Source organism: Rhodovulum visakhapatnamense, assembly GCF_004365965.1.
Taxonomy (GTDB): domain Bacteria; phylum Pseudomonadota; class Alphaproteobacteria; order Rhodobacterales; family Rhodobacteraceae; genus Rhodovulum; species Rhodovulum visakhapatnamense.
Map to the genome: position 1 here is coordinate 1 of NZ_SOEB01000028.1, position 54,421 is coordinate 54,421.

Genomic DNA, 54,421 nt, shown 5'->3' on the forward strand with positions numbered 1-54,421 from the left:
ACCCGCTACGACAAGACCGCTGAGAGCTTCCTCGGCTTCATTGACATCACGTCGATCCGTCTCTGGGTCCGCCATTTGTCAACATGACCTAGAAGAAAAGTCGTTTAAAACCAGAATATTGCTGGAATCAGTTAAAAAGTTGCTTTGGCGAATAGAGGCATGAGATTGCCTCCCTTGGTAATTGGACATTCTGAAGGATCAGGAATCATGATAAACAAAGCTGCGAGGATTGGACAAAGGGAGCGTCTGATCTTCGGGTTCGGCTGCGCCGAGATGGCGGCCTGATCGCTGCGGGGACCTTGGCTCGGGTCTTTCACGGACCCTTTCGCGATGTCTTGGCCCGCCGTGTTGGCGGTTTTGCAGAATTCGGACGGACTCGTCCCCACGCCCTCCGCCTCCGTCGGACCAGGAGCAGGTTGCCAGGCGCGAACAGCGTGAAGAGCTGAGCGCGGTTTTTGGCCAGTCCCCGATCGCGGGTCTTCACGTCGCCGAACTGGCGCTTGAGGACCCGGAACGGGTGGCCGACGCGGGCCCGCACCATGGCGATGATCCGGTTGATCTTCTCGTCCTCGGGGTGAAGCTTGCCGCCCATGGGCGCCTTGCGCATGACACCCCAGGCGCCGCCGACGGCGACGAACGCGGCCTTCCGCTCGGCGCTGACATAGCCCTTGTCGGCTCAGACCGAGCTTTCCTCGCCATGCAGCACCTTGTCCCGGATCCGACTGTCATGCACCTTGGCGGTCGAGGTCTCGAGGCTGTGGACCGTGCCACTCTGCGCATCGACGCCGACATGCGCCTTCATCCCGAAAGACCAGGTGTTGCCCGTCTTCGTGGACGACATCTCCGGGTCGCGGGCGCCCGCCTTGTTCTTTGTGGACGACGGCGCATCGATGATCGTCGCATCGACCAGCGTTCCTGTCGGCGGTGTTGTCGGGCGCGATCCGGGTCGGGACCTCGAAAGGGGTCAACGGCCTTCTCGCGCGTTGGCAGCCGCCGCGCCGGACCGGAACCCGCGCGGCCGGATAGAGGCCGTGACCCCGCGCCGGGCCGACCGGAGCCGCGAGCGCTCGCGACCGCAGCCTTTCTGAGGTGCCGTGCGGCGGGCCGGTTCTTTCGCGTCTTGATTGTGTCACCCGGCCTTGCGACCCTGCCGGCAGTCCCTCGCCAAGGAGTCGCCGATGGTCCAGCCGCTTTCCGATCTGATTGCCCAGGGCCGCGGGCTGGTGCCGGCCGATCTGGTGCTGAGAGGCGGGCAGGTGCTCGATCTGGTGACCGGCGAGATGGTGCCGGGCGATGTCGCGATCTGCGGCGAAACGATCGTCGGCATCGGCAGTGCCTATGAAGGGCGCGAAGTCCTCGACGTTTCCGGGCTGACGCTGGTGTCGGGGTTCATCGACACGCATCTGCATATCGAAAGCTCGCTGGTGACGCCGCTGGAATTCGACCGCTGCGTCTGCCCGCGCGGCGTGACCACGGCAATCTGCGACCCGCATGAGATCGCCAATGTGATCGGGATCGAGGGCATCGACTATTTCCTCCGGGCCGCGACGCGCACGGTGATGGACATCCGGGTGAACCTGTCCTCTTGCGTGCCCTCGACCGGGATGGAAACGGCGGGCGCGCGGATCGAGGCCGAGGCGCTGGTCGCGCTGAAGGATCATCCCCAGGTCATCGGGCTGGCCGAGATGATGAACTACCCTGGCGTTCTGATGCAGGACCCGGGCGTTCTGGCCAAGCTCGAGGCGTTTCGCGGCGGCCATATCGACGGCCATGCGCCGCTTTTGTCGGGCAGGGACCTGAACGCCTATATCGCGGCGGGCATCCGCACCGAGCATGAGGCGACGAGCGCCGCCGAGGCGCGCGAGAAGCTGCAGAAGGGGATGCGGGTGCTGATCCGCGAAGGGTCGGTCTCGAAGGACATGGTGGCGCTGTCGCCGCTGCTGAGCGAACGGACCTCGCCCTATATGTGCCTGTGCACCGACGACCGGAACCCTCTGGATATCGCCGAGCAGGGCCATCTCGATCACATGATCCGCTGGATGATCGGGCAGGGCACGCCGGTGCTTGCGGCCTATCGGGCGGCGTCTCTGTCGGCGGCCGAGGCGTTCGGTCTGAAGGATCGGGGCCAGATCGCGCCGGGCAAGCGGGCCGATATCGTGGCGCTCGAGGATCTTGCGGCGTGCCGGGCGCGGCTGGTTCTGGCGGGCGGGCGGCTGGCTTCGGCCGGGGCTTTCGCCGCGCGCGAGGATGTGGCGCCGGTCGGGCGCGGCTCGGTCAGGGCGCCGAAGGTGACGGCAGCCAGTTTCCGTGCCACCTCGAACGCGGCCGAGACCCATGTCATCGGCATCCTGCCGGGCAAGATCCTGACCGAGCATCTGATCGAGGCGGTGCCACCGGAGGGCGGTGAAAAGCGCGCCGACCCGAGGCGCGATCTGGCCAAGGTCGCGGTGGTCGAGCGGCACGGCAAGAACGGCAATATTGCGGTCGGCTTCGTGCGCGGTTTTGGTCTGCAGCGGGGGGCGATTGCCTCGACCGTCTGTCACGATCACCACAACATCGTCGCGGTGGGCGTGTCCGAGGCCGACATGGCGCTGGCCGCGACCCGGCTTTCCGAGATCGAGGGCGGGTTTGTCGTGGCCGAGGGCGGGCGGGTGCTGGCCGAACTGGCGCTGCCGGTCGCGGGGCTGATGAGCCTTGAGCCCTTCGAGACGGTCGAGGCGCGGCTGAAGGCGCTGCGCGCGGCAGCGAAGAGCCTTGGCGTGGTGCTGGACGAGCCCTTCCTGCAGCTGGCCTTCATCGCGCTGCCGGTGATCCCGGCGCTGAAGATCACCGATCGCGGCCTCGTCGATGTCGAGGCCTTCGAGATCATCGGCTAGGGGCGCCTCGGCGGGTCTTGCGTTCAGCGCGGCAGGGCGGCGGCCTCGCGGGCCAGCGCCACGATGGCGTCCCAGTCGCCTGCCGCGACCTTCTCCTTTGGCGCGACCCAGGAGCCGCCGACGCACAGCACGTTCGGCAGGCTCAGATAGCTGGCGGCATTGGCTAGGCTGACCCCCCCCGTCGGACAGAACCGGATCTGCGGCAGCGGGCTTGCCAGCGCTTTCAGGGCCGCCGCGCCGCCCGCGGTTTCGGCCGGGAAGAACTTCTGGACGCTGTAGCCCTTTTCCAGAAGCGCCATCGCTTCGGAGGCGGTCGCGGCACCCGGCAAAAGCGGCAGGTCGCCCGCCCGCGCGGCATCGAGAAGCGCGGGCGTCGACCCCGGCGAGACCCCGAACCGGGCGCCCGCGGCCGTGGCGGCCTCGACATCCGCCGGGGTCAGCAGCGTGCCTGCGCCGACCACGCCGCCCTCGACGCCCGCCATCTCGCGGATCGCGTCGAGCGCGGCCGGGGTGCGCAACGTGACCTCGAGCACCGGCAGGCCGCCCGCGACCAGCGCCTCGGCCAGAGGACGGGCAAGGGCCGCGTCCTCGATCACCAGCACCGGGATGACGGGGGCCTTGCGGCAGAGCGCCTCGGTGATCTCGCTGGCGGCATGGGGGGTCATTCTGGCGGTCCTTTCGCGCGGTCGTCTGACGTTTCAGTGGGTATTTAGGCCAAGAAGAAGCGGCTAGACAACGATCCCCGCGCCCTCGGTCGCGGATTTCGCATGCGCTCGGAAGGCGGCGAAGAGCTCGCGCCCCAGTCCGGTCTCATTGGCCGAGAGATCGGGGGTGACGGGCGGGCGGTCGAGCGCGCCTTCGGTCAGCACGTCGAGCCGGCCGGCGGGCGCGTCGAGCCGGATCAGGTCGCCGTCCCGGAGACGCGCGAGCGGGCCGCCATCGACCGCTTCGGGGGTGACATGGATCGCGGCCGGGACCTTGCCCGAGGCGCCCGACATCCGCCCGTCGGTGACGAGGGCGACCTTCAGGCCCCGGTCTTGCAGGACCGACAGCGTGGGGGTCAGAGCGTGCAGCTCCGGCATGCCGTTCGCACGCGGACCCTGGAAGCGGACGACGACGATGGTGTCGGAGGTGAACTCGCCCCGCTTGAAGGCCGCCTTGACCGCTTCCTGATCGTGAAAGATGCGCGCGGGCGCCTCGATCATGTGGCGTTCCGGGGCGACGGCCGAGACCTTGATGATGCCGCGCCCCAGATTGCCGGTCAGGGCGCGCAGGCCGCCCGTCGCCTGGAACGGATCGGCGGTGGGGCGCAGGATCTTGTCGTTGAGGCTTTCGCCGGCGCCCTCGGTCCATGTGAGGGTGCCGTCGACGAGCTTGGGCTCGCGGGTGTAATGCGCCAGCCCCTCGCCCGCGACGGTCAGGGTGTCGGGATGCAGGAGGCCCGCCGCGAGCAACTCGCCGATCATGTAGCCAAGCCCGCCCGCCGCGTGGAAGTGGTTCACGTCGGCCAGCCCGTTCGGATAGACCCGGGCCATCAGGGGCGTGACCTCGGAGAGCCGCGCGAAATCCTCGATATCGAGCAGGATGCCCGCCGCGCGCGCCATGGCGGGCAGGTGCAGCACGAGGTTCGTGGACCCGCCCGTCGCCATCAGCCCGACGATGCCATTGGCGAAGGCGCGTTCGTCCAGAACCCGGCCCGCAGGGGTATACCGGTTGCCCAGGGCGGTGATCTCGAGCGCCCGTTGCGCGCCCGCCACCGTCAGCGCATCGCGCAGGGCGGTGTTGGGGGGGACGAAGCTGGCGCCCGGCAGGTGCAGCCCCATCAGCTCCATCAGCATCTGGTTGGAATTGGCGGTGCCGTAGAAGGTGCAGGTGCCCGGGCCGTGATAGCTTTCCATCTCGGCCTGCATCAGCGCGTCGCGGCCGATCTCTCCGGTGGCGTATCTCTGGCGGACCTTGGCCTTTTCGTCATTGGGCAGGCCCGAGGTCATCGGTCCAGCGGGCAGGAAGACGGCCGGGATATGGCCGAAGCTCGCGGCCGCGATCACGAGGCCCGGCACGATCTTGTCGCAGACGCCCATGAAGACCGCCGCATCGAAGCAGTTATGGCTGAGCGCGACGCCTGCCGAGAGCGCGATCACGTCGCGCGAGAACAGCGACAGCTCCATCCCGGTCTGGCCCTGTGTGACGCCGTCGCACATGGCGGGCACGCCGCCCGCGACCTGGGCGGTGGCGCCAGCTGCGCGCGCGGCGTCGCGGATCAGGGCGGGGAACCGCTCGAAGGGCTGATGCGCCGAAAGCATGTCGTTATAGGCGGTGACGATCCCGAGATTGGGGGCGCGGCCTTCGGCGAGGAGGTCCTTGGCCGCGCCCGAGGCAGCATAGGCATGGGCCTGGTTGCCGCAGGTCAGATGGGCGCGGGCGGGGCCCTGATCGGCCGCGCGGGCGATCCGGTCGAGATAGGCGGCGCGGCTGTCGGCCGAGCGGCGGACGATGGCCCGGGTGACCTCTTCGAGCACGGGGTGAAGCGGCATGGCGGTCTCCTCTCGCGGGTGGATAAGGCGGGATATAGAACGTTAGCGCTAACGGGGAAAGGGCGGGCGGGCCGCGCGATTCCCCTTCCCGCCGCCATCGTCTGGCCGTAGGAGAGGCCCATGAGCACCGAACCGAGCACCGACTATCCCACGATCCGGCTGATGCCCAAGGCCGAGGCGCGCGCTATCCGTCACGGCTTTCCCTGGGTCTATTCCGACGAGCTGGTCATGGACCGGCGCACCAAGGCGCTGGCGCCCGGAACGCTGGCGGTCCTGGAAGATGCCGAGCGGCGGCCGCTGGGGCTGGCGGCGGTCAATCCGCTGTCGCGGATCGTGGCGCGGGTGATCGACCGCGACCCCGAGGCGGTGGTGGATCAGGCATGGTTCGCGGCCCGGATCGGGTCGGCGCTGGCGCTGCGTGACAGGCTTTACGACGCGCCCTTCTACCGGCTGGTCCATGCCGAGGCCGACGGTCTGCCCGGGGTGGTCATCGACCGTTTCGGCAGCGCCGCGGTGGTGCAGCCCAATGCCGCCTGGGCCGAGTATCGGCTCGACGCGCTGGTGGCTGCGCTGGTCGAGGTCAAGGGCGTCGAGACCGTGGTCAAGAACGGCTCGGGCCGGGTGCGGGGGCTGGAGGGCCTGCCCGAAGAGACGCTGGTCTTGCGGGGCGCCCTGGAGGGACCGGTACCGGTTCCGATGAACGGTGCGACCTACATGGCCGATCTGACCGGCGGGCAGAAGACGGGGCTGTTCTACGACCAGCGCCCGAACCATGCCTTCGCGGCGGGGCTGGCGAAGGGCGGCCGGGTGCTGGACGTCTTTTCGCATGTGGGGGGCTTTGCCCTTGCGGCGCTGGCGGCAGGTGCCGAAAGCGCGCTGGCGGTCGACGGGTCCGAGCCCGCGCTGGCGCTGGCCGAGGCCGGGGCAGAGGCTTCGGGGCTGGCCGGGCGGTTCGCGACACGGAAGGGCGATGCCTTCGACACGCTGGCGGCGCTGGGCGCCGAGGGCGCGCAATTCGAACTGGTGGTCTGCGACCCGCCTGCCTTCGCGCCGTCGAAATCGGCGCTCGATGCCGGGCTTCGGGCCTATGAGCGGGTGGCGCGGCTGGCGGCGGCGCTGGTGGCGCCGGGCGGGTATCTGGTCCTGTGTTCCTGTTCGCATGCCGCCGATCTGGCGAAATTCCGGGCCGCCAGCGCGCGCGGCATCGGCAAGGCCGGGCGGCGCGGGCAGATCCTTTACACCGGCTTTGCCGGGCCGGATCATCCGGTGCTGCCGCATCTGGCCGAGTCGGGCTATCTGAAGGCGCTGGCCTTCCGCCTGACCGAATGAAGGTCCTGCTGGACACCTGTGTCCTTTACCCGACCGTGCTGCGCGAAATCCTGCTGAAGGTGGCGGGGACGGGGCTGTTCACCCCGCTCTGGTCGGCCCGCATCCTCGAGGAATGGGCGCGGGCCGCGTGCAAGATCGGACCGACCGGCGAGGCGCAGGCCCGGGCCGAGATCGCCCTTTTGCGGGGGGCTTGGCCGGGGGCCGAGGTGGCGCCGAAGGCGGGGCTTGAGGCGCGGCTCTGGCTGCCCGATCCCGACGACGTGCATGTGTTGGCGGCCGCCGTGGCGGGCGGGGCCGATGCGATCCTGACCTTCAACGCACGTGACTTTCCCGGCCATCTACTGGCGGCCGAGGGGCTTGTCCGTGCCGCGCCGGACGGGCTCCTGATGGATCTGTGGCTGGCCGATCCCGGGCCGGTCGAACGGGCGGTGGCCGAGGTTCATGCCGCCGCCGAACGGATGGCGGGCGAGCCGCTGGCCCTGCGCGCGCTGCTCAAGCGGGCACGGCTGCCCCGGCTGGGCAAGGCGTTGGGCTGATCCGACGCGCTGCTTGCGACGAGGGAAAAGCGGGAAGCCACGGCCACTCTCCGTCGCCTCCCGCGAATGTGGCCAGGGGCCACGAAAATGAAGAGAGATCGCTCTCTCCTGCGGTGCCGGTCTCGGACGCGATCCTGCATCGATCTGGCATCAGGGCCAGACCCGTCAGGACCACGGCCCCCACCGGATCCGATCTGACCGATCCACCGCCCCCCTGAAAAAGGGTGGTCCAAATATGCCTTTGACGGGCCCTGCGGGAATTGGGGATTTTCCCTCATGCATGTGAGGTCGCGGCGGGTCAGGGCGCGATCAGGCCGAGGATCAGGGCGCGGGCCACGGCATGGGTCCGGTTGACCGCATGCAGCTTGGTCATCGCCGAGGCCATGTGATGTTCCACGGTCTTTTCGGCGATCGACAGCCGGAACGCGATTTCCTTGTTGCGGAGCCCGGCCGCGGACCAGAGCAGGCATTCCCGTTCGCGCAGAGACAGCCGGATCATGTCGGCGGCAATGTCAGGCGTCTGCGCCAGGGCATGGAAGAGGGCGGCCGCGCTGAGGATCGCGCCCTCGCTGGCGGCAAGGATCTCTTCGGCCTGGGCCAAGGTGCGCGCGTCGAAGGCCAACCCCATACCGCTTCGGTTCAGCCGAGACCGGCCCTTGAGCGGAAGGGTCATCCCGAAGGCCAGGCCGAAATCCTCGCACAGGCCCAGCACATCGCGTGCCTCGGGATCGGCGGCAAGGGTGTCGCCGGGCCGGTTCCAGTAAAGCGGGGCCTCGGCGTCGGACTCGCAGTAATGCGCGCGCGGATCGTGATCGATCATCCCTTCCGAGGCATAGCGCCGGGTGAAGCCTTCGGGATAGGTCGCGTGATAGATCATCTCGCGCGAGATAGACCGCACCCGCACGGACGGCAGCTGCGCATAGAGGGCATGCGACACGCCATGCGCGCGCAGGTGATCGTTGAAAACCAGCCAGGCCGCGTCGAACGAGCGTTGCGCGCGCAGCGTTCCGGCAAAGTCGAGGCCTTGGGGTTCCACACTCATGACGGGCAACTCTGGGCAACAGGACTCGGACCTAACAGGGCCGGAGTGAAAAGTTCATTAAGGATACATCTTTCGATATCCGACGCTAGGTCGTCGTCGCCGGGGTCCAGCGGGTCTCCATCGCCTCGATTGCTGCGATGCGGTCGGCTGTGCGCGGGTGGCTCATCAGCCAGGCAGGCATGGCGCCGCCCCGGCTTTGGGTGATGCGGTCGAGCTTTTCGAACAGGGTCTTTTGCGGTCCGGTCCCGATACCGGCCTTGGTCAAGAGTGCCGCGGCATAGGCATCGGCCTCGTATTCGTCCTGACGGCTGAGCCGTGCAGCCAGGAGCGAGGCCAGAGCATTGGCCAGATAGACGCCGATGCCGGGCAGGACCCGGCCCAGAACCATCGCCAGCGCCGTCCGCATGGCGTTCTGGCCGGAAAAGTCGATCATCCGGCGGCGGCCGTGTCCAAGCGCCACATGACCCAGTTCGTGGGCGATCACGCTGGCCAGTTCCTCGGCGGTCACCTCGCCCGCGCGGTAGCGGTCGTGAAACCCGCGGGTGATGAAGATCCGCCCGTCGGGCGCTGCCAGCCCGTTGACCGGCGCGATCTCGTAGATGTCGACGCGGATTCGCGGCAGGTCGAGCGCCCGGGCCATCCGGTCGGTCAGCGCTTTCAATGCGGGATCGGCCAGTTCCGAGGAACGCGCGTCAAGCTCGCGCCCCGTGCGCCAGGCCGAGAACCGGTACATCGCAAGCGCGTAAAGCACCGCCAGAAGGATCGGGGTCAGTTTCAGCATCCCCCGAAATATGGGACGTCGCGCCGCCGAAACAATCGCGTCGCACCGGTCGGGGCCCGGATCGGGGGGCGCACTGCCAGTCTGATAACGCGATCCTATCGTTAATATCATTAATGCCAAATTCCATCTATCGACCGGCTCTGGTAGAAGACCCGCAGGGAGGACGCGGACCAGATCCGCGGGTGCCGCGGCCGGGCAAGCCGGTCGTTTCGGGTGCACGCGGTCCGTTTCTGGCTCCTCCGTTTTCAGATTTGACCCTCGAACCAGCGACCCGGAGGAAGAGATGGACGGAAACGACACGCCGGCGGGCAAATGCCCCGTGCTGCACACCACCTTCGGCGGCCAGTCGAACCGCGACTGGTGGCCGAACCAGCTGAACCTGAGAATCCTGCATCAGAACCCGACCGCCGGAAACCCGATGCGCCCCGGCTTTTCCTATGCGGCAGCCTTCGGGACGCTCGACCTCAAGGCGGTCAAGGCCGACCTGCATGCGCTGATGACCGACAGCCAGGACTGGTGGCCCGCCGATTACGGCCATTACGGCGGGTTGTTCATCCGCATGGCCTGGCACAGCGCCGGCACCTATCGCACCGCGGATGGCCGCGGTGGCGGTGGCACCGGGACCCAGCGTTTCGCGCCGCTGAACAGCTGGCCCGACAACGTCAACCTCGACAAGGCCCGGCGGCTTCTCTGGCCGATCAAGAAGAAATACGGCAACGCCATTTCCTGGGCCGACCTGATGATCCTCGCGGGCAATGTCGCGCTGGAATCGATGGGACTGAAGACTTTCGGCTACGCCGGCGGGCGCGAGGATGTCTATGAGCCCGAGGAAGACATCTACTGGGGGTCGGAACGCGAATGGCTGGCCACCAGCGACAAGCCGGACAGCCGCTATTCGGGCGACCGCGATCTGGAAAATCCGCTGGCGGCGGTGCAGATGGGGCTGATTTACGTCAACCCGGAAGGCCCCGATGGCAACCCCGACCCGGTCGCCTCCGGCCGCGACATTCGCGAGACCTTCGCGCGGATGGCGATGAACGATTACGAGACCGTCGCGCTGACCGCGGGCGGGCACACCTTCGGCAAATGCCACGGGGCGGGCGATGCTGCCCTGCTGGACGCCGAACCCGAGGCCGCGCCGCTGCAGGCGATGGGGCTGGGCTGGCTCAGCCGGCATGGCAGCGGCAAGGGCGCCGATGCCATCACCAGCGGCATCGAGGGCGCCTGGACGCCCAATCCCACGACCTGGGACATGGGCTATTTCGACGTGCTCTTCGGCTATGACTGGGAGCTGACGAAAAGCCCCGCCGGGGCCTGGCAGTGGACGCCGAAGGACCTGAAGCCCGAGGATCACGCGCCCGATCCGGAAACCGGCGAGCGCAATCGCAAGATCATCATGACCACCGCCGACATGGCGATGCGGATGGACCCGATCTACGAACCCATCTCGCGGCATTTCCACGAGAACCCCGAGGAGTTCGCCGATGCCTTTGCGCGGGCCTGGTTCAAGCTGACCCATCGCGACATGGGGCCGAAATCGCGCTATCTCGGTGCCGAGGTGCCGTCCGAGGACCTGATCTGGCAGGATCCGGTGCCGCCGGTCGATCATCCGCTGATCGATGCGGACGACATCGCTGCGCTGAAGGCCGAGATCCTTGGTTCGGGCCTGTCGGTGGCCGAACTGGTCTCGACCGCCTGGGCTTCGGCCTCGACCTTCCGCGGGTCCGACAAGCGCGGCGGGGCCAATGGCGCGCGCATTCGCCTTGCGCCGCAGAAGGACTGGGAGGTGAACGAGCCCGCGCAACTGGCCCGGGTTCTGGAGGCGCTCGAGGGCATCAAGGCGGGCTTCGACGCCCGTGCCGCGGGGGGCAAGCGGGTCTCGCTGGCCGATCTGATCGTGCTGGGTGGATCGGCCGCGGTGGAAAAGGCCGCTGCCGATGCGGGCCATGCGGTCGAGGTGCCCTTCGCGCCCGGCCGCACCGATGCCACGGCCGAGCAGACCGATGCCGAGTCCTTCGAGGTGATGGAGCCGGTCGCCGACGGGTTCCGCAACTACCAGAAGGGCGCCTATAGCGTCACCGCCGAGGAGATGCTGGTCGACCGGGCGCAACTCCTGACCCTCAGCGCGCCCGAGATGACGGTTCTGGTCGGCGGGCTCCGGATGCTGGGCGCCAATGCCGGGCAAAGCGCGCATGGCGTCTTTACCGACCGCCCCGGGCAGTTGACGACCGACTTTTTCGTCAACCTTCTGGATATGGGTACGGTCTGGGTGCCGACCGATGCCGACGAGACCCTGTTCGAGGGCCGCGACCGCGCGACCGGCGCGGTGAAATGGACCGGGACCCGGGTCGATCTGGTCTTCGGGTCGAACTCGCAGCTGCGGGCGCTGGCCGAGGTCTATGCCCAGGATGAGGCCGGTCCGGCCTTTGCCGAGGCCTTCGCAGCGGCCTGGGCGAAGGTGATGAACGCCGACCGGTTCGATCTGGCCTGAGCGGACGCACGGGGCTGGCCGGCGGGTCCGGCCGGGTCCGCCCCCCTGGGGCCGGAGAGCGGTGTCGCCGCCTTCCGGCCCTTTTCCTCAACCCTTTCAAGTATGTGAAACGGGTGAGGCCAATTTCGGTCTTTTGCAGCGAATTCAGTTGATCCATTGCGGTTTTCTGGTGAAATGGACCGCGATTTTACGTAACGTTAACCCGCGGCGCAAATCATGCGGGTAGTGTTCCGCCAAGGATGCCGATCTCTGACAGATCGCCTGTTTCCTGGCTCGTGATCAAGGTTTCCTGACATGACGAATATGCCAACGGACAGTCTACCTGTGCCTCGTCGTCCTGCCGAGCGGAGCTTTGTCGTGCTCATGCTCGACGATAACGAGATCGACCGGCTGCGCCTGAAGAAACTGTGCCTGCGCGCCGGGCTCAAGTTCCGGGTGCGCGAAGCGGCAAGCATCCACGATTTCCGCGCCGCACTGGACGAGACCTCTTATGACATGGTCTTTCTCGACTACGATCTGAAGATGGAAACCGGGCTTGACGCGCTCGAACTGCTCAAGGCCCATCCCGATCAGCCCAAGGCCATCGCCATCATGATCACCAGTTCCGACGACCCCGCCACGGTCGCCGAGGCGATGCGCTCGGGGTGTTCGGACTATCTGGTCAAGGACGAACTGACCATCTCGATGATCCGCCGCGCGGTGACCGCTGCGATCGAGCGCGAGATCTACCGGGCCGCGATCCTTCACGAACGCGAAGCGCGGGCCGAGGTGGAACAGATGCTCGAACGGTTTTCGGCCGTCTGCGCGGCCGATATTCGTGGCATGCTGTCGGGCATGCTGCGCAAGATCCGTGTGGTGACCCAGTCTGTCGAGGGCCATTCCGAGATCCGCAAGGAGGCCGCCGAGGCCGAGCGGGCCTGCCTCGACCTGTTCGAATACCTGGAGAACATGAAAACCATTCTCGCACTCGAGGCGCAACCGAAGACGGAACGACTGTTGAGATAGGGGAGAACTTTGGAAACGCGTCAGGTCATCGTCGGCCGGCAGATCAGTCTGGGCGTGAAACTCGCCCTGATGGCCTTTTGCGTCGTCCTTGTGGCAAGTCTATTCTTCGCTGCGGTGAACCTGTTCGGCGTCCAGTGGTATCGCACCGCCGCGGTGTCGCGGATGGAATTCGCGGGCGGGTTCTTTGCGGAACGGCTGCTGCAGCAACTGGATCTGATGGCGTCCGACGGCCGCAAAATCGCGGCCCTTCCGGAAATCGACGGTGTGGTGGCGGCCACGGGTCAGGGACTGCACGATCAGAAAGTCCAGGAGTCGCCGGACATCTACTGGCATCGGCGGCTGGAGGCGGTCTTCGATTCCGTCCTGCGGACCCGGCCGCACTATTCCCAGCTGCGCTATATCGGGCGGGACGACAACTGGCGCGAAGTCGTGCGCGTGAACCGGGTCAGCGACCGCACGGAAGCCGTTCGGCGCAGTGCGTTGCAGTCGAAGGGAGACGAACCCTATCTGGCCGACGAAGCCGCGCTCGATGCCGGGCAGCCGTTCTTCTCGCGGGTTACCCTGAACCGGGAACAAGGCCGCGACGAGGGGCCGCCGACGATTCGTCTTGTCGTGCCGGTGCCAGGCTCCGATGGCCGCGCTGTCGGAGCGTTGGTGATCAATGCCGATTTCGAATCGATCCTGCGGGCCGCGGTCATTTATCCGGCGGACGGGTATGTCGTCACGGCCATGACGTCATCCGGCGATTTCATGCGTTACGATCCGGTCACCGGACCCGGGCCGCTGCGATTTCATGGCACTCCGGGCTGGCGCGCCGAGGATCTTCCGGACCTTGGCGGCATCGTACCGTCCGGGTCGACGCGGGCCACCAAGATCGGCTGGCAACGGGCGATCAATGTCACCGGGCTCAGCGCGGCTTCGCTGAGCCGGGGGGAGCGTCTGCCTCTGCGGACCGACATCTTTGTCGTGACCGAACTGCCGACTCCGTATCTTTTCGCGCCGATCCGTCAGCAGCTTGTCTATGGGCTTGCGGCGGGCATCGTCTTGTCGGTCCTGGCCGGGCTGGTAGCCTGGCATTTCGGAAACCGGCTGACGGGACCGCTGAACCGGTTGGCCCGCGGCTTGCGCGCCAGCGAGCCGGGCGACGATCTGCGGGACCTAGTCCCTGAAAGCAACGACGAGGTCGCCGAACTGGCCCGCGCGGTCGTCAAGCTGAACGAGAGACTTTATCAGAAATCGGCGAAACTCAACGCGATTTTCGCCGAGGCGGCGGATGGGCTGATCACCATAAATCAGGAGGGTGTCATAGAGGAAGCCAATGTCGCCGTGGCCCGGATTTTCGGATACGAACCCTCCGAACTGCTGGGGCGGAATGTGTCGATGCTGATGAGCGACAAAGAGGCCGTCAAACACGACAGGATGATGCGCAGGCGGATCGGTCAGGCGACGCCGCAGCGTCTGATCGCCGGGCGTGAGATGCCCGGCAAGCGCAAGGACGGCACCGAGATCACCGTCGAGATCTCGGTCGCAAGCACAAGTCATGCCGGCGGCACGCGGTTCATTGGCGTGCTGCGCGATGTGAGCAGCCGGCGCGAGGCTCAGGCCCGTAGCGAGGCGCTCGTCCAGGCGCTGGAACGTTCGAATGCCGACCTCGATGCCTTCGCCTATTTCGCCTCCCACGACCTGAAGGCGCCGCTTCGCGTCATCGACAATGCCTCGGCCTGGCTCGAGGAGGATCTGGCGCCCTATCTCAACGACGACACCCGCGACAGCATGAACCTGCTGCGCAGTCGGGTCGCGCGGATGGACCGGCTTCTGGACGATCTCTTGAACCATTCGCGGATTGGCCGGATCGACGAAAAGGCCCGGATCGTCGAGGGCAGGGAGCTTGCCAGCGAATTGCGCGGGCTTCTGAACCTTCCCGAGGGGTTCACGTTCGAAGTGACACCCGATTTCGACAAGCTGCATATTCCGAATATGCCGATCAAGACGATCCTTCTGAATCTTCTGGGTAATTCGCTAAAGCACCATGACCGGCCGACGGGGCTCGTTCGTCTGTCGGGCCGCGAAACGGATGACGCCTATTGCCTGTCGGTCAGCGATGACGGCCCGGGAATTCCGCCAGCCTATCATAAGAAGGTTTTCAAAATGTTCCAGACATTGCGTCCCCGCGACGAAGTCGAGGCCAGCGGGATGGGGCTCGCGATGGTCCTGAAATACGTGCAAATCGCCGGGGGGCAAGTGCGGATCGAAAGCGACGGCGGTCGCGGCACGACGATGCATGTGGTCTGGCCCAAGGTCCGTGCGAAGTCGGGCAAATCGGCGTGGCGCGCGGCATGACGCAGGATGCAGACCTCCTTGGCCGGACGCCGCTGAACCTTCTTATCGTCGAGGATGACGACGGTGATGCCAAGGCCGTGCGCCGGGCTCTGAACCGCTCACGAATTAAGGCGACATTGACCCGCGCCGTCGATGGTGTCGAAGCCTTGTCGATCATGCGTGGTGTCGCCGGCCCTGTTCCCGCCTCTCCCTATATCGTGCTGGCCGACATCCGGATGCCAAGGATGAACGGTCTCGAATTCCTGCATGAGTTGCGCAATGACTGCAGCCTCAGGCAAGCCGTTGTCTTTGTGCTGACGACATCCAATGACGATGACGACAAACGCATTGCCTATGAGGCAGGTATCTCGGGGTATATCCTCAAACAAAGGGTCGGGCGCGATTTTGCGTCGCTCATAGAGACTCTGGACCGCTTCTGGAATATATTGAGCTTTCCGGATATTCGCCTCAGCGAGGACTAAAGGATGCGCGATCTGGATGTCATGATCATCGATGACGACGCCGGCGACCGGAAACTCATTCGCCGGTTGCTGGAACGATCCGGGATGTGCCGATCCATTTGTGAAGCGGAATTGGTGCATGCGGCACTCGATCACGGTTCCGAGACGCTCGACGCGGTTTTCATAGACTATGTTCTTCCCGGGGAAAACGGGCTCGACGGACTTGAGACGCTCAAGAGAAAATGGCCCGGCGCCGCTTTCATTCTTATGACCGGCCAGGGCGACGAGCAGATCGCCAAGTCGGCAATCCTTGCAGGGGCCGCCGACTATACCCCGAAATCGCGGATCAACCAGGCCGGTCTTGAGAGGATGCTGGTCCGGGCGGTCGAAATGGTGCGCCTTGCGCAGCGGGTCGAGGAACAACGGCAGGAATTGCTGACGTTCTCAAATGTTCTTGTTCATGACTTCCGTGCGCCAATCCGCAGCATCCGGTTCATCTGCGAGCAGCTCGACGAGGAAATGGGCGAGGTGCAATCGGCGGAACTGCAGAAGCTGATGGTCATGATGAAGAAGACCGCAACCCAGATGTCGCATCTGGTCGAAACGCTGGCCGATCATATTCGCACGGACATCAATCCGGTCTTCGAGACGATTCCCGCCACCGAACTCGTCGAAAATGCGCTTTCATTCCTGGATCAGGATATTCGAGAAAGCGGCGGGAGCGTCGATGTCGATCTGTCGGACTTCGATGTGTTTTGCAGCCCCGCGATGCTGGCTCAGCTGCTGCAGAACCTGGTATCGAATGCGATCAAGTATTCCGGCGAGAACGCCCCCGAAATCCGGATTTCGGCGCGGCGGCTCGAAAATGGAGACGTGCTTTTCGAAGTTGCGGATCGCGGCATCGGGGTTCCCGAGGAATACCGGCAGCGCATTTTCGAGCCGTTTCAGCGTCTTTCCTGGGCGACCGACAAGCCGGGGACCGGGCTGGGGCTTGCCACGTGCCAAAAGATCGTCAAGCGTCATGGCGGCCGCATCTGGTGCGAAGCCAATCCCTATGGCGGAACGCTGATGCGGTTTCGCGTGCCTGGGTCCAGCGCGCCTGTTGACGGGTTCGCCTCGAAAGTCTGGTCGCCACACCCGAGTGATGCGGCCGTCTCGCGTTGAGGCGCGGAAGACGGCTGCCATAGGCGTTTCCACCCCGTGACGACCCCGGGAAACGGAAAATTGCCACCGCTGCCCGGCCATGTACGGCCGACGTGTCACATCCCGTGTGATTGTAGGCCCGCTTCCTGAAGAGTTCGGGTCTGTGACGTTGCCAGTCCTCGAGGGTTGCGACGGGGGGCGCCGCTTCAGGGCCGATTGCGGCAGCTGGCTGTTGCAGAGGTGGACGCAGCGCAGGATAGTCTGCTCGAGGTCCTCTCCGCTGTGGAAGCGATGGCTCTGGAGCATGCCCTCGATCCGACCGTTGAACCGCTCGACCATGCCGTTCGTCTGCGGCCGCATCGGCGGCGCCAGGTGGTGTTCGATACCGAGGTCCGTGCAGAGCAGATCAAACGCGTGTTGTCGGGGTCCCGCGCGCTTGCGCAGGCCGAACAGCCGGTCGGTAAAGGCCTTGCCGTTCTCGGTCAGCACCCGGGCGATCTTCATCGGGGCCGCGCGCTCGAGATCGCGTGAGGCAACCTCCGCGCATTGGCCGCGCTCTGTGCCGGGCAGATGCGCACGAAGACCCACCGCGCGGCCCGGTCGATGGCCACGAAGAGGTGGCGGCGGCGATCCTCGTCGGCCATCCGGGGCAGGTATTTGATGTCGATGTGCAGGTCGCCGGGGTCGTCGGCCTTGAAGCTGCCGTGCGCGGGCTTGGATGCCTTCGGCTTCGGCGCCCGCAGGTTGCCCAGGCCATGGCGTCGGAGGCAGCGGTCGAGCCCCGAGCGCGAGACATGCGGGCTGAGGAATTCGCGCACCACGGCAGGCGGCTCGTCGAGCGGCAGGAGGAGCGCCTTGCGCAGCGCACGCCACCGCCTCCTGCGCCGGGGGGGCAGCGCCGTCTGAAGCCTGTGCGGCGTGTGGCTCCGGTCGTGAACGCCATCGCGCCCCCGCCACGTCCAGACCGTCTGTTCAGAGATCCCGTCGCGCTCGGCCACCATCCAGGCCGGGTCCGTGCCCGCCTGGATCGCCGTCCGGATCCCCGGTGTCGTTGTCGCCTGCTTGTGAAGAGAGATCGGCACCTCTGCCCTCCATCCCGGACCTCGCGCAGACGCGATCTTGCCATGCACAGGGCAGACCGACGGGGGCTATGTGATCATCCGGGATGGGAGACCTACGCGCTGACGTCGGAATCGATCCTTTGGCGGTTTCCATTGGCGTGAGCCGCCTGAGGGCTTCGACCTTTTGTCCGAACCCGCATGCGCCCCAAGCCCGAGGCGATACGGATCAAGGGTCTTCGAGATCCTCGGTCATCACCGGTCCGGCGAGCGCCGCGGTTAAAGCGAGGTTGTGAACTCTTCGCCTGTTCCAAGGGGGAGGGGCGCCTGCCGGTGTGCTTTCGCCGCGGCCGGACCGCGTTGCGTTATTCGGTCTGTTTGATAGGCCTAAGCCATGAATATCACGCTTCGCCAGCTATCCTATTTCATCGCGCTTGCCGAGACACGGCATTTCGGCCGTGCGGCCGAATCCGTGCATGTCAGCCAGCCTGCCTTGTCGGTGCAGATCCGTGAGCTGGAGACCGACCTTGGCGTGCAACTGGTCGAACGGCAGCCGCGCGCCGTCGTGCTGACCCCGGCTGGGCACGATCTCCTGCGGCATGCGCAGCGGGTGATGCAGGAGGTGCGGGCCCTCAGGGATGCCGCGCGCTGGCAGCGCGGACTGGGCGGGCGGTTGAGCCTCGGGCTCATTCCGACGGTGGCGCCCTATCTGTTGCCGAAGGCGCTGCCGCTGATCCGGGCGCAAAACCTGACGCTGGAGATCGGGGTCCGCGAGGCGCGTACCGACCGGCTGCTGGCCGATCTCGATGAGGGGCGGTTGGACGCCGCGCTGGTGGCGCTGCCGGTCGGACGCGACGATCTGATCGAGGCGCCGCTTTTCGAGGATCGTTTCCTGCTGGCCGGATCGGCGCGGCAGATCGCGGCGCTGGGCGGCGAAACTGCAGGCGTTCGGCCGGCAGCGCTCGACCCCGACCGGCTGCTTCTGCTCGATGAGGGGCATTGCCTTGCGGATCAGGCGCTTGAGGTTTGCGGCATGCGGCGCGAGGAGACCAGGGTCGATCTGGGAGCCTCGTCCCTGGCCACGCTCTGCGGTCTGGCGGCCGAGGGCTTCGGTCTGACCTTCCTGCCGGAAATCGCGCTTGTCTCGGAACGGGCGGCCAGTCCGGCGCTCGCGGTGCATCGCTTTGCCTCGCCCGAGCCCGCGCGTCGGCTGGGTCTGGTGCGTCGGCGGCTTTCGCGCGACGATGGCTGGTTCGAAGCTCTGGCGGCTATTCTGGCCGAGGCGGGACGGAGCCTGACCGACAGTGCCCGCGCGGCTGCCGGCGGCTGAGTCGGCCGGTTGCCTTCGCGGTGACAAGAGCCTAAGAGAGGGCGACCCGTCCCGTCAGGGAGACCCCAGTTGCGCGACCTGAAGAACCCGGCCGAACGCCATCCCGAAAAAGCCCGCCGTCCCGATGCCCCCCAGCCGAAGAAACCAGCCTGGATACGCGTGCGCGCGCCCGGAGGAGAGGGGTATCGCGATACCCACCGCGTGATCCGCGAACACGGGCTGGCCACCGTCTGCGAAGAGGCGGGTTGCCCCAATGTGGGCGAATGCTGGTCGCATGGCCACGCGACCATGATGATCATGGGCGAGATCTGTACCCGCGGCTGCAGCTTCTGCAATGTGGCCACGGGCCGACCCGACGCGCTGGACGTCTTCGAGCCAGGCCGGGTGGCGGATGCGGTTCAGAAGCTGGGGCTCAGGCATGTCGTGATCACTTCGGTCGATCGCGACGATCTCGCGGACGGCGGAGCCGAGCATTTCGCGCAGACGATCCGCGCGGTGCGCCACCGGGCGCCCGAGACGACGATCGAGGTGCTGACCCCGGATTTCCTCAAATGCGGGGCAGGGGCGGTCGAGACGGTCGTTGCGGCGCGGCCCGATGTCTTCAACCACAATCTCGAAACGGTTCCGGGGCTTTATCCCGAGGTGCGGCCGGGCGCACGCTATTTCCATTCGCTTCGTTTGCTGCAGCGGGTGAAGGAAATCGATCCGGCGATGTTCACCAAATCGGGGATCATGGTCGGGCTTGGCGAAGATCGCCAGGCGGTGCATCAGGTGATGGACGACCTGCGGGCGGCCGATGTCGATTTCCTGACCATCGGGCAGTACCTGCAGCCGACGCCCAAGCATCACGGGGTCGACCGTTTCGTGACGCCGGAGGAATTCGCGGCCTATGAGAGGGCAGCCTATGGCAAGGGGTTCTTGATGGTTTCAGCGACGCCCCTGACGCGGTCGAGCTATCACGCGGGCGAGGATTTCGCCAGGTTGCGTACGGCGCGCGAGGCGCGGCTGGCTCAAGGATAGCGCGCGCCGGGCGGTGCGCCGAAAATTCGCAGAATTTTCGCGGCGTCAGCGGTGGCGGTCGCGTCCGCAGATCACGATCAGATCGCCGATATTCTCGCGTGTGATGTATCCGATCATCCGTCCGGATGGTTCCGTGACCGTGACGGCCGGTGCGCCCGAATCCTGCAAGGCGTCAAGCGCCGCGTCGAGCGGGGCGGCCAGGGGAACAGTCGGAATTCCGCGCGCCATGTTTTCGGCCACCGGGCACATGTCGCGTCCCTCCGCCAGTGCCTGAAAAAGAGCGGTCCGGGTCAGAATTCCGCGCAGACCGCCCCCCGCATCGACCACGGGAAACTCATGCTGGGCAGTCCGGATCAGCGTCGAGGAGGCCCCCCGAAGCGTGTCGGACGGCTGCAGCGCTTCGTAATCGGTGATCATCGCATCGCGGGCGCGCAGGTGCCGTGCCATGTCCCGCAGCGCGACATCCGCGCTTTCGGCCCCGGCGGCGGCAAAGATGAAGATGGCGATCAGCACCAGCACGGCATCGCCGGTGACGAGCCCGAGAAACCCGAAGCCGAAAGCCAGCGCTTGACCCGACCGCGCCGCGAAACGGGTGGCGGCGACCCGGCCGAGGCGCAGTGCCAGCAGGGCGCGAAACACCCGGCCCCCATCCATCGGAAAGGCGGGAAGCAGATTGAAGAGCGCGAGAAAGAGGTTCACCGTCGCGAGCTTGCTCCAGAATCCGGCCGCCGGATCTTGAAGGGCCGCCGCCCCCGTCAGATCCGTCCTTGCGCCGAGGACGATCAGCAGGGTGCAGATTGCCAGGTTCACGGCCGGGCCCGCCAGTGCCACGGCGATTTCCTGGCCCGGCCGCTCGGGCATCCGGTCGAGCCGGGCAAGCCCGCCGATGGGCAACAGCGTGATGTCGGGCGTCGCGATGCCGAAGCGCCGGGCGGTCAGCGCGTGGCCGAATTCATGGGCGACGACGCAAGCGAAGAGAGCCAGCACGAAGACCAAGTTCGCCACCGCCGCGATCGGACCGTCGGCGATCCACGCGGCGGCGCCGATCCAGGCGAGAAGCAGGAAGAAAGTCGCGTGGATCCTGATTTCGGACCCGAATACCCGTCCGACAGGATAGGACCAGGTCATCGGCGCAGGCTCCCCTCACTCCGCATCCCGGCTATGGCTCAGAACGGGATCTCGTCATCGAAATCGCCCGCGGGCTGGGGGCCGCCATAGTCGCCGCCGCGGCTGCCGCCCTGATCGTACCCGCCGCTTCCGCCGCCATAATTGCCGCCGCCGCTACCCCCGCCGTCGCGGCCGTCGAGCATGGTCAGCTCGCTGCGATAGGGCCGCAGGGCAATCTCGGTCGTGTAGCGGTCCTGACCGGACTGGTCCTGCCATTTTCGGGTCTCGAGCTGGCCTTCGATATAGACCTTCGACCCTTTGCGCAGATACTGTTCGGCGACGCGGACCAGGGGCTCGGAATAGATTGCGACCGAATGCCATTCGGTGCGTTCGCGTCGCTCGCCGGTATTGCGGTCCTTCCAGTTTTCCGACGTCGCGATCCGCAGGTTGCAGACCTTGCCGCCCGAAGGGAAGCTGCGCACCTCGGGGTCGCGGCCGAGATTGCCGATCAGGATGACCTTGTTCACCGAACCTGCCATGCATGCCCTCTTTTCGAATCTTGGTGTTCCATCGTGTACCCGTTTACACCACCCCGGAGGGGGATAGCGACGGCGAATTGGGCCGGTTCGGGCCGCGGCGACGGGCAGGCTGGCCAGGGACGCATTTTATTCCTATAGTCCCCGCGCGAAAACACCCATGACGGGGGAGGGACGAGAGTGAAGCCACGGCTTGCAGCGATCGCGCTGACGGTTCTGGCTGTGTCCGGTTCGCATCCCGCGTCCGGTCTGGCCGAGTCCGTAGTGTCCTCGAAGGCGCGTCTGATGCTCTTCAAATCCCAGACCCGGGTGCTCGACGGTCGCGCCGGCCAGCAGTATTCGAATTCGGTCCGCCTGCAGCCCGATCGCGTGCATACGCCTTCGCAGGGCAGCCTGCTCTATTCGGGCCGTTATCGCGGCGAGTTCGTGGATGTGGCGCGCGACGCGGCCCGCAAGCATGGCGTGCCGGAAGACCTGTTCCTGCGGCTCGTGCAGCAGGAATCGGGCTGGAACTCGGGCGCGGTTTCGCACAAGGGCGCGATCGGGCTGGCGCAGCTGATGCCGGACACCGCCCGCAGGCTTGGGGTCGATCCGACCGACCCGCACCAGAATCTCGACGGCGGCGCGCGCTATCTGCGGCGGCAGTTCGACCGGTTCCGATCCTGGCGGCTGGCGCTTGCCGCCTATAATGCCGGGCCGGAAGCTGTCGAAAAGCACGGCGGCGTCCCGCCGTATCAGGAGACGCAGACCTATGTCCGGCGGATCTGGGGAAGCTGATCCCGTTCGCGGCCGGGTTTAGTCACGGCCGAAGGCGATCCGGTAGACCCCTTCGGGCAGGTCGAAGGCCGCGCCAAGCTCGTGCAGTTGGGCCAGCGACAGCGTGATTTTCTGGACCCGGTCGGTGCGCGGGTCCAGCTGTTCGACCGTCACGCAATCCTCGAAGGCCGTGATCGTTACGTCCTCCTGCAGATGCTGCGGCCCCTCGTCGACGAGGGTGATGACGGTGGCGTCGAATTCGTGCTCGATGCTGAACATGGCGCAAGGCTAGCCGCCCACGGCCGGCTTGTGAAGCGGTCTTGCCCGGCATTTGCCGGTCCGCACCAGGGGGCGCTCCTGTCTCCGCGCCTCGGGCGGTGTCCCCATTTGACACGCATCAAGGCGCCCGGTGAGCTCTTGCGGTCTAGTTCCATCAATTCGAAATCGACAGGAGACCTTCGATGTCGGGTCAAACCAAATACGAAGAACACGCCCATCTTGTTGAAAAGATGGCAGAAGTGCTTGGCGTGGATCTTGAGGAAGAGGCCATGGCCGGCCGCTGGACCCCCGAAGACATGCAAGATACCGTCTCGCGCTGCCTCGGCTGTACCGAGCCCTCGCAATGCAAGGGCTGGCTCGGGTCTCACGATACCGGGACCGACGAGACGCCGGGGTTCTGCCGCAACAAGGATCTGCTGGAGGCGATGCGGGCACGGTTGGTGTCCGCCTGAGGGCGATGGAAGACCAGGGCAGGCTGTCGAAACATTTCTGGCTGACCCAGGGGATGGCGCGCACCATCGGGGTCAATCTCAACGATGCTCTCCGGTCCGGGCAACTGGGCCGGGGCGAATATTCGGAACTGGTGGCTGCCTGCGCCCATTGCGGCCGCGCCGAGGAGTGCATGCGCTGGATGGGCCATCAGGTTACCGGAGCCGACCGCCTGCCCGAATGGTGCGGCGTGGGCGTCCGCCTGGAGGCGCTGAAGGAACCTGCCTGACGGGTTGGGTCAGGCGCTGGGGGTCCCGGTGCCGGGACGCAGGCGGTCAGGCTGACGTTTCGGCCGTCAGCCAGGCCGCCGCCTCGGGCGTCGTTTCGACCGTTTCCCAGGTGATGACCGGCAGGTCGTGGGGATGGGTCTCGGCGATCAGCGAGACCAGCGCGGCGCGGTGGCCGTCGTCGGTTTTCAGCGTCAGCTGCAATTCCGGCTCTTCGTCGATGCGATCCTGCCAATGAAACAGGCTGACGACGCCGGGCAGGATATTGGCGCAGGCCGCGAGCCTGCGGTCGAGCGCGGCGCGCGCGATGGCCCGGGCGCTGTCGATGTCGGGGCAGGTCGTGACGACGTGGATCATTTCGTTTTTCCGAACCTGTCAGGATTGAGAGCGCCATCATAGGGGCGTTCGTGGCCCGATACCATTCGACAAGCGGGGACTGGGCGCGTTCGTGTCGGGCCGGTGCGTGAAGCCCGGTTCGCGTGCCGCTCGACGGATGCGGGCAGTCTTGGGGCATGGGGCATCGGACGCAGGGCGGTTTGCGGGATACCTGCCTGGGAAGCCGTCGGTTATGCGCTGTTAACTTCTTGTTAGCATTAAACTTCTTGACTCTGCGAACGGTCTGGGGTATACCTTACGGCATGCTGGAAGACGTGGGTTTGGCGGCCCGGGGTACCCCCGGAGGCCGCCTTTTTGTTGTCTTCTTCCTGCGCCGGGCAGACCAATCAGGCAGATGCGATGACAGATGATCCCTCTCCTGAAGCGGGCGGCGCGGCGGCGTGGGCGCTGCTTGAGGAAGCTGAAGAACATTACAGGCGCACGATCCGCGCCCTGAACGAACTGATCGAGGAAATCGAGGCCGGCAATTCCGAACGTGCCCGCATGCTGCGCGGGGCGTTGAACGATCTCGGGAAGGCGGCACAGACGGCGTTCGACGAACGGCAGCGGGTTGAAAGGCGGCTGAATGCGGAAAGCGAGTCCGAAGGTGGAATCCAAGCGCTTGATCTTGAACAGGCCCGCCTTGAAGTCGGGCGCCGACTGGATCGCCTGCGCAACACCCTAGATGCAGGCCGCGTTTCTGGAGGGGTTGAATGACTCGGCGCTGCTGGCGCTGCCTTATCTCTTCGAGTTCTGGGCGTTGCCGCATCAGCTGCCGCCCGAGGGCGACTGGCGTTCTTGGGTGATCATGGGCGGCCGGGGTTCGGGCAAGACGCGGGCCGGATCGGAATGGGTCCGGTCGCAGGTCGAGGGCGCAAGGCCGCTTGACGAAGGCCAGGCCCGGCGGGTGGCCCTGGTGGGCGAGACCGTCGACGAGGCCCGCGAGATCATGGTGTTTGGCGAAAGCGGCATTCTGGCCTGTTCGCCTCCCGACCGGCGGCCGAACTGGGAGGCAACGCGGCGGCGGCTGGTCTGGCCGAATGGTGCGGTGGCGCAGGTGTTTTCGGCGCATGACCCGGATTCCCTGCGTGGTCCGCAATTCGATGCCGCCTGGTCGGACGAGCTGGCAAAATGGAAGCGGGCCGAAGAGACCTGGGACATGTTGCAGTTCGGGCTGCGGCTGGGGCAGGCGCCGCGGCAATGCGTGACGACGACGCCCCGCAACGTGGCGGTGCTGAAGTCGATCCTGGCGAACCCCTCGACCGTGGTTACCCACGCGCCGACCGAGGCCAACCGGGCCAATCTGGCAGCCTCGTTCCTCGAGGCGGTCCGGACCCGTTATGCGGGCACCCGGCTCGGGCGGCAGGAGCTTGACGGCGTGCTTCTCGACGAGTCGGACGGCGCGCTTTGGACGCTGAGCCGGATCGAGGCGCTGAGGGTCGACGAGGCGCCGCCGCTGGACCGGATCGTGGTTGCCGTCGATCCGCCGGTCACGAGCCGCGACAGCTCGGACGAATGCGGGATCGTGGTGGCAGGGGTCCGGATGCAGGGGCCGCCGCAAACCTGGTGCGCCTATGTGCTGGAGGATGTCAGCATCAGCGGCGTCGCCCCGACGGCCTGGGCGACGGTCGCGATCGAGGCGATGGAGCGCTATGGCGCCGAGCGGCTGGTTGCCGAGGTCAATCAGGGGGGCGATCTGGTCGAGACGGTGATCCGCCAGCTCGATCCGATGGTGCCCTTCCGCGCGGTTCGCGCCACGCGGGGCAAGATCGCCCGGGCCGAGCCGGTGGCCGCGCTTTACGAGCAGGGCCGGGTCAAGCACCTGCGGGGCCTGCAGGTTCTGGAAGAGCAGATGTGCCACATGACGGCGCGGGGCTACGAGAGCCAGGGCAGCCCGGACCGGGTGGACGCGCTGGTCTGGGCGATCAACGACCTGATGATCGCCCCGGCGGCGCATTGGCGGCGGCCGCGGGTGCGGGGTCTTTAGTCCGGCCGGATCGCGCTTGCGGGCCGTCTCGCCCTCGGCCCCGCGCAGGTCGTGCCATGTCCAGGCCTATCCGGGACTGTCCCGGGTGCGCGCCGCAGCTTTTGGGCCGACCGTCGGCGAAACCGACGGAAATCGGAGGATGATCTGCAATGAAATTCAACCTTTTCCGCCGTGCGACGGAACGACTGCCCGAGACCAAGGCCTCGGCCACCGGCCCGGTGATCGCCTGGGCGGGGGCAGGGCGCGCGGCCTGGACGCCGCGCGATACGAGTTCGCTGATCCGGTCGGGGTTCAACGGAAATCCCGTGGGCTTTCGTGCGGTGAAGCTGATCGCGGAGTCCGCGGCGGCGCTGCCGCTGATCTGTCAGGATGACGAGCGGCGCTATGAGGCGCATCCCGTGCTGGATCTGCTGAAGCGGCCGAATCCGGCGCAGGGACGGGCCGAGCTGCTGGAGGCGCTTTACGGTCAGTTGCTGTTGTCGGGGAACGGATATCTCGAGGCGGTAGGCGGCGAGGGCGGGCTGCCGTTCGAGCTGCATGTGCTGCGGTCGGACCGGATGCGGCTGGTGCCGGGGGCCGATGGCTGGCCGGTTGCCTACGACTACATGGTGGGCGCGCGCAAGCACCGGTTCGACATGACAGGGGCGGTCCCGCCCATCTGCCATATCAAGAACTTCCATCCGCAGGACGACCATTACGGGTTGTCTGCAATGCAGGCGGCGGCGACCGCGATCGACGTGCACAATTCGGCCTCGCGCTGGTCGAAGGCGCTCTTGGACAACGCCGCGCGGCCCTCCGGGGCAATCGTCTATCACGGCGGCGAGGGGCAGTCGACGCTGAGCGAAGAGCAATATGCCCGGCTGCAGGATGAGATGCTGTCCTATCATCAGGGGGCGGCCAATGCCGGGCGGCCGATGCTGCTGGAGGGCGGGCTCGACTGGAAGCCGATGGGGTTCTCGCCCTCGGACATGGAATTCCAGAAGACCAAGGAGGCCGCGGCCCGCGAGATTGCCACGGCTTTCGGGGTGCCGCCGATGCTGTTGGGTATCCCGGGCGAGGCAACTTATGCCAATTACCAGGAGGCAAACCGCGCCTTCTACCGGCTGACCGTGGTCCCGCTGGTGGCCAAGGTCGCGGGAGCGGTGGCCGAGTTCCTGACCCATTTCAGCGGCGCCGCGGTTTCGCTTCGGCCCGATCTCGATCAGGTGCCGGCGCTGGCCGCAGAGCGGGATACGCAATGGAAAAGAATCTCCGAAGCCGACTTCCTGACCGAAGACGAGAAACGCGCGCTGCTCGGCCTGCCGAGGCGGCCGGAGGGCAGGTAACCGTGGCCGGGCAACGGTCCGGCTCGCGGTTTCTCTACGCCCCGTTCGACGCGACGCATATCCGGATCGAGGCCAGCGAGCGGGTGATGGAGGAGCGCTGGAGCGCCCTCGAATACCGCCTGAAACGCATCGAGGAGATGCTGGACCAGATCGAAAAGCGCATGTGGCTGACGGTCTACGGAATCGTGGCGGTGATCCTGGCAGAGGGGATCGCCTCGATCCTGTCCGCCATTTCGACGCCCTAGAAGCGAAGAGGACAGAGGTGATGAAGGAGTACGAAAGTGGCATCGCACTTGAACGCAAGTTCTGCAAGAGCGATACCTTGCCGCTGGCGCTGAAGGATGGCGCGGTGATCGAGGGCTATGCTTCGGTCTTCGGCGCCGCCGATTACGGGGGCGATATCGTCCAGAGCGGCGCCTACACCGCCTGTCTGCGGCAGATGGGAACCGAAGGCCGACGGGTGAAGATGCTTTGGCAGCACGATCCCTGCGAGCCGATCGGGGTCTGGGACGAGGTGCGCGAGGATGCCCGCGGGCTGTATGTCAAGGGCCGTATCCTGACCGACGTGGCGCGGGGCCGCGAGGCGGTGGCGCTGGTTGCGGCGGGCGCCATCGACGGGCTGTCGATCGGCTATCGTACCAAGCGGGCCGGCAAGGATGACAGCGGGCACCGTCTGCTGGCCGAACTGGAGCTGTGGGAGGTGTCGCTGGTGACCTTTCCGATGCTGGCCGACGCGCGCGTCGGCACCAAGGCGGAGGGCACCGCGGAGGAGCTCTTGCGCGACCTGGCGGAGGCCTTTGCGGGCGCCCGCCGGATGCTGGCCGAAGGCTAGCTCCCTCTTCAAATCTCACTCCCAGACAGGACTGCCAACATGACCGAGACCGAAATCAAGGCCGGGCGGGCCCATGGTCCCGCTATGGAGATGCGTGAAGCTCTGGAGGACTTCCTGATCGATTTCAGGGGGTTCCAGTCGGAAGTGAAATCGAGGCTCAAGCAACAGGAAGAGCGACTGACCATGTTCGACCGGAAATCACAAATCACGGCGGGTCGTCCCGCCCTGTCCCGCGCCGTCGAGATCGAGGTGCCCCACAAGAAGGCCTTCGGCGCCTATCTGAGGTCCGGCGACGACGATGCGCTGCGCGGGCTCGAATTCGAGGGCAAGGCCATGTCGACGGCTGTCGCCGGCGACGGCGGCTATCTGATCGACCCCGAGACGGCGAGCACGATCAAGTCGGTGCTGACCGCGACGGCCTCGATCCGGTCGATTGCCCAGGTGGTGACGGTCGAGGCCAGTTCCTATGACGTGCTGGTCGATCATGCGGATACCGGGTCGGGCTGGTCCAGCGAGACCGGCAGCCAGGTCGAGACCGGGACGCCGCAGATCGAGCGGGTGACGATCCCGCTGCACGAGCTGTCGGCGATGCCGAAGGTCAGCCAGCGCCTGCTGGACGACAGTGCCTTCGATATCGAGGGCTGGCTGGCAGGCCGGATTGCCGACAAGTTCTCGCGGGCCGAGGCCGCGGCCTTCATTCTGGGCGACGGGACCGACAAGCCGCGCGGGTTCCTCAGCCATCCCAAGGTCGCCGAAGCAAGCTGGAGCTGGGGCAGCCTCGGTTATGTCGCCACCGGCGCCGATGGCGATTTCGACGTGGGCGCGCCGTCGGACGCGATCCTCGATCTGGTCTATTCGCTGGGCGCGGTCTATCGGGCGAATGGCAGCTTCGTGATGAACTCGAAGACTGCGGGCGCCGTGCGCAAGATGAAGGATGCCGACGGGCGGTTTCTGTGGTCGGACGGTCTGGCTGCGGCCGAGCCCGCACGGCTTCTGGGCTATCCGGTGCTGATCGCCGAGGATATGCCCGACATCGCACCGGACGCGGCGGCCATCGCCTTTGGCGACTTCCAGGCCGGCTATACCGTCGCCGAACGCCCCGATCTGCGGGTGCTGCGCGATCCCTTCTCGGCCAAGCCGCATGTGCTTTTCTACGCCACCAAGCGCGTGGGCGGCGATGTCAGCGACTTTGCCGCAATCAAGGTGCTGAAGTTCTCGGTCGCCTGACACCGGCGGATCTGGCCTGCACCAGCAAACCCGGCCCCGACAGTGGGCCGGTGAGACGCGCGCCGGTCCCCCGGGGCCCGCCCCGGTGCTCCCTCCATCGGAGCGGGACGGGCCGGCGCGCGTCAACCTTGCGTCGAGGGAAAGCGGAGAGACGGAAAAGATGATGCTGATAGAGCAGACGACGGTGCCGGCTGCGGCGCTTCCGCTTGCGCAGTTCAAGGCGCACCTGCGCCTCGGAACCGGCTTTGCCGATGCCGGGGACCAGGACGCCTATCTGGAGACGCTGCTGCGCGCGGCGCTGGCGGCAATCGAGGCGCGGACCGGCAAAGTGCTGATTTCCCGAAGTTTCAGTTATGTGCTTTATGGCTGGCGCCACGGGGGCAGCCAGTCCTTGCCGGTCGCTCCGGTGCGGGCGGTGACCGAGATCCGGATCGTTGACCGGGGCGGCGTGGCGGTGCCGGTCGCGCCCGAGCGCTATCACCTGCTGGCCGATGCCCATCTGCCGGTGGTGCGCGGCGCGGGCGGTTCGATGCCCGGGATTCCCTTCGAAGGCAGCGCCGAAATCGACTTCGAAGCGGGCTTCGGTTCCGACTGGGCGGCGGTGCCCGAGGATCTGGGCCATGCCGTGCTGCTGCTGGCGGCGCATTACTATGAGAACCGGCTGGAGCAGACCGTGGGCGGCGGAGCGATGCCCTTCGGGATCGCGGCCCTGACCGACCGCTGGCGCAGGCTTCGGATGACACCGGGAGGCGTGTGATGGCGAGGTCCCCGATCCTGAACCGGCGCCTTGAGCTGGAAGTGCCGGTGCGGGTCGCCGACGGTGCCGGTGGCTTTTCCGAGACCTGGGTGGCGCGCGGCACGCTGTGGGCCGAGGTCACGGTGCGCTCGGGCGGCGAACAGTCCGGCGAGGAACTGGCCCTGTCGCGGGTGCTGTACCGGATCGTGGTCCGCGGCGCTCCTCCGGGCGCCCCGGAGCGGCCCGTTGCCGGTCAGCGGTTCCGCGAGGGTTTGCGGTCGTTCCGCATCCGCGCAGTGACCGAGCACGACACGCGCGGGCAGTATCTGGCCTGCCTCGCCGAAGAGGAGTTGGCGGCATGAGCTATGGCATGGCGGCCGCTTTGCAGGCTGCGATCTTTCAGCGGATTTCGGGGCATGCCGCCGTTGCCGCGATTGTGGGCGAAGCGGTGTATGACGCCGTGCCCGCGGGTCGCCTTCCGCCGATCTATGTGAGCCTCGGACCAGAAGAGGTCCGTGATGCGTCCGACAAGGACGCGGGCGGCGCGCTGCATCTCGTGACGATATCGGTCGTCAGCGAGGAGGCGGGATTCGCCCGGGCGAAAGCCGCCGCCGGGGCCATTTCCGATGCCCTGACCGAGGCACCGCTTGTGCTGGTTCGGGGCAGGGTGGTCGGACTGTGGTTCGACCGTGCCCGCGCCCGACGTGTCGGCGCGCAGGATCAGCGTCGCATCGACCTGCGGTTCTCCGTCCGGGTCGAGGACGATTGAATGACACACCTGGAGTACGCGAAATGACGGCGCAGAACGGCAAGGATCTTCTCATCAAGGTCGATATCTCGGGCGCGGGAGACTTCTCGACCTTTGCGGGTCTGCGGGCCTCGCGCATCAGCTTCAATGCCGAGCCTGTGGACGTGACCAGCCTGGAAAGCCAGGGCGGGTGGCGCGAACTTCTGGCGGGCGCGGGCGTCAAGTCGGCCGCCATCACCGGATCGGGCGTCTTCAAGGATGCGGAAACCGACACGCGCGCGCGACAGGTCTTCTTCGAGGGTCTGATGCCGGTCTTTCAGCTGGTGATCCCGGATTTCGGGATCGTCGAGGGACGGTTTCAGGTCAGCAGCCTGGAATATGCCGGCAGCCACAATGGCGAAGCCACCTATGAAATGACGCTTGCTTCGGCCGGTGTCCTCAACTTTACGGCGATCTGAGCATGCCAAACCCCCACGCAGGCGAAGTCGCGCTGATGGTCAATGGAGAACGGCAGGTTCTCAAGCTTACGCTTGGTGCCCTGGCCGAGCTGGAGGCGGCGCTGGGCGCCGACACCCTGCTGACCCTGATCGAGCGCTACGAGGAAGGGCATTTCGCGACGCGCGACGTGATTGCGCTGTTGCTGGCGGGGCTTCGGGGGGGCGGCTGGAAGGGCACGACTGCCGACCTTGCCGAAGCCGATATCGGCGGCGGTCCGATCGCCGCGGCCCAGGCGGCCGCGCAGCTTCTGGCCCGGGCCTTCACCTTGCCGGAGGCAAAGCACGATGGGCTTTGACTGGGGCGGCCTCATGCGGGCAGGCATTCGCGGTCTCGGTCTGAGGCCGTCCGAGTTCTGGGATCTCACACCTGCGGAACTGATGCTGATGCTGGGGGCCGAAGGCGGGCCCGCCCCCATGAGCCGTGCGCGGCTGGAGGAACTGGCCCGCGCCTTTCCGGATAAACTGAGGGACGAAGGATAGGCCATGGCCGAGGCTGAGGATATCGAGTCTTTCGAGGCGCAACTGGAGGCGCTGGAGACGACCTTGGGGGGAGCGAGCGGTACGGCCGCGGCCTTCGAGGTGGAACTTGTGCGGATGCGGGACTCGCTGACGCTGACGAACCGAGAGGTCAGCTCGTTGTCGAATGCCATCGGTCGCGGCCTGAGGGGGGCCTTCGACGGACTGGTCTTCGACGGAATGAAACTGTCGGATGCATTGAAATCGGTCGCAAACTCGGTTGCGAATGCGACCTATGCCGCAGCGGTCAAGCCGGTGCAGAACCAGCTGGGCGGTCTGCTTGCCGGCGGTATCGAGGGGCTTCTGGGCGCCGCACTTCCCTTTGCCCGGGGTGCGCCCTTCTTGCAGGGGCGGGTCATTCCCTTCGCCTCTGGGGGCATCGTCGGCCAGGCGACCTATTTCCCGATGCGGGGGGCGACCGGATTGATGGGCGAGGCGGGGCCGGAAGCGATCCTGCCGCTGTCGCGCGGGGCGGATGGCCGGCTGGGGGTCCGGTCGGACGGCAGCGGGTCGTCGCGCCCGATCCAGATCGTCATGAACATCAGTACGCCTGACGTGCAGGGATTCGCGCGCAGCCAAAGTCAGATCGCGGCCGAAATGAGCCGCCTGCTGTCGCGCGGCCAGCGGAACAGGTGAAGGAGGACAGAGCCCATGGCATTTCATGAAGTCCGCTTCCCGGCCAATCTGAGTTTCGGGTCGGTCGGCGGTCCGGAGCGCCGAACAGAGATCGTGACGCTCGCCAATGGCTATGAGGAGCGCAACTCGCCTTGGGAACATGCCCGGCGGCGCTACGATGCGGGGGTCGCGATGAGTTCGCTCGACGATGTAGAGCAGCTGATCGCCTTCTTCGAGGCGCGGCGCGGCCAGCTTTACGGATTCCGTTGGAAGGACTGGTCCGACTACAAGTCCTGCCGCCCGTCGGGCGCGGTCGATCCAGAAGATCAGGTGATCGGGATCGGGGATGCCAGCACTGTCGAGTTCCAGCTGAGAAAGACCTATGCCTCGGGCAGCCAGTCCTATCTGCGCCCGATCGCCAAGCCGGTGGCCGGCACGGTGTCTGTCGCAGTCGACGGGCGCCAGCTGTTTGCCCCGGTCGATTTTGCCATCGAGACATCGACGGGGATCGTGACCTTGGCCGAGCCGCCGGGGATGGGCGCGGTGGTGACCGCGGGCTTCGAGTTCGATGTACCGGTGCGATTCGACACCGACCGGATCCAGACCTCGGTCGAGAGTTTCCGGGCGGGCGAAGTCCCCTCGGTCCCGGTCGTGGAGCTACGGATCTGATGCCGCTTTCGGCGACATTTCAGGCCCATCTGGAAAGCGGCGCGACGACGCTTGCCAGGGCCTGGGCGCTGACGCGCCAGGACGGCGTGGTCATGGGCTTTACCGATCACGACCGCGATCTGACCTTCGCGGGCATCACCTTCCGCGCCGATACCGGCATGACGGCGCGGGCGTTGAGCCAGACCACGGGCCTTTCGGTCGACAACTCGGCGGCCGTGTCGGCGCTGAGTTCGGAGGCGATCACCGAAGAGGACATTTCGGCCGGACGCTATGACGGTGCGGCGCTGAGGATCTGGATGGTGAACTGGCGCGATGCCGCCCAGCACGCGCTGATCTTCACCGGCACGCTGGGCGAGATGACCCGGACGGCCGGGGTCTTCGAGGCCGAATTGCGCGGTCTGTCCGAGGCGCTGAACCAGCCGCAAGGTCTGGTCTATCAGGCGCCCTGCGGGGCGGTTCTGGGCGATGCGGCCTGCCGCTTCGACACCGCTCATCCCGATTTCTCGACGGTCGTTCCTGTGGCAAGCGTGACCGGACGACGCCTGTTCCGGATCGCCGGACTGTCGGGCTTTGCCCCACGCTGGTTCGAACAGGGGCGGCTCGAGGTGGTGTCGGGGCCGGCGGCGGGGCTGGTGGGCGCCATCAAGGGGGACCGCGAGGACAGCGGGGGGCGGGTGATCGAGCTTTGGTCCGAGATCCGCGGCACCGTCCTGGCGGGCGACAGTCTGCGGCTGGTCTCGGGCTGCGACCGGCGGGCAGAGACCTGCCGGGACAAGTTCGACAATTTCCTCAACTTCAGAGGGTTTCCGCATATTCCGGGCGAGGACTGGCTGATGAGCTATCCGACCCGCTCGGGGCTGAACGACGGGGGAAGTCTGAAATCATGACCATCATGGGAGAACGCGCCGCCAATGAGGCGCGCCGCTGGATCGGGACACCCTATCGGCATCAGGGATCGGTGCGCGGTGCCGGGGCGGATTGCCTCGGGCTTCTGCGCGGTGTCTGGCGGTCGCTTTACGGGCGCGAGCCGGAAGAGGTGCCGCCCTATACGCCGGACTGGTCCGAGCCTCAGGGCGAAGAGATCCTGTGGCGCGCGGCCGGGCGGCATCTGATCGCCAAACCGCTGGAAGAGGCCGCCGAGGGCGATGTGATCCTGTTCCGGATGCGCGACGACACCGTTGCCAAGCATCTGGGCGTTCAGGGTCGGGTCGAAGAGGCGCCGAGTTTCATCCACGCCTATTCGGGGCGCGGTGTGGTCGAAAGCTCGCTTTCCCAGCCCTGGGCGCGGCGGATCGTGGCCCGCTTTGCCTTTCCCGAGGGGATCTGACCCATGGCAACGATTGTTTTGTCGGCGGCCGGAGCGGCCGCCGGCTCGGCGCTGGGCGGGTCGGTCCTGGGGCTGTCGAGCGCGGTCATCGGACGGGCCGTGGGCGCCACGCTGGGCCGCGTGATCGACCAGCAGCTTCTTGGCAGCGGATCGCAGGCGGTCGAGACCGGAAAGGTCGAGAGGTTCCGCCTGACCGGCGCCAGCGAGGGCGCGGCCGTCGGCCGGCTATGGGGGCGGTCGCGGGTGGCGGGGCAGGTGATCTGGGCCTCGCGCTTTCGCGAGACGGTCAGCACGCATGGCGGAGGAAAAGGCGCGCCCAGCAAGCCCAAGGTCAAGGAATACAGCTATTCGGTCAGTCTGGGGATCGCACTCTGCGAGGGCCAGATCGCCCGGGTCGGCCGGATCTGGGCAGACGGCGCCGAGATCGAGCCGCAATCCTTGACGCTGCGCGTCTATGACGGGTCCGAAGATCAGTTGCCCGATGCGCTGATCGAGGCGGTCGAGGGGCCGGGGCGGGCTCCGGCCTATCGCGGCATCGCCTATGTGGTGATCGAGGACATGGAGCTTGCACGCTTCGGCAACCGCGTGCCGCAACTGTCCTTCGAGGTCGTGCGGCGGGCGGCGGGAGCGACGGACGATCTGCCCGCGCTGGTGCAGGGCGTGTCGCTGATCCCGGGCACCGGCGAATATGCCCTGGCAACGACGCCGGTTCATTTCTCCTACGGGCCGGGTCAGGCGGTATCGGCGAACGTCAATTCGCCGAGTGGCAAGACCGACATCGCCACATCGCTCGACATGCTGCAGGGCGAATTGCCGAATGTGCGTTCGGTCTCTCTGGTGGTCAGCTGGTTCGCCTCGGACCTTCGCGCGCCGGTCGCGCGGCTTCGGCCGAAGGTCGAACAGACAGGCTTCGACGGCAACCCGATGCCCTGGCGGGTGGCGGGGCTCAGCCGGAGCGCGGCCGAGATCGTGCCCCATGTCGACGGGCGGCCGATCTATGGCGGCACGCCTGCCGATGCCAGCGTGATCGAGGCGATCCGGGCGCTGAACGCGCGCGGTCAGGACCCGGTCTTCTATCCGTTCATCCTGATGGACCAGGTGCCGGGCAATGCGCTGATCGACCCCTACACCGGCGCGGCGGGTCAGCCGCCCTTGCCCTGGCGCGGCCGCATCACGCTGAATTTCGCGCCCGGCCATCCCTTCACCACGAATGGCACGCGGTTCGCGGAAGACGAGGTTGCGCTGTTCTTCGGCACGGCTCGGCCGGAGGATTTCACTGCCTCGGGACAGAGCGTTGCCTATGCCGGGACCGATGACTGGAGCTATCGACGCTTCATCCTGCACTATGCCCATCTTTGCGCGTTGGCGGGGGGCGTGTCGGCCTTCTGCATCGGGTCCGAACTGCGCGGTCTGACGACGATCCGCGGCGGGTCCGGGCGGTTTCCCGCGGTCGATGCCCTGCGTGCGCTGGCCGAGGATGTGCGTGCCGTCCTCGGGCCCGGCTGCAAGATCGGCTATGCTGCCGACTGGAGCGAGTATTTCGGCTATCACCCCGAGACCGCTCCGGGCGACGTGCATTTCCATCTCGACCCGCTCTGGGCGGACCCGGCGATCGACTTCATCGGGATCGACAACTACATGCCCCTGTCGGACTGGCGCGACGGCGACGATCATGCCGATGCCGCCTGGGGCGCGATCCACGATCTGGACTATCTGCGCGCGAATATCGAGGGTGGAGAAGGGTTCGACTGGTACTATGCCTCGCAGGCTGCCCGCGACGCGCAGATCCGCAGTGCGATCACCGATGGCGCTCATGGCGAGCCCTGGGTCTGGCGCTACAAGGACATCCGCAACTGGTGGCAGAGCACCCATCACGACCGGATCGACGGGGTCCGCAGTGCGACGCCGACGACCTGGGTTCCGCAGTCGAAGCCGATCTGGTTCACCGAACTGGGCTGTCCGGCGGTCGACAAGGGAACCAACGCGCCCAACCTGTTCAGCGATGCCAAATCCTCGGAAAGCGCGCTGCCGCCCTATTCGACCGGCGCCCGCGACGACCTGATCCAGACCCAGTATTTGCGGGCGATGCTGGGCTATTGGGGCGATCCGGCGGCGAACCCGGTTTCGGCGCTTTACGGCGGGCCGATGGTGGATCTGTCGCGGGCGCATGTCTGGGCCTGGGATGCGCGGCCCTATCCGCAGTTTCCCGGGAACCGGACGCTCTGGTCGGATGGCGACAATTACGGGCGCGGACACTGGCTGAACGGACGGGCCTCGGCGCAGGCTCTGGATGCGGTGATCCGCGAGATTTGTACCGCCTCGGGGGTGACCGATCTGGATGTGTCCGATGTCTACGGGCTGGTACGGGGCTATGCGGTTGGCGACCTGGCCGGGGCACGGTCGGCGTTGCAGCCCCTGATGCTGGCTTTCGGCATCGAGGCCGCCGAGCGCGACGGTCGGATCGTGTTCTTCAACCGCGACGGGCGGGCCGGGGTCGTCCTCGACCCCGCCGATCTGGCCCAGACCGGAGATCTGGCCGGCGATATCGAACACAGCCGGACCCCGGGGGCCGAGACCGCCGGACGGGTGCGCCTGTCTTTCGTCGAGGCCGATGGTGCCTATGAGACCCGGGCGGCCGAGGCGATCTTTCCCGATGAAGCCAGCCGGGCGGTCTCGGTCAGCGAATTGCCGCTGGTGCTGACTGCGGCCGAGGGGCAGGCCGTCGTCGAACGCTGGCTGTCGGAATCCCGGGTGGCGCGCGACCGGGTGCGGCTGGCCTTGCCGCTGTCGACGCTGTCTGTGGGGGCGGGCGACGTGATGCGGCTGCCATCCGGCGATTACCGGATTGATCGGGTCGATCTGGCCGATACGCGGCAGATCGAGGCAGTGCGGGTCGAGCGGGGACTTTACCTGCCGCCGCGCTTCGAGGATCGCGGCGTGGCCCAGGCCGCCTTTGTGGCGCCGGTGCCGGTGCATGCGGTCTTCCTCGATTTGCCGCTGCTGACCGGCGAGGAGGTCCCCCATGCGCCCCATGTCGCGGCGGTCGCGGCCCCCTGGCCCGGTACGGTCGACGTCTACACGGCGGTCGAGGATGCGGGCTACACGTTGAACGCGACGCTCGACCGGTCCGCAGTGATCGGTCTGACCGAGACGCCGCTTGCGGCAGCCGACCCCGGCCGTTGGGACCGGGGGCCCGCGCTTCGGGTCAAGCTTGCGGCGGGCAGCCTTGCCTCGGTCGGCGAGGCCGATCTGTTGGCCGGGGCCAATGTCGCGGCGATCGGGGCGGGCGGACCCGGGGGCTGGGAGGTATTCCAGTTCGCCGAAGCCGAACTGATCGGGCCGCGGACCTACGAGCTGAGGCTGAGGCTTCGCGGGCAGGCCGGGACCGAGGCCGACATGCCCCAGATCTGGCCCGTGGGAAGCACCGTCGTGCTGCTTGATGCGCGGGTGCCGCAGATCGCGCTTGCCGCGTCGGCGCGGGGGCTTGCGCGGCATTACCGGATCGGCCCCGGGACGCGGGCCTATGACGACCCGAGCTACGACCATGTCCGGCTGGCCTTCGACGGGATCGGGCTTCGGCCCTATGCCCCCTGTCATCTTAAGGCGGTGCGAGCGCCCGGCGGCGATCTGGAGCTGAGCTGGGTACGCCGAACGCGGGTGGACGGCGACAGTTGGGCCTCGGTCGAGGTGCCGCTGGGCGAAGAGCGCGAGCTTTATTCGGTGCTGGTGAAATCCGGCGAAGGTGCGGTGCTGCGGACCGAAACTGTCGCCGCAACAGGCTGGACCTATACCGCAGCCATGCAGGCGGCAGACGGGACGACAGCGCCCTCCGCCCTCGAGGTGGCGCAACTGTCCGACCAGTTCGGACCCGGACCCTATCGGAGGATCGAGATCGATGGCTGACACCGCGAACCTGTCGCTTCCGCTGCTGCAGGCGGCGCAGGCTCAGAAGCATGTGACCGTGAACGAGGCGCTGACCCGGCTCGACGCGCTGGTGCAGCTTCGGCTGCAAAGCGTCACCGTTTCGGCCCCGCCAATGGGGGTGCCGGACGGTCAGGCCTGGGGCGTTCCGGCCGCGGGCGAGGGCCTTTGGGAGGGACAGGACGGCCGGATCGCGGTGCAGGACAATGGCGGCTGGGTCTTCGTCGCCCCGCTGCCAGGCTGGCGGGCCTATGTGGTCGATGCGGGCGCGGACATGCGCTGGACCGGCAGCGCCTGGTCTGCCATCGGCGCGGCGGTTTCGGCCTCGGGTGCAGGTATTGCGCTGCGGGTGCTGGAGTTCGACCATGTCCTGACGCCCGGAGGTGCGCAGGATTCGGGTGTGGCGATCCCGTCCCATGCGACCGTTTTCGGCGTGACCGGGCGGGTGATCGAGGCAATCTCGGGCACGCTTTCCGCCTGGCGGCTGGGCGCGGACGGATCGGACAACCGATTCGGGTCGGGCCTCGGCCTGGGGCTCAATTCCTATGTGCACGGGGTTCTGGGCTCGCCCCTGACGGGCTACGCGCCGATGCCGCTGACCCTGACGCCCGAGGGCGGCGACTTTTCCGGCGGCACCGTGCGGCTTGCCGTCCATTTCGCCGAACTGACGATTCCGGCCAGCGTCTGAGGCGGCGGGATGCGTCCGGTGCTTCATGGAGATGCGGTGGCCGCGGCGCGGGCACTTTACACCTTGCCGCAGGCCGACCGTGCCGGGGCGCTCCAGGCGATGCTCTTGCGGGTCGAGGCGGCGGATGCCTATCGCAAGCGGTTCGGGCGCGGCCATCCGCTTTGGGGAAACGGATCGCTGATGGCACTGGTTCAGCGCGGGGCGCTGCCGCCCGAACCCTCGCTGGACGAGCCCGACTATTGCCGATGCCTGGCGCAAGTCTTCGCGGCGCTGGCGGCGTGGCGGGACTGGAAGGCGGCCTTTCCCTCCCCGGGCTGAGCCGATAGCCGCCGCGAATACGGGCGACGGCGGGTCGGTTCGGCGCCCGGGCGGGCCGGTTAAGGTCACGTCTGCGCGCGTGCGCGGCTTGATCTTGGAAGGAGGCGCGGATCTGCTGTAGTATGGGGCGGAAACGAAAGGGAACGCCCATGCCCGAGATCAAGCCCCGCCTTGCCGAACTCGACCCGGTCTGGAAACGGATCTGCGACGAGGCCGAGGAGGCCGTGCACGCAGAGCCCTTGCTGGGCGGGCTGATGCATTCGAGCCTGTTGCACCATGCCGGGTTCGACGACGCGCTGGCCTATCGCTTCGCGATGAAGCTGTCCTCCGGCGACATGTCCGAGCAGTTGTTGCGAGAGATCGCCGATGCGGCCTATGCCGACGATCCGGGGCTTGGCCGGGCGGCGCGGGCGGATCTGACAGCGGTCTACGACCGCGATCCGGCCTGCCACCGCTATATCCAGCCGATCCTTTTCTTCAAGGGTTACCAAGCGTTGCAGGCCTATCGGGTGGGGCATTGGCTTTGGCGGCGGGGCCGTCAGGACATGGCCTATCTGGTGCAGATGCGGGTGTCGGAGTGCTTTGGCGTCGACATCCACCCGGCGGCGCGGATGGGGCAGGGGATCATGATTGACCATGCCCATTCCATCGTGATCGGCGAAACCGCCGTGGTCGGCGACAACGTCTCGATGTTGCATTCGGTGACGCTGGGCGGGACCGGCAAGGACGATGGCGACCGTCACCCGAAAATCGGCGACGGGGTGCTGATCGGGGCCGGGGCCAAGGTTCTGGGCAACATCCATGTCGGCCATTGCTCGCGGATCGCGGCCGGGTCGGTGGTGTTGCAGGACGTGCCGCCCTGTTCGACTGTCGCCGGGGTGCCCGCGCGGATTGTGGGCGAGGCGGGCTGCGACCAGCCTTCGGTGATGATGGATCACCGGCTTGGCGGCTGCGGCTGCAGCGAGGACTGAAAAACGGGTGCGGGTCCGATGATCCCGAGAGGGGACGTTTGGCGCTCAGGCTTCCCTGTCTTCCCGGCTGAAACTCGCGGGGCAGCCATCGGCGGTTTGATTTGGTACAGGTGCGGGCGTGGCGGCGCTGAGGATCATCCGGCGATGGGCGCGAGGTGAAAAGCCGGTCCAGCGGCGATAGGCCCGGGAGAAATGCGCCGGGTCGGCATAGCCCAGTTGATCGGCGATCTCGGCGATGGGGCCGTCGCTGGTCAGCAGGTTCTAGGCCTCGCGGACCAATCCCGTGTCGAGCAGGGCGCTTCAGGTCGCGCCGCAGAGGTCGGAGCTGCCGCTGAAGGCTGCGCCGCGACAGACCGAGCCGGGCGGCGACGCGGTCGATCCCGGGACGTCCGCGCAAAAGCTCCAGCCGGATGGCGGCACGCACGCCGGCCGCGGGATCGGGGGCCGTCGGCATGGTCTCTGGCGCGGCGTCGTGCGAGGGCGCGTCCATGCCGCCGCTGGGTTGAGGGCTGCAAGACACCGTTCATCGAATTCCATGCCCGGAACCGGGCTGTCGCCTCGGTCCGGTCCGCACACCGGGGCGCGAAAAAGCTGTTCGAGATGGGCGATCCGCGCGCGCTCGATGTCGCGGATGCGGATCGCCTTGGGCGACCAGGCCTCTCCCGGGAAATGCCGCAGCAGGTCTAACTGATAGCCGGTGGCCGGCAATTCGTTCTGGAAACGCCCGGCCTTGCCCCGGGTGTGAGAGGCCATCGACCAGCGCACCCCCCGCCGCAGTCGGCAAAGCACCAGATCGGTGTCGGTCTGCATCATCCGGTTCAGCGTGCCATTGGCCCGCCGGATCGCGGCGCCAAGCGTCGGAGCCTCGGTCGTGCCGGTGCCGTAGGGGCCCAACATCCCGGTGCGAACGGCGGCACCCATCTCGGCTCCGAAATCCGTGCTGCCAGTGTCGCGGCCCGCGGCCTGCAGGACGGCGTAGTGATCCATCCGGGGCAGCACCAGAACGGGCCGGTCGAGAAGCCCGACGGGTAGATCGACCGCACGCAGGATGCGATCCATCCGGCCGCCGAGACGGTCCACGCATGACCTGATCGGCGCCAGTGCGCTGGCCCTGACATATCCTCCCATATCGGCGCCTCCAAGTGCAGCGTGGCGCGAAATGGCATGCGCGCAAAGCCGCGTAGCCTTAGCTTGCGCGGGAGGAGGACCATCCCATGCCGCTTTGCCGTCTTATTCCGATCCTGCTTCTGGCCGGTGTCTTCGGAGCCTCCGCACGGGCCGATCCGCTGCCGGTTGCGGTCTTCGACATCGAGTTCGTCAACTTCAGCCAGGAGGTCGAGTTCGGCGCCACCAACGCGGCCGAACGGGCGCGGGCGCGGATGCTGTCGGATGCGTTCCGCAGGCTTGTCGCGCAAAGCGGGCGCTACCGGCTGGTCGACATGGCGCCCGCCGAGGCCGATCTGGCGCTTCACGGAAATCCCTTCAGCTGCAACGCCTGTGAGGCGGACATTGCCGCGCGGCTTGGGGCCGAGCGGTCTTTTACCGGGGCGGTGCAGAAACTGTCAGTCCTGGTGCAGACCATCGTCATCCGCGAACGCGACGCCCGCACGGGCGAGGTACTGGCGCTCTATCAGACCGATATCCGGGGCAACACCGATGAAGCCTGGCGGCGCGGGCTTAGCTGGCTGATGAAGAACCGGATGCTGCCGGGCACCGCCGCGCTCGATGGCGGCTAGATCCCGGGGGCCGCGTCATGCGGTGTCGCGCCGGATCTCTTCGTCGAGGATCTCCGCGATGACGCGGCAATCCTCGGGGGTGAAGGTCAGCGGTATCCGTAAGTCGATCAGCCCCGCCAGAACGCGGTCGGTCCGGGGCAGGGGCTCGGGTGCGGCATAGTCCCAATGGGCATAGCGCGAGGTGAAGCCCTGCGGCTGTGCCGCGCCGAACCATTTCAGCTCGACCCCGCGCGCGGCGCAGCGGGCAACGAGGGCCTCGATCCGGCCGGGCGTCCAGTCGGGCAGGCGGGCCTGGAAAGACGAACCGACGAAGCTTTCAGCGGCGGGCCGCTCGATCAGCGCAAGCTCCGGCGTTGTCCGCAGTCCATTCTCAAGCGCGCGGTACAGCTCGGCCCAGCGGACGATCCGGCCGGGCAGGTCGGCCAGCTGCGGCCGAAGGATCGCGGCGCGAAGCGCATCCATTCGGCCCGAGACGTTCGGTACCTGGGCCCAGAGATCCTCGAAGACCTCGGGCGCGGGGGCGGCGCTGTGGCGCGGATACATCATGTAGGATCCCGACAGCAGCACGGCCCGGGCCATCAGCTTGGGGTCGTCGGAAATCAGCAGTCCCCCTTCGCCCGAATTGAGGTGCTTGTAGGTCTGGGTCGAATAGCAGGCCATCGCGCCATGCCGCCCCGAGGCCACACCGTTCCAGGCGGCCCCCATCGTATGGGCGCAATCCTCGATCACCCGCACCCCCGCGCCGTCGCAGATCGTCATCAGCCGGTCCATGTCGCAGATATGGCCGCGCATATGCGACAGCAGCAGAACCCTTGCACCGGTCTCGTCTATCCGCGCCTTAAGATGGTCGAGGTCGATCACCAAATCGGGCGTGACCTCGACCAGCACCGGCTGAGCGCCGAGGCTGGCGATGGCCCCCGGCACCGGCGCCAGCGTGAAGGCATTGGTCAGGACCGGCTCGTCCGGCCTCACTTGCAGCGCCCGAAGCGCGCAGGCCAGCGCGTAGCCACCCGAGGCCACGGCCAGCGCGAACCGCGCGCCGGTGAAGGCCGCAAAGTCCTCCTCCAGCAATGCGACCTCGCCCGCCTCGCCCTCGGCGAGGTTGTAGCGATGCAGCCGCCCGTGCCGCAGCACCGCGACCGCCGCCTCGATGGCGGCCTCGGATATCGGTTCCTGCTGGGTGAAGCTGCGGGTGAAGCGGCGCGCCATGGCTCAGCTTTCCGGCAGAAGACGGGCGACGAGGCCGTCAAGCTCGTCATAGGTTCTCATCAGTGCCTCGGGGACGAGGCCGGGCATTTCCGCCGCGGCGGGGCCGAAGGTCACCAGCACGCAGGGTACGCCCGCGGCACGCGCGGTCGCGCGGTCGGTTGCGCTGTCGCCGACTAGAAGCGAGTGCGCGACCTGCCCGCCCGCGCGCTGGACCGCCAGCACGTAAGGCGCCGGGTCGGGCTTTCTGACCGGCAGGGTATCGGCCCCCACCAGCGAGGCGAACAGCCCGCGCACGCCGAGCAGGGTCATCAGGTCTTCGGCCAGGGCTTCAGGCTTGTTGGTGCAGATCCCGACCGCGATGCCAGTGGCCCGCAGCCTCTCGACCGCGTCGAGCGCGCCCGGATAAAGCCGCGTATGGCGGTCGAGCCCGGCTGCGTAATGGTCGAGGAAAAGAGGAAACTGTTCGGCCACCGGCGCCTCTTCGCTGATCTTCCCCAGACGTTCGAATCCAAGTCGCAGCATCGCCCGCCCGCCAAGGAAGGCTGTGGCGGCATCGGCCTCGGGGTCCAGCGGGCGGCCCTTTCCCAGCGTCTCGAAACAGGCATTGGCCGCGTCGATCAGGTCGCGGCTGGTATCGGCCAGGGTGCCGTCCAAATCGAAGATCACCGTCCGCATCCGTGCCTCGTCCTTCCGTTCGCCGCCCTGTAACAGAGCGAAATGCCAAGTGAAGCGGCCGCCGGTTGCGAACCGCAGGAACCGCGATAAAAGGGAGGCGAGAAAAAGGAAAGAGCAGAGACCCCCATGCCCACCGCCCTGATCCTCCTGGCCGCCGGCCAGGGCAACCGGATGATGTCCGATCGCGCCAAGGTGCTGCACGAGGTGGCCGGGGCGCCGCTTCTGGCCCATGCGATGGCGGCGGGCCGCGCGCTCGACCCGGTCCGCACCGTGGTTGTGACCGGGCATCAGGCCGACGCGGTGCGCGCGGCGGCGCTCGATATCGACCCCGAGGTCGCGGTGGTCGAGCAGGCCGAGCGGCTTGGGACCGGCCATGCCGTGGCCCAGGCCCGCCCCGCGCTGGACGGTTTTTCGGGCGACGTGATCGTGCTTTACGGCGATACGCCCTTCATCCGCCCCGAGACGCTGGAGGCGATGGCCGCCGCCCGCGCCCAGCATGCCGTGGTGGTTCTGGGCTTTCATGCCGCCGACCCCAAGCGCTACGGGCGGCTGGTGATGGCGGGCGAGGCGCTGGACCGGATCGTCGAATATAACGACGCGACCGAGGCGGAACGCGCCCTGACGCTGTGCAATTCGGGCGTCATCGCCGCCGATTGCGCGACGCTCTTCGAGCTGATCGGCGCGCTTTCGAACGACAATGCGGCGGGCGAATACTACCTGACCGACGTGGTCGGGCTGGCCTGTGCCCGCGGGCTGTCGGCCGGTGTCGTCATCTGCGACGAGGCCGAGACGCTGGGCGTCAATTCGCGCGCCGATCTGGCCGCGGCCGAGGCCGCCTTCCAGGCCCGCGCGCGTGCCGGGGCGCTGGATAACGGGGTCACGCTGACCGCACCCGAAACGGTCTTCTTCGCCTTCGACACCGTGATCGGCCGCGATGCCGTGATCGAGCCAAACGTGATCTTCGGCTCCGATGTCACCGTCGAATCCGGCGCCCGGATCCGTGCCTTCTCGCATCTCGAGGGCTGTCATGTCAGCCGTGGTGCCGTGGTCGGCCCGTTTGCCCGGCTGCGTCCCGGTGCCGAACTGGCCGAGGACGTGCGGGTCGGCAATTTCGTCGAGATCAAGAATGCGCAGGTGGCCGAGGGCGCCAAGGTCAACCACCTGAGCTATATCGGCGACGCCACGGTGGGCGAGCATGCCAATATCGGCGCGGGCACCATCACCTGCAATTATGACGGCGTCTTCAAGCACCGGACCGAGATCGGCGCCCATGCCTTCATCGGGTCGGACACGATGCTGGTGGCGCCGGTGCGGATCGGCGCCCATGCCATGACCGCCTCGGGCTCGGTCATCACCACGAACGTGCCCGACGACGCGCTGGCGCTTGGCCGCGCGCGGCAAGAGGTCAAGCCGGGGCTCGCGCGGCGGCTGATGGACCGGCTGAGGGCCGAAAAGGCCAAGCGCAAGGGACACTAGGCGGGCCTTCCCGCCCCATTCGGAGCAAATCGCATGTGCGGAATCGTCGGCGTTCTGGGAGATCACGAGGCCGCGCCGCTGCTGGTGGCGGCGCTCGGGCGGCTTGAATACCGGGGCTATGACAGCGCCGGGATCGCCACCGTCAATGCAGGGCGGCTCGACCGCCGCCGGGCGGTGGGCAAGCTTGTCAACCTGTCGGACCTTCTGGTCCACGAGCCGCTGCCGGGCAAGGCCGGGATCGGCCATACCCGCTGGGCCACCCATGGCGCGCCCACCCTCGCCAATGCCCATCCCCAGCGCGCGGGCCGGGTCGCGGTGGTCCATAACGGCATCATCGAGAATTTCCGCGCGCTCCGTGACGAGCTCGGCGCCCGCGGCATCGGCTTCGAAAGCGATACCGATACCGAGACGGTGGCTCATCTGGCCCAGACCTATCTCGACGAGGGGCTCACGCCGCGCGAGGCCGCGGCCCGCGCCATCGACCGGCTGGAAGGCGCCTTCGCGCTCCTGTTCCTGTTCGAGGGCGAGGACGATCTGATGATCGCCGCCCGCAAGGGCTCGCCGCTGGCGGTGGGTCATGGCGAGGGCGAGATGTTCGTGGGCTCGGATGCCATCGCGCTGGCCCCGCTGACCAACCGGATCACCTATCTCGAAGAGGGCGACCGCGCCGTCGTCACCCGCGCGGGCGTCGAGATCTTCGACGCCACGGGCGATCTGGTCCCGCGCGAGATCCGCACCATCGAGATCGACGCCACCCGGGTCGAGAAGGGCGGCTACAAGCATTTCATGGCCAAGGAGATCGCCGAGCAGCCCGCGGTGCTGGGCGATGCGCTGCGCCATTATCTGGGCGAGGAGGGCACCGAGATCGCCCTGCCCGGCGGCGGCATCGACTTCTCGGGGATCACCCGGATCACCATGGTCGCCTGCGGCACCGCCTATCTGGCCTGCCTCACCGCCAAGTACTGGGTCGAGCGGCTGGCCGGGCTGCCGGTCGATGTCGATGTGGCCTCGGAATTCCGCTACCGCGAGCCGCCCATTCCCGAGGGTACGCTGGCGATCTTCGTCAGCCAGTCGGGCGAAACCGCCGACACGCTGGCCGCGCTGCGCTACTGCAAGAACCGGGCCGACCGGATCGTTTCGGTGGTGAATGTCGCCGAAAGCTCGATCGCGCGCGAAAGCGACCTGGCGCTGCCGATCCTTGCGGGCGCCGAGATCGGCGTCGCCTCGACCAAGGCCTTCACCTGCCAGCTGGGCGTGCTGGCGCTGCTGGCGCTCGAGGCGGCGCGGCAGCGCGGGCGGCTGTCGCCGGCGGCGCTGGCCGAACATCTGGCGGCGCTGCGCGCGATGCCGGGTCGGTTCAACGCGGCGCTGGCCCTCCAGGACCGGATCGAGGGGCTGGCCCGGCGTCTGGCCGAGGCCACCGACGTTCTGTTCCTCGGGCGCGGCGCGATGTATCCGCTGGCGCTTGAGGGCGCGTTGAAGCTGAAGGAAATCAGCTACATCCATGCCGAGGGTTATGCCAGCGGCGAACTGAAGCATGGCCCGATAGCTCTGGTCGAAAAGACCGTGCCCGTGATCGTGATGGCGCCTTATGATCGGCTGTTCGACAAGACCGTGTCGAACATGCAGGAGGTGATGGCGCGCGGCGGTCCGGTGCTTCTGATCACCGATGCGCGTGGCGCGGCCGAGGCTGGCAGCGGCGTCTGGGAGACGCTGGTCCTGCCCGAGGCGCCCGAGCTTTTCGCTCCGATGCTATATGCCCTGCCGGTGCAGCTTCTGGCCTATCACACGGCGGTGGCCAAGGGCACCGATGTCGACCAGCCCCGCAACCTGGCCAAATCGGTCACCGTCGAATAGCGGGCGAATTGCTGGCCCCGGCGAATGTGAAGGTGTGATAAATTCGGTGCCTTTGTAAGAAACTCCGTACGCAAGTGTGTGCGGGAGCGGGCAGCCGTCCAGCACCGTCGGATGACCGCCGTGGCCGCCGCCAGCTCTGGCGATGGCGTCAACCTCGGCAATCTCTTCGGCATTGCATCGGGGGACGCCGCCATTGGCGATCCGCTGGTTTTGGTGACGGAAGGCGTCTTCGAGATGCCCAAAGTCCCCACCGACGAACTGGCCGTGGGCGATGCGGTCTTTTTCCGCACCTCCGACGGGACTGTGACCAGCGCCGCCAGCGGAAGCACCAAGATCGGCGTGGCCGTCTCGGCAGCGGGTATGCCTCAACCCGTAAAGAGAATGTCCCGGCGTCTCCGAGAGCCTGTTGGCCCGAAGATACTTGTTGACCGTGGCCGAGAGGCTGGCGGGGCTGGTGCGGTATTTGGGGAAGCCGTCGGGGCACTGCGCCAGAGCCTTCAGGCTCACGCCCGTCAGGGGGATGACGCGGCGTGCGTTGCGCGTCTTGAGCTGGCGTCCAACGGGCTCAATCGAAATGTGCGGTGTGGCCGCGCCAAGCCGTATCTGATCGCTTGTGAGGGCCGCCAGCTCGCTCGGCCGCGCCCCGGTGTTGACCATCGCCAGAAGGATGCAGCGGGCTTCCTTGTTGAGCCCGTCCAGCGCCCCGGGGGCCAAGAGCTTGTCGCGTATCCAGCTTTCGGAGAAGGGCGGGCGCTGTTGTGCCTCACCTTCCTTGAAGCTGAGATCGGAGAGGGGCAGCACCAGCCCGAGCGGTTTCATGCGGTTCACGGTCTTCAGCACGTCGCCAAGGTGGATAAGGTCTTTGTTGCCCGAGTTTGGCGTAAGGTCTTCGCTCTGGATGCGTTCAAACCACCACTGGCGGAAGTCCAGCATATCGTCGCCGGTTATGTCGCCAATGGCCTTGTCGCCTACCACGTCCACGAACTTCTTCACGGCTTTCTTGCGCGGGTTTTCCCAGTGTCGGAGCTGGTCCGGGCTCTTGCCAAGCGTCTTGTCCGCGACCAAGCCCCAATAGAGTTCAAGAGCCCGAGTCACTGTTATCGCCGGTTCACTCACTCCGCCCATAAGGGCAGCCGTGTCCCGCATATCCAGTTCACCGTCTTTGCGCTCTTTGAGGCTTCGACACGTGCAAGGAGCTGGTCTTGCGGCAGCTTGGCGATTTGGGGCGCTGGCGGGTAGCGGAAGCCCCGGACGGCGGCGAGATTCTTGGCTGCCTCGAAACGCTTTTCCGCGTCGCTTGTGTCACCGGCAAGGCGGGCTTCCCAGCCCTCAACAATGTGCTGCCAAGCGACGGGGGCTTTCTGTTGGGCGACGGTAAGGGAGTCCGTGTGCAGGCTGACCCAGATGCTCTTGCGCTCTTCCACGCGCTCATAGCGGCGCGGCGCGCGCTTGCGCAGGTGATAAGTGCTGCCCCGCTTCATGATGGTCATGGCCGTTTCCCCGCTGGTGGCGTGTGCGGAGTGCGCGGCGAAATGGGTTGCAAAACAAGGCGAAACGACGGATCGCGCGCAGAGCGCTGCGATCTAACATCTTGCTTTTGCTTGGTAATTTGCCAAAACCTCGCAAGGTTTTGTGGCGGAGAGACAGGGATTCGAACCCTGGGAACCCGTGAAGGCTCAACGGTTTTCGAGACCGCCCCGTTCGACCACTCCGGCACCTCTCCGCAGCCCGTGGCCTTGTGGAGCGGTCATTTAGTTGGAACCGCGACGGGGTGCAACCGTTTTTCGCGCGGGCAGGAAACTTCGCCAAGACTCCCGGACATGGTTGGATTTCCCGCCGCTTCGCGATAGCTCTGAACCACCCCTGAACCCGGACCCGCCGATGTCACGTCTCTTCGCCGCCGCCGCCCTGATTGCCGCCCTTGCCGGGGGACCGGTCCGGGCCGACGACGGTCCCGAGGTGCAGCGACTCGTCGAGGCGCTGGCGCTGCCGGATCTGGTCGAGATCATGCGCGACGAGGGGCTGGTCTATGGCGACGGGTTGGAAGCCGACCTTTTCCCCGACCGTGGGGGCGCGCGCTGGGACGCTGCCGTCGCGCGGATCTACGACTCCGACCGGATCGAGAGGGCGATGCGGGAGGCCCTCGGCACGCGACTCGCGGCCGACGAGATCGAGCCGCTGGTGGCCTTCTTTACCTCGCCCGAGGGGGCTCGGATCGTGGCGCTTGAACTGTCGGCGCGGCGCGCGATGCTCGACCCCGAGATCGACAAGGCCAGTCGCGAGCGGCTGGAGGAGATGCAGGCCGACGGCGATCCGCGGCTCGATCTGGTGGGCCGCTTCATCGCGGCGAACGGGCTGATCGAGGCCAATGTCGCGGGCGCGCTCAATGCCAATTACGCCTTCTATACCGGCCTGGTCGATGGTCGTGCCTTCGATTATGCGCTGACCGAGGACCAGATCCTCGACGATGTCCGGCGCCAGGAGCCCGAGATTCGCGAGGACACGCGGACCTGGCTTTTCTCTTATCTGGCGATGGCCTATGCGCCGCTCGACGATGCGACGATGGAATCCTACATCCGGCTGTCCGAGACCCGCCCCGGGCAGGATCTGAACGATGCGCTCTTCGAGGGGTTCGAGGCCGCCTTCCAGGGTATCTCGCGCGACCTTGGGCTCGCTGCGGCGCGGTTCATCGCCGGGCAGGATCTTTAGCCCCGTCCGTGCCGCGGCCGACAGGGACCGGGGCACAGCCAGGCGGGCTTGACTTGGGCGTCGAAATCGCCGATACGCACGGCTCTGGCCCGAATGGCGTTCGTACGCAGTCTTTGCGTTCGAGCGCATGGCGGGCTGTTTGACATTGACGAAACATAGACATCGCCCCGATGGGGGCGCGCTGTCCGGGGCGCGCGCAAGCGCGGGAACACCGCTACGGGGCGGGGCCGAAGGACGCGGCGACAAGAAGGGAATGGCCGATGTTTGCGGTCCTCAAGACCGGTGGCAAGCAGTACAAGGTGCAGTCGGGTGACGTGCTGCGCGTCGAGAAGCTTGCTGCCGAAGCCGGTGAGACGGTTCAGTTCAACGAGATCCTGATGGTGGACGGTCAGGTCGGTACGCCGACCGTCGAGGGCGCTGGGGTGCAGGCCACCGTGATCGACCAGATCAAGGGCGACAAGGTCATCCACTTCGTCAAGCGCCGCCGCAAGCACAGCTCGCAGCGCACCAAGGGCCACCGTCAGCAGCTGACGCTGCTGCGCGTGACCGAGATCCTGGCCTCGGGCGCCGCCGCGACCGGCGTGAAGGCCGCGATCGGGTCCGGCTCGGTGTCGGGGGCTGCGGTTATCGTAGCCGAGCCGAAGGCCGCCAAGGCCGCCGAAGCCAAGGCCGAGGCCCCGGCCGAAGCCGCCGCGCCCGCAGGCGACGACCTGAAGAAACTGCCCGGCGTCGGCCCGGCGATGGAAAAGAAACTGCATGAGGCCGGGATCACCCGCTTCGCGCAGATCGCTGCCTGGACCAACGAGCAGGCTGCCGCGATGGATTCGCGTCTCGGCCTGAAGGGCAAGATCGTGAATGACGGCTGGGTGGCGCTTGCCAAGGACCTGGCCAAGAAGGCCTAAGCGAGAGGAGAGGACGACATGGCACACAAGAAAGCAGGCGGCTCCTCGCGTAACGGTCGCGACTCTGCCGGGCGCCGTCTTGGCGTCAAGATCTATGGCGGCCAGGCGGCCGCGTCGGGCAACATCATCGTCCGTCAGCGCGGTACCAAGTTCTGGCCGGGCGAAGGCGTGGGCATGGGCCGGGATCACACCATCTTTGCGACCTGCGAAGGCGCCGTGACCTTCAAGAAGGGCCTCAAGGGCCGCACCTTCATTTCGGTTCTCCCGGTGGCGGAGGCCGCCGAGTAAGCCGAAACCTCAGGGCAAATCACAAAGCGGGGGATCGGCAGAGCGCCGGTCCCCTTTTTGTTTTTGTAAACGGAGCTCGGGTAGATGAAGCCCCCATGCGTTTCTCGGATCTGGCGGCCGGATGGCCGCCGCGGGACCCGGCTCCGTGCCTTGCAGACGACCGGGGCGGGACCCATCTTGGTCGCGGGTGACCGTGGGCGCGGGACGCGTGGAAGGACGCGCGTCCCGGGCGTTTGAGACAGGTCCGGGGCGTGCATGTTTCGCGACGCGCCCCGGCACATCCGGTCACCGGGAGAATCCGGCGCCGTTCGGAGGAGGCAAGCCATGAAACTCGACCTGATCCCCCCCCAGCCCGCGATCGCGGCAGAACGCTTCGTGCTGCGTCCGGTGCGCCGGTCCGATGCGGGGCTGCTGTCGCTTTACAGCGGCGATCTTCGCGTGGCCCGCTTCACCCGCTCGATCCCGCATCCGCTGCCGCCCGGCGCGACCGAGGCCTTCATCCAACGCGCCCAGGACCCCGAGCGCAGCGAGGATGTCTGGGTCATGGACGGGGCCGAACAGGGGCTGTCCGAGGTTCTGGGCGTGATCGCGCTCGACCGGATGGAGCGCGACCAGTCGGAAATCGGCTATTGGGTCGCGCCGGCCTTCTGGAATACCGGCATCGCTTCCGAGGCGGTGGGTGCGCTTCTGACGGCCAATCCGCAGAAGGCCAAGACGGTCTTCGCCGAGGTCTTTCAGGATAATCCCGGCTCGGCCCGGGTGCTGACCAATGCCGGGTTCGAATATCTCGGCGACGCCGAAGCCTATTCGGTCGCGCGGGAGGCCAAGGTGGCCACCTGGACTTATCTGAAGAAGCTCGGCTGACAGATGACGGGTGCGGCGGACGGATTTCATGTCGAGACGCCGCGCCTGATCCTCAGGGAGTTCCGGCCCGAAGACGTGACCCCGCTGCTGCGGATCGGCCGCGACCGGCGGGTGGCGCAGATGATGTCGACGCTTCCGGTGCGCTGGACGCGGGCGCAGGCGACCGAATGGATCGCCCGGTCGCGCTTTCGGGGCGAGCCCGGCTTCCGGTTGGCTATCGAGCAGCGCGGCCTGGGGCTGATCGGTGTGGCCGGACTTGGCGGCGCGCCGGCGATGCTTGCCTATTTCCTCGATCCCGCGGTCTGGGGACGGGGCTACGCCACCGAAGCGATGCGGGCCTTCGTCTCTGCGGCTTTCGCGCGGTTTCGCGGGCTCGACGTGCTGGCGGCCGATCATTTCGCCGACAATCCCGGTTCGGGCCGCGTACTCGAGAAGCTCGGCTTCGAACGGCTCGGCCGTGGGGCGGGGCGGTCGCTGGCGCGGCTTGAGCCTGCGCCCAATATCCACTATCGCCTGATACGCGCAAAATTCGAGGCTCGTCATGAAATTCCTTGACCTTGCAAAGGTCTATATCCGCTCGGGCAGCGGCGGGAACGGCTGTATCAGCTTCCGCCGCGAGAAATACGTCGAATTCGGCGGCCCCGACGGCGGCGATGGCGGCCGGGGCGGCGATGTCTGGGTCGAGGCGGTCGAGGGGCTGAACACCCTGATCGACTTCCGATATCAGCAACATTTCTTCGCCCAGAACGGGCAGGGCGGCATGGGTCGCCAGAAATCCGGTGCTTCGGGCGCGGACATGGTGCTGAAGGTGCCGGTGGGCACCGAGATCCTCGAAGAGGACGAAGAAACCGTCGTCGCCGACCTGACCGAGCTTGGTCAGCGCGTGCTGCTGGCCCAGGGCGGCAATGGCGGCTGGGGCAACCTGCATTTCAAGACCTCGACCAACCAGGCGCCGCGCCGGGCCAATTCCGGGCAGGAGGGGGTCGAGCGCACGCTCTGGCTGCGGCTCAAGCTGATCGCCGATGCCGGGCTGCTGGGTCTGCCCAATGCCGGCAAGTCGACCTTCCTGGCCGCGACCTCGAACGCGAGGCCGAAGATTGCCGACTATCCGTTCACGACGCTGCATCCCAATCTGGGGGTGGTTGGTGTCGACGGCGCCGAATTCGTCATCGCGGACATTCCCGGCCTGATCGAGGGTGCCCATGAGGGGCGCGGAATCGGGGACCGCTTTCTCGGCCATGTCGAACGCTGCGCGGTGCTTCTGCATCTGATCGATGCCACGTCCGAGGATGTCGCTGCCGACTGGGACACCGTGCTGACCGAGCTTGAACTTTACGGCGGCGATCTGGCCGACAAGCCGCGGGTGACGGTCCTGAACAAGATCGACAGTCTCGACGACGACGAGCGCGCCGAGAAGCGGGCCGCCCTCGAAGAGGCGACCGGCGGCCCGGTGATGCTGATGTCGGGGGTGTCGCGCGAAGGTGTGACCGAGGTGCTGCGCGCGCTGCGTGCCGAGATCGACGAGGACCGGCTGCGCCTCAAGGCCGACGAGGACGGGGAGGACGAAGCGTGGCGTCCCTGAGCTTGGCCCGGCGGCTGGTCGTCAAGATCGGCTCGGCGCTTCTGGTCGACCGCGCCACCGGCAGTCTCCGCGCCGACTGGCTGAAGGGGCTTGCCCAGGACGTCGCGATGATCAAGGCGCGCGGCACCGACGTGGTGCTGGTCTCGTCGGGCTCGATCGCGCTGGGGCGCGGGGTGCTGGGGCTGGGGCTGGGCACGCTCGCGCTGGAACAAAGCCAGGCCGCCGCCGCGGTCGGCCAGATCCGGCTGGCCCGCGCCTATGAGGACTGTCTGGAACCGCATGGCATCACCACCGCGCAGGTGCTGGTGACGCTGGAGGATTCCGAGGACCGGCGGCGCTATCTGAATTCCCGCGCCACGATGGAGACGCTGCTGGGCTTTGGCGCGGTGCCTATCGTCAACGAGAACGACACCATCGCCACCGACGAGATCCGCTTTGGCGACAACGACCGGCTGGCGGCGCAGGTGGCGGTGACGGTGGGGGCCGATGTCGCGGTGCTGCTGTCCGATGTCGACGGGTTCTATAATGCCAACCCGATGCAGGACCCCGAGGCGCACCGTTTCGACCTGATCGAGGAGATCACGCCCGAGATCGAGGCGATGGCGGGCGATGCGGGCTCGGGGCTCTCGAAGGGGGGCATGAAGACCAAGCTGATGGCCGCCCGGACCGCGACCGGCGCGGGCTGCGCGCTGGCGATCACCGAAGGCTCGCGGATGCGGCCCTTGAAGGCGCTGGAAGAGGGCGCGGCCTGCACCTGGTTCCGCCCCAAGGGCGATCCGCGCGCCGCCCGCAAGGGCTGGATCGCCGCGATGAAACCGCATGGCTTTCTTCGGGTCGATGCGGGCGCGGCCGGGGCGCTGAAAAGCGGCAAGTCGCTTCTGCCCGCAGGCGTGACCGAGGTGACCGGCGATTTCGGCCGGGGCGAGCCGGTCGCGATCCTCGGCCCGCAGGGCGAGGGTCTTGGCACCGGGCTTTCGCGCTATACTTCCGTCGAGGCGCGGCTCATCAAGGGGTGCCGCTCGGGCGAGATCGAGTCGATCCTCGGCTATCCC

General features: G+C 67.0%; 57 protein-coding genes, 1 tRNA gene and 5 pseudogenes (1 of these 63 cut by a window edge). 45 read left to right on the top strand and 18 right to left on the bottom strand.

The window, feature by feature from the left end:
- Positions 1-87: pseudogene (locus tag EV657_RS18455) on the top strand (IS5/IS1182 family transposase); the annotation flags it as partial.
- 226 nt (positions 88-313) lie between these two features.
- Here EV657_RS18455 and EV657_RS21680 read toward each other — a convergent pair.
- Positions 314-592 carry a transposase gene (locus EV657_RS21680; protein WP_143540510.1) on the bottom strand — a complete coding sequence of 93 codons (279 nt, stop codon included), beginning with the start codon at positions 590-592 and terminating at the stop codon, positions 314-316.
- 84 nt (positions 593-676) lie between these two features.
- A pseudogene (locus tag EV657_RS21685) lies at positions 677-913 on the bottom strand (transposase); the annotation flags it as partial.
- A 265-nt stretch (positions 914-1,178) separates the two neighbouring features.
- On the opposite strand from EV657_RS21685, the gene ade reads away from it, so the two are divergent.
- The gene (ade, locus tag EV657_RS18465; protein WP_134079280.1) at positions 1,179-2,876 is read left to right on the top strand and encodes an adenine deaminase; all 1,698 of its coding nucleotides are present in this window, start codon (positions 1,179-1,181) and stop codon (positions 2,874-2,876) included.
- A gap of 23 nt (positions 2,877-2,899) precedes the next feature.
- On the opposite strand, the gene eda is transcribed toward ade, so the two are convergent.
- Both eda and edd read right to left on the bottom strand, forming a co-directional pair.
- A complete protein-coding gene (eda, locus tag EV657_RS18470; RefSeq protein WP_134079282.1) occupies positions 2,900-3,541 on the bottom strand; it encodes a bifunctional 4-hydroxy-2-oxoglutarate aldolase/2-dehydro-3-deoxy-phosphogluconate aldolase in 642 nt (213 codons plus the stop codon).
- Between the two features lie 63 nt (positions 3,542-3,604).
- Positions 3,605-5,410, bottom strand: a complete 1,806-nt coding sequence (gene edd, locus EV657_RS18475; RefSeq protein ID WP_134079284.1) for a phosphogluconate dehydratase — start codon at positions 5,408-5,410, stop codon at positions 3,605-3,607.
- Positions 5,411-5,530: 120 nt separating this feature from the next.
- On the opposite strand from edd, the gene EV657_RS18480 reads away from it, so the two are divergent.
- Positions 5,531-6,739, top strand: a complete 1,209-nt coding sequence (locus tag EV657_RS18480) for an RSP_2647 family RNA methyltransferase (RefSeq protein ID WP_243837733.1) — start codon at positions 5,531-5,533, stop codon at positions 6,737-6,739.
- Positions 6,736-7,275 carry an RSP_2648 family PIN domain-containing protein gene (locus EV657_RS18485; RefSeq protein WP_075785189.1) on the top strand — a complete coding sequence of 180 codons (540 nt, stop codon included), beginning with the start codon at positions 6,736-6,738 and terminating at the stop codon, positions 7,273-7,275. Before EV657_RS18480 ends, EV657_RS18485 begins: the two co-directional genes overlap by 4 nt.
- A gap of 298 nt (positions 7,276-7,573) precedes the next feature.
- Here EV657_RS18485 and EV657_RS18490 read toward each other — a convergent pair whose 3' ends face one another.
- Both EV657_RS18490 and EV657_RS18495 read right to left on the bottom strand, forming a co-directional pair.
- Positions 7,574-8,317: a helix-turn-helix transcriptional regulator gene (locus EV657_RS18490; RefSeq protein WP_075785190.1), complete on the bottom strand. Its 744-nt coding sequence runs from the start codon at positions 8,315-8,317 to the stop codon at positions 7,574-7,576.
- A gap of 85 nt (positions 8,318-8,402) precedes the next feature.
- Positions 8,403-9,098 (bottom strand): M48 family metalloprotease, encoded by a 696-nt coding sequence (locus EV657_RS18495; RefSeq protein ID WP_075785191.1) that lies wholly within the window; start codon positions 9,096-9,098, stop codon positions 8,403-8,405.
- A 283-nt stretch (positions 9,099-9,381) separates the two neighbouring features.
- Here EV657_RS18495 and katG point away from each other — a divergent pair, with 283 nt between their 5' ends.
- The 5 genes from katG to EV657_RS18520 all read left to right on the top strand — a co-directional run bounded on the left by katG (position 9,382) and on the right by EV657_RS18520 (position 16,538).
- Positions 9,382-11,589 (top strand): catalase/peroxidase HPI, encoded by a 2,208-nt coding sequence (gene katG, locus EV657_RS18500; protein WP_113668469.1) that lies wholly within the window; start codon positions 9,382-9,384, stop codon positions 11,587-11,589.
- A gap of 363 nt (positions 11,590-11,952) precedes the next feature.
- Positions 11,953-12,594 (top strand): response regulator, encoded by a 642-nt coding sequence (locus EV657_RS18505; RefSeq protein ID WP_075785193.1) that lies wholly within the window; start codon positions 11,953-11,955, stop codon positions 12,592-12,594.
- 9 nt (positions 12,595-12,603) lie between these two features.
- Positions 12,604-14,934 carry a sensor histidine kinase gene (locus tag EV657_RS18510; RefSeq protein WP_134079285.1) on the top strand — a complete coding sequence of 777 codons (2,331 nt, stop codon included), beginning with the start codon at positions 12,604-12,606 and terminating at the stop codon, positions 14,932-14,934.
- Positions 14,931-15,395: a response regulator gene (locus EV657_RS18515; RefSeq protein WP_134079287.1), complete on the top strand. Its 465-nt coding sequence runs from the start codon at positions 14,931-14,933 to the stop codon at positions 15,393-15,395. Before EV657_RS18510 ends, EV657_RS18515 begins: the two co-directional genes overlap by 4 nt.
- Before the next feature lie 3 nt (positions 15,396-15,398).
- Positions 15,399-16,538, top strand: coding sequence for a sensor histidine kinase (locus EV657_RS18520; RefSeq protein ID WP_134079289.1), 1,140 nt, complete (start codon positions 15,399-15,401; stop codon positions 16,536-16,538).
- A gap of 91 nt (positions 16,539-16,629) precedes the next feature.
- On the opposite strand, the pseudogene EV657_RS18525 reads toward EV657_RS18520, so the two are convergent.
- A pseudogene (locus EV657_RS18525) lies at positions 16,630-17,599 on the bottom strand (integrase core domain-containing protein); the annotation flags it as partial.
- Between the two features lie 370 nt (positions 17,600-17,969).
- Between EV657_RS18525 and EV657_RS18530 the strand changes: the two are divergent.
- Both EV657_RS18530 and lipA read left to right on the top strand, forming a co-directional pair.
- Entirely contained in the window at positions 17,970-18,905 is a 936-nt protein-coding gene (locus EV657_RS18530) for a LysR substrate-binding domain-containing protein (protein ID WP_075785198.1), read from the top strand.
- Between the two features lie 69 nt (positions 18,906-18,974).
- Positions 18,975-19,925, top strand: coding sequence for a lipoyl synthase (gene lipA, locus EV657_RS18535; protein WP_113668472.1), 951 nt, complete (start codon positions 18,975-18,977; stop codon positions 19,923-19,925).
- A 45-nt stretch (positions 19,926-19,970) separates the two neighbouring features.
- Here the strand turns inward: lipA and EV657_RS18540 are convergent, their stop codons facing one another.
- Together EV657_RS18540 and ssb are read right to left on the bottom strand one after the other, a co-directional pair.
- Complete coding sequence (locus EV657_RS18540; protein WP_134079291.1) at positions 19,971-21,053, bottom strand: site-2 protease family protein; 1,083 nt, start codon at positions 21,051-21,053, stop codon at positions 19,971-19,973.
- A 38-nt stretch (positions 21,054-21,091) separates the two neighbouring features.
- Entirely contained in the window at positions 21,092-21,571 is a 480-nt protein-coding gene (gene ssb, locus EV657_RS18545; protein ID WP_075785201.1) for a single-stranded DNA-binding protein, read from the bottom strand.
- Between the two features lie 177 nt (positions 21,572-21,748).
- Here ssb and EV657_RS18550 point away from each other — a divergent pair, with 177 nt between their 5' ends.
- Complete coding sequence (locus EV657_RS18550) at positions 21,749-22,345, top strand: lytic transglycosylase domain-containing protein (protein ID WP_425057270.1); 597 nt, start codon at positions 21,749-21,751, stop codon at positions 22,343-22,345.
- 18 nt (positions 22,346-22,363) lie between these two features.
- On the opposite strand, the gene EV657_RS18555 is transcribed toward EV657_RS18550, so the two are convergent.
- Positions 22,364-22,603: a hypothetical protein gene (locus tag EV657_RS18555; protein ID WP_075785202.1), complete on the bottom strand. Its 240-nt coding sequence runs from the start codon at positions 22,601-22,603 to the stop codon at positions 22,364-22,366.
- Positions 22,604-22,785: 182 nt separating this feature from the next.
- On the opposite strand from EV657_RS18555, the gene EV657_RS18560 reads away from it, so the two are divergent.
- Positions 22,786-23,055, top strand: coding sequence for a DUF6455 family protein (locus EV657_RS18560; protein ID WP_134079292.1), 270 nt, complete (start codon positions 22,786-22,788; stop codon positions 23,053-23,055).
- A gap of 5 nt (positions 23,056-23,060) precedes the next feature.
- Positions 23,061-23,321: a DUF6455 family protein gene (locus tag EV657_RS18565; RefSeq protein WP_075785204.1), complete on the top strand. Its 261-nt coding sequence runs from the start codon at positions 23,061-23,063 to the stop codon at positions 23,319-23,321.
- Between the two features lie 46 nt (positions 23,322-23,367).
- Here EV657_RS18565 and cutA read toward each other — a convergent pair whose 3' ends face one another.
- Complete coding sequence (cutA, locus tag EV657_RS18570) at positions 23,368-23,676, bottom strand: divalent-cation tolerance protein CutA (protein ID WP_134079294.1); 309 nt, start codon at positions 23,674-23,676, stop codon at positions 23,368-23,370.
- 378 nt (positions 23,677-24,054) lie between these two features.
- On the opposite strand from cutA, the gene EV657_RS18575 reads away from it, so the two are divergent.
- The 18 genes and pseudogenes from EV657_RS18575 to EV657_RS22785 all read left to right on the top strand — a co-directional run.
- On the top strand, positions 24,055-24,411 hold the full coding sequence (locus EV657_RS18575) for a hypothetical protein (RefSeq protein WP_134079296.1): 357 nt from the start codon (positions 24,055-24,057) through the stop codon (positions 24,409-24,411).
- On the top strand, positions 24,380-25,681 hold the full coding sequence (locus tag EV657_RS18580; RefSeq protein ID WP_113668475.1) for a DNA-packaging protein: 1,302 nt from the start codon (positions 24,380-24,382) through the stop codon (positions 25,679-25,681). The genes EV657_RS18575 and EV657_RS18580 overlap by 32 nt, the downstream gene beginning before the upstream one ends.
- Positions 25,682-25,830: 149 nt before the next feature.
- Complete coding sequence (locus tag EV657_RS18585) at positions 25,831-27,006, top strand: phage portal protein (RefSeq protein ID WP_113668476.1); 1,176 nt, start codon at positions 25,831-25,833, stop codon at positions 27,004-27,006.
- 2 nt (positions 27,007-27,008) lie between these two features.
- On the top strand, positions 27,009-27,251 hold the full coding sequence (locus EV657_RS18590; protein ID WP_075785209.1) for a GTA head formation protein, RCAP_rcc01685 family: 243 nt from the start codon (positions 27,009-27,011) through the stop codon (positions 27,249-27,251).
- Between the two features lie 20 nt (positions 27,252-27,271).
- Positions 27,272-27,838, top strand: coding sequence for an HK97 family phage prohead protease (locus EV657_RS18595; protein ID WP_075785210.1), 567 nt, complete (start codon positions 27,272-27,274; stop codon positions 27,836-27,838).
- A gap of 39 nt (positions 27,839-27,877) precedes the next feature.
- Positions 27,878-29,065 carry a phage major capsid protein gene (locus tag EV657_RS18600; RefSeq protein ID WP_075785211.1) on the top strand — a complete coding sequence of 396 codons (1,188 nt, stop codon included), beginning with the start codon at positions 27,878-27,880 and terminating at the stop codon, positions 29,063-29,065.
- Between the two features lie 160 nt (positions 29,066-29,225).
- Positions 29,226-29,822 (top strand): head-tail connector protein, encoded by a 597-nt coding sequence (locus EV657_RS18605; protein WP_113668478.1) that lies wholly within the window; start codon positions 29,226-29,228, stop codon positions 29,820-29,822.
- Positions 29,822-30,163: a head-tail adaptor protein gene (locus EV657_RS18610; RefSeq protein ID WP_113668479.1), complete on the top strand. Its 342-nt coding sequence runs from the start codon at positions 29,822-29,824 to the stop codon at positions 30,161-30,163. Before EV657_RS18605 ends, EV657_RS18610 begins: the two co-directional genes overlap by 1 nt.
- On the top strand, positions 30,160-30,570 hold the full coding sequence (locus EV657_RS18615) for a DUF3168 domain-containing protein (protein WP_075785214.1): 411 nt from the start codon (positions 30,160-30,162) through the stop codon (positions 30,568-30,570). Before EV657_RS18610 ends, EV657_RS18615 begins: the two co-directional genes overlap by 4 nt.
- 23 nt (positions 30,571-30,593) lie before the next feature.
- Positions 30,594-31,007, top strand: coding sequence for a phage major tail protein, TP901-1 family (locus EV657_RS18620; protein ID WP_075785215.1), 414 nt, complete (start codon positions 30,594-30,596; stop codon positions 31,005-31,007).
- A gap of 2 nt (positions 31,008-31,009) precedes the next feature.
- A complete protein-coding gene (locus EV657_RS18625) occupies positions 31,010-31,342 on the top strand; it encodes a gene transfer agent family protein (RefSeq protein ID WP_075785216.1) in 333 nt (110 codons plus the stop codon).
- Positions 31,332-31,526: a rcc01693 family protein gene (locus EV657_RS18630; RefSeq protein WP_075785217.1), complete on the top strand. Its 195-nt coding sequence runs from the start codon at positions 31,332-31,334 to the stop codon at positions 31,524-31,526. Before EV657_RS18625 ends, EV657_RS18630 begins: the two co-directional genes overlap by 11 nt.
- A 3-nt stretch (positions 31,527-31,529) precedes the next feature.
- Positions 31,530-32,198 carry a phage tail tape measure protein gene (locus tag EV657_RS18635; RefSeq protein ID WP_134079297.1) on the top strand — a complete coding sequence of 223 codons (669 nt, stop codon included), beginning with the start codon at positions 31,530-31,532 and terminating at the stop codon, positions 32,196-32,198.
- A gap of 15 nt (positions 32,199-32,213) precedes the next feature.
- Entirely contained in the window at positions 32,214-32,846 is a 633-nt protein-coding gene (locus tag EV657_RS18640) for a DUF2460 domain-containing protein (protein WP_113668480.1), read from the top strand.
- Positions 32,846-33,733: a DUF2163 domain-containing protein gene (locus tag EV657_RS18645; protein ID WP_134079299.1), complete on the top strand. Its 888-nt coding sequence runs from the start codon at positions 32,846-32,848 to the stop codon at positions 33,731-33,733. Before EV657_RS18640 ends, EV657_RS18645 begins: the two co-directional genes overlap by 1 nt.
- Positions 33,730-34,173, top strand: a complete 444-nt coding sequence (locus EV657_RS18650; protein ID WP_108026940.1) for an NlpC/P60 family protein — start codon at positions 33,730-33,732, stop codon at positions 34,171-34,173. Before EV657_RS18645 ends, EV657_RS18650 begins: the two co-directional genes overlap by 4 nt.
- A 3-nt stretch (positions 34,174-34,176) precedes the next feature.
- Positions 34,177-38,076 (top strand): baseplate multidomain protein megatron, encoded by a 3,900-nt coding sequence (locus EV657_RS18655; RefSeq protein WP_134079301.1) that lies wholly within the window; start codon positions 34,177-34,179, stop codon positions 38,074-38,076.
- Positions 38,069-38,380: pseudogene (locus EV657_RS22785) on the top strand (DUF2793 domain-containing protein); the annotation flags it as partial. The gene EV657_RS18655 and the pseudogene EV657_RS22785, both read left to right, overlap by 8 nt.
- A gap of 293 nt (positions 38,381-38,673) precedes the next feature.
- Here the strand turns inward: EV657_RS22785 and EV657_RS22790 are convergent.
- The gene (locus EV657_RS22790; protein WP_371412527.1) at positions 38,674-38,793 is read right to left on the bottom strand and encodes a hypothetical protein; all 120 of its coding nucleotides are present in this window, start codon (positions 38,791-38,793) and stop codon (positions 38,674-38,676) included.
- Between EV657_RS22790 and EV657_RS18665 the strand changes: the two genes are divergently transcribed.
- Both EV657_RS18665 and cysE read left to right on the top strand, forming a co-directional pair.
- The gene (locus tag EV657_RS18665; RefSeq protein ID WP_075785224.1) at positions 38,792-39,100 is read left to right on the top strand and encodes a DUF7742 family protein; all 309 of its coding nucleotides are present in this window, start codon (positions 38,792-38,794) and stop codon (positions 39,098-39,100) included. The genes EV657_RS22790 and EV657_RS18665 overlap by 2 nt on opposite strands.
- A gap of 149 nt (positions 39,101-39,249) precedes the next feature.
- Complete coding sequence (gene cysE / locus EV657_RS18670; RefSeq protein WP_075785225.1) at positions 39,250-40,071, top strand: serine O-acetyltransferase; 822 nt, start codon at positions 39,250-39,252, stop codon at positions 40,069-40,071.
- Between the two features lie 45 nt (positions 40,072-40,116).
- Here cysE and EV657_RS22795 read toward each other — a convergent pair whose 3' ends face one another.
- Both EV657_RS22795 and EV657_RS18680 read right to left on the bottom strand, forming a co-directional pair.
- Complete coding sequence (locus EV657_RS22795; protein ID WP_134079322.1) at positions 40,117-40,329, bottom strand: helix-turn-helix domain-containing protein; 213 nt, start codon at positions 40,327-40,329, stop codon at positions 40,117-40,119.
- Between the two features lie 42 nt (positions 40,330-40,371).
- Positions 40,372-41,130, bottom strand: coding sequence for an AraC family transcriptional regulator ligand-binding domain-containing protein (locus tag EV657_RS18680; RefSeq protein ID WP_166673737.1), 759 nt, complete (start codon positions 41,128-41,130; stop codon positions 40,372-40,374).
- 155 nt (positions 41,131-41,285) lie between these two features.
- Between EV657_RS18680 and EV657_RS18685 the strand changes: the two genes are divergently transcribed.
- A complete protein-coding gene (locus tag EV657_RS18685) occupies positions 41,286-41,807 on the top strand; it encodes a DUF3280 domain-containing protein (RefSeq protein WP_075785228.1) in 522 nt (173 codons plus the stop codon).
- A 15-nt stretch (positions 41,808-41,822) separates the two neighbouring features.
- Here EV657_RS18685 and EV657_RS18690 read toward each other — a convergent pair whose 3' ends face one another.
- Positions 41,823-43,016, bottom strand: coding sequence for a DegT/DnrJ/EryC1/StrS family aminotransferase (locus EV657_RS18690; RefSeq protein WP_134079305.1), 1,194 nt, complete (start codon positions 43,014-43,016; stop codon positions 41,823-41,825).
- Positions 43,017-43,019: 3 nt separating this feature from the next.
- Positions 43,020-43,691, bottom strand: a complete 672-nt coding sequence (locus EV657_RS18695; protein WP_134079307.1) for an HAD-IA family hydrolase — start codon at positions 43,689-43,691, stop codon at positions 43,020-43,022.
- 126 nt (positions 43,692-43,817) lie between these two features.
- Between EV657_RS18695 and glmU the strand changes: the two genes are divergently transcribed.
- The 3 genes and pseudogenes from glmU to EV657_RS21690 all read left to right on the top strand — a co-directional run.
- Positions 43,818-45,167: a bifunctional UDP-N-acetylglucosamine diphosphorylase/glucosamine-1-phosphate N-acetyltransferase GlmU gene (gene glmU, locus EV657_RS18700; protein ID WP_134079308.1), complete on the top strand. Its 1,350-nt coding sequence runs from the start codon at positions 43,818-43,820 to the stop codon at positions 45,165-45,167.
- A gap of 33 nt (positions 45,168-45,200) precedes the next feature.
- Entirely contained in the window at positions 45,201-47,024 is a 1,824-nt protein-coding gene (gene glmS, locus EV657_RS18705; RefSeq protein WP_134079310.1) for a glutamine--fructose-6-phosphate transaminase (isomerizing), read from the top strand.
- Between the two features lie 111 nt (positions 47,025-47,135).
- Positions 47,136-47,324 (top strand): annotated as a pseudogene (locus tag EV657_RS21690) (capsid cement protein); the annotation flags it as partial.
- 812 nt (positions 47,325-48,136) lie between these two features.
- Here EV657_RS21690 and EV657_RS21695 read toward each other — a convergent pair.
- Together EV657_RS21695 and EV657_RS18715 are read right to left on the bottom strand one after the other, a co-directional pair.
- On the bottom strand, positions 48,137-48,514 hold the full coding sequence (locus EV657_RS21695) for a DUF6538 domain-containing protein (protein ID WP_166673735.1): 378 nt from the start codon (positions 48,512-48,514) through the stop codon (positions 48,137-48,139).
- Between the two features lie 143 nt (positions 48,515-48,657).
- Positions 48,658-48,747: transfer RNA gene (locus EV657_RS18715), tRNA-Ser, on the bottom strand.
- 158 nt (positions 48,748-48,905) lie between these two features.
- Between EV657_RS18715 and EV657_RS18720 the strand changes: the two genes are divergently transcribed.
- From EV657_RS18720 to proB, 7 genes are all read left to right on the top strand, one after another.
- Positions 48,906-49,733 (top strand): DUF2059 domain-containing protein, encoded by an 828-nt coding sequence (locus EV657_RS18720; RefSeq protein WP_134079311.1) that lies wholly within the window; start codon positions 48,906-48,908, stop codon positions 49,731-49,733.
- A 260-nt stretch (positions 49,734-49,993) separates the two neighbouring features.
- The gene (locus tag EV657_RS18725; protein ID WP_134079313.1) at positions 49,994-50,635 is read left to right on the top strand and encodes a 50S ribosomal protein L21; all 642 of its coding nucleotides are present in this window, start codon (positions 49,994-49,996) and stop codon (positions 50,633-50,635) included.
- Positions 50,636-50,653: 18 nt separating this feature from the next.
- On the top strand, positions 50,654-50,923 hold the full coding sequence (gene rpmA, locus EV657_RS18730; RefSeq protein WP_075785608.1) for a 50S ribosomal protein L27: 270 nt from the start codon (positions 50,654-50,656) through the stop codon (positions 50,921-50,923).
- 324 nt (positions 50,924-51,247) lie between these two features.
- Entirely contained in the window at positions 51,248-51,787 is a 540-nt protein-coding gene (locus EV657_RS18735) for a GNAT family N-acetyltransferase (protein ID WP_075785609.1), read from the top strand.
- A gap of 3 nt (positions 51,788-51,790) precedes the next feature.
- The gene (locus EV657_RS18740; protein WP_113668491.1) at positions 51,791-52,342 is read left to right on the top strand and encodes a GNAT family N-acetyltransferase; all 552 of its coding nucleotides are present in this window, start codon (positions 51,791-51,793) and stop codon (positions 52,340-52,342) included.
- Positions 52,329-53,369 (top strand): GTPase ObgE, encoded by a 1,041-nt coding sequence (gene obgE / locus EV657_RS18745; protein WP_134079314.1) that lies wholly within the window; start codon positions 52,329-52,331, stop codon positions 53,367-53,369. Before EV657_RS18740 ends, obgE begins: the two co-directional genes overlap by 14 nt.
- Positions 53,357-54,421, top strand: the 5' portion of a protein-coding gene (proB, locus tag EV657_RS18750) for a glutamate 5-kinase (protein WP_134079316.1). 42 nt of this gene lie beyond the right edge of the window; 1,065 of the gene's 1,107 nt are visible here — the first part of the coding sequence; the start codon lies at positions 53,357-53,359; the stop codon falls past the right edge of the window. The genes obgE and proB overlap by 13 nt, the downstream gene beginning before the upstream one ends.

Excerpts from the sequence above, each read along its gene's own strand:
- EV657_RS21680 (WP_143540510.1), bottom strand. The coding sequence starts at position 592 with ATGGGCGGCAAGCTTCACCCCGAGGACGAGAAGATCAACCGGATCATC.
- ade (WP_134079280.1), top strand. The coding sequence starts at position 1,179 with ATGGTCCAGCCGCTTTCCGATCTGATTGCCCAGGGCCGCGGGCTGGTG.
- eda (WP_134079282.1), bottom strand. The coding sequence starts at position 3,541 with ATGACCCCCCATGCCGCCAGCGAGATCACCGAGGCGCTCTGCCGCAAG.
- edd (WP_134079284.1), bottom strand. The coding sequence starts at position 5,410 with ATGCCGCTTCACCCCGTGCTCGAAGAGGTCACCCGGGCCATCGTCCGC.
- EV657_RS18480 (WP_243837733.1), top strand. The coding sequence starts at position 5,531 with ATGAGCACCGAACCGAGCACCGACTATCCCACGATCCGGCTGATGCCC.
- EV657_RS18485 (WP_075785189.1), top strand. The coding sequence starts at position 6,736 with ATGAAGGTCCTGCTGGACACCTGTGTCCTTTACCCGACCGTGCTGCGC.
- EV657_RS18490 (WP_075785190.1), bottom strand. The coding sequence starts at position 8,317 with ATGAGTGTGGAACCCCAAGGCCTCGACTTTGCCGGAACGCTGCGCGCG.
- EV657_RS18495 (WP_075785191.1), bottom strand. The coding sequence starts at position 9,098 with ATGCTGAAACTGACCCCGATCCTTCTGGCGGTGCTTTACGCGCTTGCG.
- katG (WP_113668469.1), top strand. The coding sequence starts at position 9,382 with ATGGACGGAAACGACACGCCGGCGGGCAAATGCCCCGTGCTGCACACC.
- EV657_RS18505 (WP_075785193.1), top strand. The coding sequence starts at position 11,953 with ATGCTCGACGATAACGAGATCGACCGGCTGCGCCTGAAGAAACTGTGC.
- EV657_RS18515 (WP_134079287.1), top strand. The coding sequence starts at position 14,931 with ATGACGCAGGATGCAGACCTCCTTGGCCGGACGCCGCTGAACCTTCTT.
- EV657_RS18520 (WP_134079289.1), top strand. The coding sequence starts at position 15,399 with ATGCGCGATCTGGATGTCATGATCATCGATGACGACGCCGGCGACCGG.
- EV657_RS18530 (WP_075785198.1), top strand. The coding sequence starts at position 17,970 with ATGAATATCACGCTTCGCCAGCTATCCTATTTCATCGCGCTTGCCGAG.
- EV657_RS18540 (WP_134079291.1), bottom strand. The coding sequence starts at position 21,053 with ATGACCTGGTCCTATCCTGTCGGACGGGTATTCGGGTCCGAAATCAGG.
- ssb (WP_075785201.1), bottom strand. The coding sequence starts at position 21,571 with ATGGCAGGTTCGGTGAACAAGGTCATCCTGATCGGCAATCTCGGCCGC.
- EV657_RS18555 (WP_075785202.1), bottom strand. The coding sequence starts at position 22,603 with ATGTTCAGCATCGAGCACGAATTCGACGCCACCGTCATCACCCTCGTC.
- EV657_RS18560 (WP_134079292.1), top strand. The coding sequence starts at position 22,786 with ATGTCGGGTCAAACCAAATACGAAGAACACGCCCATCTTGTTGAAAAG.
- EV657_RS18565 (WP_075785204.1), top strand. The coding sequence starts at position 23,061 with ATGGAAGACCAGGGCAGGCTGTCGAAACATTTCTGGCTGACCCAGGGG.
- cutA (WP_134079294.1), bottom strand. The coding sequence starts at position 23,676 with ATGATCCACGTCGTCACGACCTGCCCCGACATCGACAGCGCCCGGGCC.
- EV657_RS18575 (WP_134079296.1), top strand. The coding sequence starts at position 24,055 with ATGACAGATGATCCCTCTCCTGAAGCGGGCGGCGCGGCGGCGTGGGCG.
- EV657_RS18580 (WP_113668475.1), top strand. The coding sequence starts at position 24,380 with ATGCAGGCCGCGTTTCTGGAGGGGTTGAATGACTCGGCGCTGCTGGCG.
- EV657_RS18585 (WP_113668476.1), top strand. The coding sequence starts at position 25,831 with ATGAAATTCAACCTTTTCCGCCGTGCGACGGAACGACTGCCCGAGACC.
- EV657_RS18595 (WP_075785210.1), top strand. The coding sequence starts at position 27,272 with ATGAAGGAGTACGAAAGTGGCATCGCACTTGAACGCAAGTTCTGCAAG.
- EV657_RS18600 (WP_075785211.1), top strand. The coding sequence starts at position 27,878 with ATGACCGAGACCGAAATCAAGGCCGGGCGGGCCCATGGTCCCGCTATG.
- EV657_RS18605 (WP_113668478.1), top strand. The coding sequence starts at position 29,226 with ATGATGCTGATAGAGCAGACGACGGTGCCGGCTGCGGCGCTTCCGCTT.
- EV657_RS18610 (WP_113668479.1), top strand. The coding sequence starts at position 29,822 with ATGGCGAGGTCCCCGATCCTGAACCGGCGCCTTGAGCTGGAAGTGCCG.
- EV657_RS18615 (WP_075785214.1), top strand. The coding sequence starts at position 30,160 with ATGAGCTATGGCATGGCGGCCGCTTTGCAGGCTGCGATCTTTCAGCGG.
- EV657_RS18620 (WP_075785215.1), top strand. The coding sequence starts at position 30,594 with ATGACGGCGCAGAACGGCAAGGATCTTCTCATCAAGGTCGATATCTCG.
- EV657_RS18625 (WP_075785216.1), top strand. The coding sequence starts at position 31,010 with ATGCCAAACCCCCACGCAGGCGAAGTCGCGCTGATGGTCAATGGAGAA.
- EV657_RS18630 (WP_075785217.1), top strand. The coding sequence starts at position 31,332 with ATGGGCTTTGACTGGGGCGGCCTCATGCGGGCAGGCATTCGCGGTCTC.
- EV657_RS18635 (WP_134079297.1), top strand. The coding sequence starts at position 31,530 with ATGGCCGAGGCTGAGGATATCGAGTCTTTCGAGGCGCAACTGGAGGCG.
- EV657_RS18640 (WP_113668480.1), top strand. The coding sequence starts at position 32,214 with ATGGCATTTCATGAAGTCCGCTTCCCGGCCAATCTGAGTTTCGGGTCG.
- EV657_RS18645 (WP_134079299.1), top strand. The coding sequence starts at position 32,846 with ATGCCGCTTTCGGCGACATTTCAGGCCCATCTGGAAAGCGGCGCGACG.
- EV657_RS18650 (WP_108026940.1), top strand. The coding sequence starts at position 33,730 with ATGACCATCATGGGAGAACGCGCCGCCAATGAGGCGCGCCGCTGGATC.
- EV657_RS18655 (WP_134079301.1), top strand. The coding sequence starts at position 34,177 with ATGGCAACGATTGTTTTGTCGGCGGCCGGAGCGGCCGCCGGCTCGGCG.
- EV657_RS18665 (WP_075785224.1), top strand. The coding sequence starts at position 38,792 with ATGCGTCCGGTGCTTCATGGAGATGCGGTGGCCGCGGCGCGGGCACTT.
- cysE (WP_075785225.1), top strand. The coding sequence starts at position 39,250 with ATGCCCGAGATCAAGCCCCGCCTTGCCGAACTCGACCCGGTCTGGAAA.
- EV657_RS18680 (WP_166673737.1), bottom strand. The coding sequence starts at position 41,130 with ATGGATCGCATCCTGCGTGCGGTCGATCTACCCGTCGGGCTTCTCGAC.
- EV657_RS18685 (WP_075785228.1), top strand. The coding sequence starts at position 41,286 with ATGCCGCTTTGCCGTCTTATTCCGATCCTGCTTCTGGCCGGTGTCTTC.
- EV657_RS18690 (WP_134079305.1), bottom strand. The coding sequence starts at position 43,016 with ATGGCGCGCCGCTTCACCCGCAGCTTCACCCAGCAGGAACCGATATCC.
- EV657_RS18695 (WP_134079307.1), bottom strand. The coding sequence starts at position 43,691 with ATGCGGACGGTGATCTTCGATTTGGACGGCACCCTGGCCGATACCAGC.
- glmU (WP_134079308.1), top strand. The coding sequence starts at position 43,818 with ATGCCCACCGCCCTGATCCTCCTGGCCGCCGGCCAGGGCAACCGGATG.
- glmS (WP_134079310.1), top strand. The coding sequence starts at position 45,201 with ATGTGCGGAATCGTCGGCGTTCTGGGAGATCACGAGGCCGCGCCGCTG.
- EV657_RS21695 (WP_166673735.1), bottom strand. The coding sequence starts at position 48,514 with ATGACCATCATGAAGCGGGGCAGCACTTATCACCTGCGCAAGCGCGCG.
- EV657_RS18720 (WP_134079311.1), top strand. The coding sequence starts at position 48,906 with ATGTCACGTCTCTTCGCCGCCGCCGCCCTGATTGCCGCCCTTGCCGGG.
- EV657_RS18725 (WP_134079313.1), top strand. The coding sequence starts at position 49,994 with ATGTTTGCGGTCCTCAAGACCGGTGGCAAGCAGTACAAGGTGCAGTCG.
- rpmA (WP_075785608.1), top strand. The coding sequence starts at position 50,654 with ATGGCACACAAGAAAGCAGGCGGCTCCTCGCGTAACGGTCGCGACTCT.
- EV657_RS18735 (WP_075785609.1), top strand. The coding sequence starts at position 51,248 with ATGAAACTCGACCTGATCCCCCCCCAGCCCGCGATCGCGGCAGAACGC.
- EV657_RS18740 (WP_113668491.1), top strand. The coding sequence starts at position 51,791 with ATGACGGGTGCGGCGGACGGATTTCATGTCGAGACGCCGCGCCTGATC.
- obgE (WP_134079314.1), top strand. The coding sequence starts at position 52,329 with ATGAAATTCCTTGACCTTGCAAAGGTCTATATCCGCTCGGGCAGCGGC.